General features: G+C 59.8%; 37 protein-coding genes. 26 read left to right on the top strand and 11 right to left on the bottom strand.

All coding sequences use genetic code 11. The annotated features are described in order from the left end of the window. Positions 1–100: 100 nt before the first annotated feature. Positions 101–466 (bottom strand): TonB-dependent receptor plug domain-containing protein, encoded by a 366-nt coding sequence (locus DTW89_RS08065; protein WP_114655570.1) that lies wholly within the window; start codon positions 464–466, stop codon positions 101–103. A gap of 188 nt (positions 467–654) precedes the next feature. Here DTW89_RS08065 and DTW89_RS19295 point away from each other — a divergent pair, with 188 nt between their 5' ends. The 19 genes from DTW89_RS19295 to DTW89_RS08150 all read left to right on the top strand — a co-directional run bounded on the left by DTW89_RS19295 (position 655) and on the right by DTW89_RS08150 (position 23630). Further along, the gene (locus tag DTW89_RS19295; RefSeq protein ID WP_147277637.1) at positions 655–921 is read left to right on the top strand and encodes a hypothetical protein; all 267 of its coding nucleotides are present in this window, start codon (positions 655–657) and stop codon (positions 919–921) included. Positions 922–1010: 89 nt separating this feature from the next. Further along, positions 1011–2171 (top strand): imelysin family protein, encoded by a 1161-nt coding sequence (locus DTW89_RS08070; RefSeq protein ID WP_114655571.1) that lies wholly within the window; start codon positions 1011–1013, stop codon positions 2169–2171. Beyond that, entirely contained in the window at positions 2168–3607 is a 1440-nt protein-coding gene (locus DTW89_RS08075) for a di-heme oxidoredictase family protein (protein ID WP_406557866.1), read from the top strand. Before DTW89_RS08070 ends, DTW89_RS08075 begins: the two co-directional genes overlap by 4 nt. Further along, entirely contained in the window at positions 3607–4629 is a 1023-nt protein-coding gene (locus DTW89_RS08080; protein WP_114655572.1) for an imelysin family protein, read from the top strand. Before DTW89_RS08075 ends, DTW89_RS08080 begins: the two co-directional genes overlap by 1 nt. A gap of 17 nt (positions 4630–4646) precedes the next feature. Next, positions 4647–5735 (top strand): DUF1513 domain-containing protein, encoded by a 1089-nt coding sequence (locus DTW89_RS08085; RefSeq protein WP_114655573.1) that lies wholly within the window; start codon positions 4647–4649, stop codon positions 5733–5735. A gap of 99 nt (positions 5736–5834) precedes the next feature. Continuing rightward, on the top strand, positions 5835–6311 hold the full coding sequence (gene bfr, locus DTW89_RS08090) for a bacterioferritin (RefSeq protein ID WP_114655574.1): 477 nt from the start codon (positions 5835–5837) through the stop codon (positions 6309–6311). Between the two features lie 158 nt (positions 6312–6469). Continuing rightward, on the top strand, positions 6470–6625 hold the full coding sequence (locus DTW89_RS08095; RefSeq protein ID WP_236637078.1) for a (2Fe-2S)-binding protein: 156 nt from the start codon (positions 6470–6472) through the stop codon (positions 6623–6625). Positions 6626–6734: 109 nt separating this feature from the next. Then, on the top strand, positions 6735–7076 hold the full coding sequence (locus tag DTW89_RS08100) for a YnfA family protein (protein ID WP_114655576.1): 342 nt from the start codon (positions 6735–6737) through the stop codon (positions 7074–7076). 596 nt (positions 7077–7672) lie between these two features. Continuing rightward, positions 7673–9103, top strand: a complete 1431-nt coding sequence (locus tag DTW89_RS08105) for a sigma-54 interaction domain-containing protein (RefSeq protein WP_236637076.1) — start codon at positions 7673–7675, stop codon at positions 9101–9103. Between the two features lie 34 nt (positions 9104–9137). Beyond that, positions 9138–9266, top strand: coding sequence for a hypothetical protein (locus DTW89_RS19900; RefSeq protein ID WP_269089837.1), 129 nt, complete (start codon positions 9138–9140; stop codon positions 9264–9266). A gap of 252 nt (positions 9267–9518) precedes the next feature. Then, entirely contained in the window at positions 9519–10016 is a 498-nt protein-coding gene (locus tag DTW89_RS08110) for a TIR domain-containing protein (RefSeq protein WP_114655578.1), read from the top strand. Positions 10017–10046: 30 nt separating this feature from the next. Further along, positions 10047–11489 (top strand): SIR2 family protein, encoded by a 1443-nt coding sequence (locus tag DTW89_RS08115; protein ID WP_114655579.1) that lies wholly within the window; start codon positions 10047–10049, stop codon positions 11487–11489. A 174-nt stretch (positions 11490–11663) separates the two neighbouring features. Then, a complete protein-coding gene (locus DTW89_RS08120; RefSeq protein WP_114655580.1) occupies positions 11664–12458 on the top strand; it encodes a vWA domain-containing protein in 795 nt (264 codons plus the stop codon). After that, positions 12459–13163 carry a PP2C family serine/threonine-protein phosphatase gene (locus tag DTW89_RS08125; RefSeq protein ID WP_114655581.1) on the top strand — a complete coding sequence of 235 codons (705 nt, stop codon included), beginning with the start codon at positions 12459–12461 and terminating at the stop codon, positions 13161–13163. Position 13164: 1 nt separating this feature from the next. Next, entirely contained in the window at positions 13165–14595 is a 1431-nt protein-coding gene (locus DTW89_RS08130; protein WP_114655582.1) for a protein kinase domain-containing protein, read from the top strand. A gap of 4 nt (positions 14596–14599) precedes the next feature. After that, positions 14600–17935 carry a DEAD/DEAH box helicase gene (locus DTW89_RS08135; protein ID WP_161555632.1) on the top strand — a complete coding sequence of 1112 codons (3336 nt, stop codon included), beginning with the start codon at positions 14600–14602 and terminating at the stop codon, positions 17933–17935. Beyond that, complete coding sequence (locus DTW89_RS08140; protein ID WP_147277639.1) at positions 17928–19349, top strand: hypothetical protein; 1422 nt, start codon at positions 17928–17930, stop codon at positions 19347–19349. Before DTW89_RS08135 ends, DTW89_RS08140 begins: the two co-directional genes overlap by 8 nt. Before the next feature lie 10 nt (positions 19350–19359). Beyond that, a complete protein-coding gene (locus tag DTW89_RS08145; RefSeq protein WP_114655585.1) occupies positions 19360–21777 on the top strand; it encodes an AAA family ATPase in 2418 nt (805 codons plus the stop codon). 335 nt (positions 21778–22112) lie between these two features. Further along, positions 22113–23630, top strand: coding sequence for a hypothetical protein (locus DTW89_RS08150; protein ID WP_114655586.1), 1518 nt, complete (start codon positions 22113–22115; stop codon positions 23628–23630). Positions 23631–23863: 233 nt separating this feature from the next. On the opposite strand, the gene DTW89_RS08155 is transcribed toward DTW89_RS08150, so the two are convergent. The 6 genes from DTW89_RS08155 to DTW89_RS08180 form a co-directional block, all read right to left on the bottom strand. Then, positions 23864–27028 carry a type I restriction endonuclease subunit R gene (locus DTW89_RS08155; RefSeq protein WP_114655587.1) on the bottom strand — a complete coding sequence of 1055 codons (3165 nt, stop codon included), beginning with the start codon at positions 27026–27028 and terminating at the stop codon, positions 23864–23866. A gap of 83 nt (positions 27029–27111) precedes the next feature. Then, positions 27112–27642, bottom strand: coding sequence for a DUF6036 family nucleotidyltransferase (locus DTW89_RS08160; protein ID WP_086926346.1), 531 nt, complete (start codon positions 27640–27642; stop codon positions 27112–27114). Further along, entirely contained in the window at positions 27639–27953 is a 315-nt protein-coding gene (locus DTW89_RS08165; RefSeq protein WP_066785924.1) for a hypothetical protein, read from the bottom strand. Before DTW89_RS08165 ends, DTW89_RS08160 begins: the two co-directional genes overlap by 4 nt. Before the next feature lie 347 nt (positions 27954–28300). Beyond that, complete coding sequence (locus tag DTW89_RS08170) at positions 28301–29542, bottom strand: restriction endonuclease subunit S (RefSeq protein ID WP_157896699.1); 1242 nt, start codon at positions 29540–29542, stop codon at positions 28301–28303. Between the two features lie 152 nt (positions 29543–29694). Further along, the gene (locus DTW89_RS08175) at positions 29695–31440 is read right to left on the bottom strand and encodes a type I restriction-modification system subunit M (RefSeq protein ID WP_087743168.1); all 1746 of its coding nucleotides are present in this window, start codon (positions 31438–31440) and stop codon (positions 29695–29697) included. Between the two features lie 62 nt (positions 31441–31502). Beyond that, a complete protein-coding gene (locus DTW89_RS08180) occupies positions 31503–31724 on the bottom strand; it encodes a helix-turn-helix domain-containing protein (RefSeq protein ID WP_087748112.1) in 222 nt (73 codons plus the stop codon). A gap of 148 nt (positions 31725–31872) precedes the next feature. Between DTW89_RS08180 and DTW89_RS19715 the strand changes: the two genes are divergently transcribed. From DTW89_RS19715 to DTW89_RS08210, 7 genes are all read left to right on the top strand, one after another. Then, a complete protein-coding gene (locus DTW89_RS19715) occupies positions 31873–32112 on the top strand; it encodes a hypothetical protein (RefSeq protein ID WP_026437435.1) in 240 nt (79 codons plus the stop codon). Next, the gene (locus tag DTW89_RS08190; protein WP_087743170.1) at positions 32105–33376 is read left to right on the top strand and encodes a site-specific integrase; all 1272 of its coding nucleotides are present in this window, start codon (positions 32105–32107) and stop codon (positions 33374–33376) included. The genes DTW89_RS19715 and DTW89_RS08190 overlap by 8 nt, the downstream gene beginning before the upstream one ends. Positions 33377–33498: 122 nt before the next feature. Next, complete coding sequence (locus DTW89_RS08195) at positions 33499–34116, top strand: hypothetical protein (RefSeq protein WP_139285381.1); 618 nt, start codon at positions 33499–33501, stop codon at positions 34114–34116. A 21-nt stretch (positions 34117–34137) separates the two neighbouring features. Further along, positions 34138–34392 (top strand): hypothetical protein, encoded by a 255-nt coding sequence (locus DTW89_RS19300; protein ID WP_139285380.1) that lies wholly within the window; start codon positions 34138–34140, stop codon positions 34390–34392. A gap of 13 nt (positions 34393–34405) precedes the next feature. Beyond that, on the top strand, positions 34406–35080 hold the full coding sequence (locus tag DTW89_RS08200) for a hypothetical protein (protein ID WP_232476454.1): 675 nt from the start codon (positions 34406–34408) through the stop codon (positions 35078–35080). Positions 35081–35141: 61 nt separating this feature from the next. Further along, positions 35142–35513: a hypothetical protein gene (locus DTW89_RS08205; protein ID WP_232476455.1), complete on the top strand. Its 372-nt coding sequence runs from the start codon at positions 35142–35144 to the stop codon at positions 35511–35513. Positions 35514–36015: 502 nt separating this feature from the next. After that, on the top strand, positions 36016–36237 hold the full coding sequence (locus DTW89_RS08210) for a type II toxin-antitoxin system HicB family antitoxin (protein ID WP_066785945.1): 222 nt from the start codon (positions 36016–36018) through the stop codon (positions 36235–36237). Between the two features lie 47 nt (positions 36238–36284). Here DTW89_RS08210 and DTW89_RS08215 read toward each other — a convergent pair whose 3' ends face one another. From DTW89_RS08215 to DTW89_RS08230, 4 genes are all read right to left on the bottom strand, one after another. Then, a complete protein-coding gene (locus DTW89_RS08215; RefSeq protein ID WP_086926340.1) occupies positions 36285–37061 on the bottom strand; it encodes a hypothetical protein in 777 nt (258 codons plus the stop codon). Continuing rightward, the gene (locus DTW89_RS08220; RefSeq protein ID WP_139285379.1) at positions 37054–39780 is read right to left on the bottom strand and encodes a site-specific integrase; all 2727 of its coding nucleotides are present in this window, start codon (positions 39778–39780) and stop codon (positions 37054–37056) included. Before DTW89_RS08220 ends, DTW89_RS08215 begins: the two co-directional genes overlap by 8 nt. After that, on the bottom strand, positions 39777–41807 hold the full coding sequence (locus DTW89_RS08225; protein ID WP_086926338.1) for a hypothetical protein: 2031 nt from the start codon (positions 41805–41807) through the stop codon (positions 39777–39779). Before DTW89_RS08225 ends, DTW89_RS08220 begins: the two co-directional genes overlap by 4 nt. A 624-nt stretch (positions 41808–42431) precedes the next feature. Next, positions 42432–43616 (bottom strand): ATPase, encoded by a 1185-nt coding sequence (locus tag DTW89_RS08230; RefSeq protein WP_066785869.1) that lies wholly within the window; start codon positions 43614–43616, stop codon positions 42432–42434. Positions 43617–44176 lie beyond the last annotated feature (560 nt).

The following is a 44176-nucleotide window of genomic DNA, read 5'->3' on the forward strand; positions in this document are numbered from 1 at the left end:
GAGGCCACCATACCCGTTTACAAAGCGAACAGGAAAGTCAATGAAATCAACGGTCTACCCAGACCACCCCCGCGCCAGTGCTAGCTTTGCGTACCGTCACTTATTGCACTGAAAACGAGGAGACCCCGCGGATGGCGATGTTGTCGTAGGTGGCGTTGCCGATCTGCGCGTGCGATACGCCAGCCGTGTTGCGCAGCGCGCCGTAGAGGGTGGTCGAGCCCTGGGCGTCGATCACTTCGCGGGTGATGGCCTGGTTGGTCAGCGGCACGTCCAGGGGGTCCTGGTCACGGAAGGTGCCCACCTGGATGCTGTTGCTGGTGAAGGCCTTGTTCTCCCCGGCCCGCACTTCCACTTGCGGGAGTGTGGAGGTGCTGCCTTGCGCCCAGGCAGGCGCGGCCACCAGGCAGCTCATGAGGCTGGCCAGGGCAATCGGGCGAAGGGGAACGGTCGGGCGGGCTCGTCGCATGGATGTCTCTCTTTAGGGGGGGGATGGCGGTGAAAGTGAGCTTCGGAACGCTGACGCACCAAAGTGCTCCAATCTTACAAGGAATACGAACCATTCCTATTCGCACACTAGAATGACCGCATGCCGACCCACCTCGCCAGCCTTCAGGCCACCCTTGTCCTGACCTGTGCCGGCCGCCAGCGCAGTTGATGAAAGGTCTCAATCCGACCCGTTCGGGGCGGCATCTGCCGACCAAACGCCCAAGCGTGTACGAACCGATGGTTCATGCCGCGCTGGCGCGCCTCGGGCGCGCGGCCACGGTGGAAGAGGTGTTCCTTGAGGTTTGCAACCGGCGAAATCCGATCGCGTTCACCACCACGTACCGAACCTTGAACGAACTGGTGCGTCGCGGCCTTGTCGTGCAGCACCCTGTCCCGAGAAGTCGTCGACTTCTCTACGCGCTCGCACCTGCATGACCCCCAGCCATTGTCAGAAACTACGGCTATTTATACGAACGATAACCGTTCTCATTTAGACTAACGATCATTCAACGAGGAGCTGGCCAATGACCCTGAAATTCAAACCCACCCTGGCCGCTGCACTGTTCGCCGTGGCATTCGCCGCGCCTGTCGATGCCCAGACAGCGGCCACGCCTGCAAGCGTCGCTGCCCATTACGCCACCCTGGTGCATGCGAATTACCAGGACACGCTGACGGGGGCGCAGGCCCTGCAACAGGCCATCAAGGCGTTCACCGCGGCACCCTCGCAGACCACCCTGGACGCAGCCCGCAAGGCGTGGCTGCAGGCGCGCGAGTTCTACGGCCAGACCGAGGCGTTCCGCTTCTACGGTGGCCCCATCGATGACGACAACGGACCTGAAGGGCAACTCAACGCGTGGCCGATGGATGAGTCCTACGTGGATTACGTGGATGGCAAAAAAACCGCCGGCATCGTCAACAACCGCAAGCAGGCCATCACCAAGAAGGCGCTGGCATCGCTCAACGAAAAGGGCGGCGAGGAGAACGTGGCCACCGGCTGGCACGCCATCGAATTCATGCTGTGGGGCCAGGACCTGTCGGAGACGGGGCCGGGCAACCGCAGTTTTGAGGACTTCGTCGACGGCAAGGCGCCCAATGCCGACCGTCGCCGCCAGTACCTCAATGTGGTGACCGAGCTGCTGATCGACGACCTGAACATGCTGGTCAAGGCATGGGCCCCGGGCGCCAAGAACAACTTCCGCGCGAAGTTCGAGAAGGGTGGCAACGAGTCGCTGCGCAAGATGTACGTGGCCATGGGGTCGCTCTCGCGCGGTGAACTTGCAGGCGAACGCCTGGAGGTGGCCCTGGCCAGCCAGGACCAGGAGGACGAGCACAGCTGTTTCTCGGACAACACCCACCGCGATGCGGTGACCAACGCAAAGGGCATCGAGAACGTGTGGCTGGGCCGCTACGTGCGCGCCGACGGCAGCACGCTGCAGGGCCCCAGCCTGCGCGACCTGGTCGCGGCCAAGGACGCGGCATTGGCGCAAAAGACCAGCCAACAGATCCGCAGTTCGGTGTTGGCGGCCGAATCCATCCCGGCGCCGTTTGACCGTGCCATCGTGCAGGGCAGTGCCGGCCGCGCCAAGATCGAAGCGACCATCCAGAGCCTGACCGCTCAGTCCAACGACATCGTGGCGGCGGCGGCGGCGATCGGCATCACCAAGCTGACGCTGGTGCAACCGTGAGGCGCGCGGCCCTGGCGGCCGCCGTGGTGGTGACGGCCGCCACGGCGGCCCTCATCGTGAGCGTTGACACCCAAGCCGAGCCGGCCAGCGCCGATCTGCTTGGTGAAATGACCGGTGGAAGCACCACCGTATGGGCCACCGGGCGCAACGCGTTTTCCTTCCCCGCGGCCAACCTGCCTGATGACGAACGCACGCGATTCGTCATCGGCAATTCGTTCTTCAAGCGCAACTGGGTCGAAACACCGGCGAGCACGACCGCGCGCGACGGGCTCGGTCCCCACTTTCTGGCGCGCTCGTGCGCGGCCTGCCATATGCACGATGGCCGGGGTGAGCCGCCGCCCTGGCAGCGAGGCATTTCAGACGAGGAGCCGCTGGCCTTGCTGCTGCGCTTGTCGGTGCCCGGCCAGGACGCGCACGGGGGGCCGAAGCCGCACCCGGTCTACGGCGACCAACTCAACACAGCCTCCGTGCAGGGCGTGAAGCCTGAAGCGCGCGTGCGCCTGCGGTGGGAACCCGTGCACGGCAGGTTTGCAGACGGAACGCCATACACCCTGCAAAAACCGATCTACCAAACCGACCGATTCGGCTACGGCGCCTTGGGCAAATCCACCCTGGTCAGCCCGCGCATTGCCCCACAAGTGATCGGTGTGGGGTTGCTCGAGGCGATTGCCGAAAGCGACATCTTGGCAAATGCCGATACCCAGGCGCGACAGCCTGGGCCCATCAAGGGCAAACCCAACCGCGTGTGGGACGTCTTCGCCGAGCGCGAGATGGTGGGGCGCTTTGGATGGAAAGCCAACGTGGCCACGCTAGCGCACCAGACGGCTGGCGCGTTCCAGGGCGATCTGGGCATCACGTCGACCCGCTTTTCCCACGAGACCTGCACACTGGCCCAGGTCGATTGCCGCGCCGCACCCTCTGGCGCCGAACCCGGCGGGGTGGAAATCGAGGACAAGACGATTGAGGACGTGGTTTTCTACCAGGCGGCGTTGGCGCCACCGGCGCGCCGCAACGTGCGCGATCCCCAGGTGCTGCGGGGCCAGCAGCTCTTTACCCAAGCGCAATGCGCCGTGTGTCATCGGCCGTCTTACACCACCGCCGAGGGACCCTTCCCGCGTCTGACCAGCAAGGCCGTGTCCGGTCAGACCATCTGGCCGTACACCGACCTGCTGCTGCACGACATGGGCGATGCCCTGGCCGATGGTCGTCCCGATTTTCTGGCCAACGGCCGCCAGTGGAAGACGCCACCCCTGTGGGGCATCGGACTGATCCGTGATGTCAACGGTCACATGCGGCTGTTGCACGACGGCCGTGCCGACGGTGTGCTGGAAGCCGTGCTGTGGCATGGAGGTGAAGCGGAGGACAGCAAGCAACAAGTGCTTCGATTCAATGAAGCCGACCGCCGTGCGCTTGTGGCCTTTGTGGAAAGCCTTTGATGAAACGCTCACTTCTCCAGCAGGCGCTGTCGGCCTGCGTGTTTTTGTGTTCAGCCGCTGCGCATGCCCAGCAGCCTGTTCCCTTCTACACCGCCGAACATGCGGTGGCAGGCCTTCATCGCACGCACACCGTTCCACGCGCCCAGGCGTTTGCACTGGCAGCGCCCGATCTTTCGAGTGCGCTTGCACGCCATTGCGCCGGACCAGCCGCGCTCGGGCAGGCGCGTGATGCTTGGGTGAAGACGGCCCTGGCCTGGGAATCGCTCGCCGCGGTTTCTGTAGGTCCGCTCGTGGAGAGGCGCTCGCTTCGCAGTATCGACTTTCAGCCACTGCGTCCCGACTTGTTGAAGCGAATGATGGCTCGCCAGCCTCGTAACCTGGACGACATGCAGCGCGTCGGCACTCCGGCAAAGGGGCTGCCCGCCCTGGAGCACTTGTTGTGGTCAGCGCCGGTGGAGCCAGGCACACCGGGTTGCACCTATGCAGTGCTGGCAGCACAAGAGGTTCAGGACGAAGCCAACGCGCTGCGCGATGCCTTCAATGCGCTCGCCAGTGCGCCTCTCGACGCTACCGACGCTGGCACTGCTTTTGCGGAATTCATCAATCAGTGGCTGGGTGGGCTGGAGCGGTTGCGTTGGCCAGGTCTGGAGAAGCCGTTGCGTGAGGCGCAGACGCGCGGCGGAAAACCCAGCTTCGCCCGGGCTGCCTCGGGCCAGACGGTGGCAGCCTGGCGCGCGCACTGGGCTGCTCTGCGTTCACTGGCAGTGGCCGAGTCTGGAACGAACCCCGTGCCAGGTGATGCGGCGGTGTCCATCGAAACCTACCTGCGGGGTCGAGGCCAAGTGGGGCTGGCCGAGCGCTGGCGTGAAGCCGTTCAAAAAGCCGATGGAGCCATGCAGTCGCTGGCGTCAGCGGATACAGCTCGCGTGGAATCTGCCTCTGCAGATCTGAAGGTACTCACCGCGCTGATGCAGAACGAGGTGGGAGCGGCGCTGGAGGTTGGCATCGGGGATGGCGATTGATCGATGCAGGGAACCCCATGGTGACGGATATGCCTACGCGCCGCGATGCCTTGGTCCTGCTCAGTGGGCTGATCGCTCAGCCGTGGGCCCACGGGACCGTGAATTCGCATCAGGCGCGCATGGTGGCATCCTGGACCAGAGAAGGTCGACAAGAGGTCGGTGTTTTGGCGCTGGATCGCAGTGAATCCGTCAAAGTCGTTCGCCGACTTGAATTGCCCACGCGGGCGCACGGTCTGTCGGTGGGTCCGGATGGCACGGTCTTGGTCGCCGCGCGTCGACCTGGGGACTGGCTGCTGAAGTGGCATCCCGCCACCGGTGCATCCACATGGCACTGGATCGATGACGATCGCCAGTTGAATGGGCACTTGATGCGGCTGGATGATGCCAACCAAGTGCTGACCACGGAGACCGATCGATCCAGCGGTGAAGGCATGATCGGCCTGCGAAGAACAGACACGCTTCAAAAGATCGGCGAATGGCCTAGCCATGGCATGGATCCCCACGCCATGCTCTTGTTGTCCGCGCAATTGGGGGACATTCCGGCGGGCGCGTTGATGGTTGCCAACGGAGGCATTCCGACACAGAGCGAGACCGGTCGAAGCCATCGGCAACTCGACCGCATGGACCCATCGCTGATTGCGATGGATCCTCGCTCGGGTCGAGTATTTGACCAATGGCGACTTCCCGACTCCCGCTTGAGTGTCCGCCACCTTGCATTCGATCCGGTCACCCGCCGTGTTGGCGTGGCATTGCAGGCAGAACACGACGACAACGGGAGCCGCATGGCAGCGCCCATCCTCGCCACCTGGGATGGCCATCAATTCAGCGCAGTGGCATCCTCTGGCCATTCGCACGGATATGGCGGTGACATTTGCGCTCGACCCGGCGGAGGCTTTTTGGTCAGCGCGACCCGCGCCCACCAGGTTGTCGCCACAAAACCAGGCTCGGCGCTTGTCGATAGGCTTGCATTACATGATGCCTGTGCACTCGCGATGGCCCGTGGTCAATGGTGGGCAGCCGGTGCCGACCATGCCCGCAGCGCTGGGCATTCGCGCATGGGTCTGGCCGGTTTTCGCCTGGACAACCACTGGGCATGGGCCTCCTGACATCTGTGCGCGATCGACAAGGCGACCGGTAAGAACTTCCCGCGAGAGTCTTCGCGCCGCACAATCTGTCCCACTACAACCCAAATTAAAGGAGCCCACATGAAAGGCGACCCCAAGGCCATCGGCCACCTGCAAGCCCAGCTCAAGAACGAGCTGACCGCGATCAACCAGTACTTCGTGCACTACCGCATGCTCAAGCACTGGGGCCTGGACAAGCTGGCGAAGAAGGAATACGACGAATCCATCGGCGAGATGAAACACGCCGACAAGCTCATGGACCGCATCTTCACGCTGGACGGCCTGCCCAACCTGCAAGACCTGGGCAAGCTCAACATCGGCGAGGACGTGCCCGAGATTCTGCGCAGTGACCTGGCATTGGAGCAGGGCGCGCAGGCCACGATCAAGGACGGCATCGCGCACTGCGAAACCGTGCGCGACTATGTGTCGCGTGATCTGCTGCAGGAGATCCTGGACGACACCGAGGAACACATCGATTTCCTGGAAACCCAGATCGAACTGATCGACAAGGTGGGGCTGCAGAACTACCTGCAGAGCCAGATGGGCTCGGTGAGCTGAGGCAATGGCGGGTGGCACCCGCCCGACAGGCGGATTTGCGGTAGCGAATGAGAGTCATTATCATTCTTGAACATCAACCGCCTTGCCCTCCGCCCATGATTGTTTGTGTGTGCCGCCGCGTCAGCGACAAGACCATCGCCCACTGCGCCCGCTCGGGCATGGGCTTCGACGACATACAGCTCGAGCTGGGTGTGGGTATGCAGTGCGGGCAGTGTCAAGGTTGTGCGCGATCGATTTGGGAAGAATGCGTCCCCACCCACGCCGTATCGCACCTTCAGCGAGAGCAGCCGACTACGGCTGCGATGGGCGCCTGAAGAGCTCAAATCTCCATAAGCGCACGGTCATCCCGCGTTGACGTGGCCCGCCGCGTTCAACCGCGTCGAGGCAGACTGGCGACGAATGGGTCATTGGCAGAATGAGCCGATGCGGATCTTCATTCTTTTCTTTGCGACGGCAGTGGCCGAGATTGTCGGTTGCTACTTGCCATACCTCTGGCTCAAACAGGGCAAGTCAATCTGGCTCTTGGTTCCAGCGTTCTTGAGCTTGGCGCTCTTCGCATGGTTGCTAACGCTACACGAGACCGCGGCTGGGCGTGTTTACGCCGCTTACGGTGGTGTCTATGTCGGAGTAGCCATTGCGTGGCTCTGGATCGTTGATCAGGTGCGCCCGACTCTTTGGGATTCCTCTCCTCGGTCAATTAACTCTAACCGCGGGCATTACGACGACTGCATCACGACTGGGGGGAACTGTGCGAACCAACGATGACGGCGAAAGCGGTTCTGTCGCCCTGTACTGGGACTTCGAGAATCTGCACGCCGGCCTCATGAAGGCCAAATACGGCGAAGGTGCGTAGATGTCGGGTACGCAGCGAAAGCCGTCATCGACTCCTCGTTCTTGGGTGCGCACTAACGGACAGAAAGCAGACGCTCGAATAAATAGCGCGCGCTGTTGGTGGCGATATGCTCCTTCTATGGCGTGCTCGAGAACGTGGCAGTGCGTCAGGTTTGACAGGGAGAATCGGACTCTTCTCGGCAGAGCCGGCCGCCCCGCATCTTCAAGAGGGCGCGGAAAACAGCTTGCTTGGTGCAAACCTTGCGCTTACCTGACTCAGGCCGAATCGGGTCGGTTTGCTTTGTGAAATGCGATCTTCCCTCCGAGATGCTGGCGGTAAAGTACGTACTAGGGATGTTTGTGCAGATCCCTTGGATGCATGTCTGCAATATTTTTTGCGGAAATGTTGAAATGTTTATCATCGCTTAGTGACTTACAAGCGATGGCTCATTTCCTGGATCGGCAACGCGGACCACGTAGCTGCGGAAGCTGGGTCCGCAGCCGGCTTTGGCCCAGTTGCGACGGCCTTGTTGAGCTCAGAGAAGTTTGATCGAGTCTACCTGCTTACCAACTACGGGCATGAACGCAGCTCCGCCTACTGCGCGTGGCTTGAGCAACGATGCGGTTACGAGGGTGCCGACGTCGATCTTCAGGAGATCGACCTTCGCAGTCCAATCGACTACGCGTCGATCTACAACGAGGTAAGCAAGCACCTCAAGGACCTTGGCTTGCCTCGGCAAGACGTAGAACTCACATTGCACTTGAGCCCCGGTACCCCTGCCATGGCTGCGATCTGGATCATGCTGGCGAAGACTCGCTTCCCGGCCAAGTTGATCCAGACATCGAAGGAGCATGGTCTGGAATCGGTTGATTTCCCGTTCGATCTGGCGAGTGACTTCCTTCCCGAGTTCCTGCAGCGCAGTGCGGACCGGATCGAGCGCCTGGCCCAAGGGCCGACGGAGGGCGCACCGCAGTTCAGCAAGATCCTGCACTGCAGCGACTCTGTGCGCCGACAGGTACAGCTTGCCCGCCGTATCGCAGCCCACGATGTTCCAGTCCTGGTCCTAGGCGAGACTGGCACTGGCAAGGAACTCTTTGCAGAAGCCATTTGCGCGGCTAGCGAGCGGGCTGGGAAGCCCTTCGTTGCGGTGAACTGCGGAGCCATCGCGCCCGAGCTGGCTAACTCCGAGCTCTTCGGTCATGTGAAGGGGGCTTTCACAGGGGCGGTTGTTGCTCGCAAAGGGCATTTCCAGGAGGCCCATGGCGGGACCTTGTTCCTCGATGAGGTTGGCGACCTCCCCCTCGAAACTCAAGTGCGGCTTCTCCGCGCTTTGCAGGCAAAAGAGGTCATGCCGCTTGGAGACTCAAAAGCAGTCAAGGTTGATGTGCGTATCATCGCCGCGACACACCGTGACTTGGCGGCGGATGTCACCACGGGCCGCTTCCGAGAAGATCTGTTCCACCGGCTGGCCGTGGGGATTCTTCGCCTTCCGCCACTTCGGGAACGCGATGGCGATATTGACTTGCTCGCAGACGCATTCCTGGCCCAGATCAATGCGGACGCGCGCGGCAAGCCGGAAACACAAGAGAAGAAAATTTCCGCGAGTGCAAAAAAGCTTCTTGTCCTTCATCCTTGGCCGGGAAACATCCGCGAGCTATATCACACCCTACTGCGGGCCGCGATCTGGTCTCCTGGGCCAGTTATTCAGGCCGAGGACATAACGGGCGCCTTGCTCCAAGTCCAGCCGGCCGACCAAAGCCCCTTCAGCAGGCCGTTGACGCAAGACTTTGATTTGCAAGGACTTTTGGACGAAGTCTCGCGCAGCTACATTACCAAAGCACTTAAACAATCGGGTGACCGCAAGATCGCTGCATCCAAGATGTTGGGGTTCGCCAATCATCAAACGCTGGGCAACTGGATTAAGCGCCTGGGACTCGAAGCGCAGGAACAACAAGACTAGAGGAGGCTGGCACGGCTTTCGTAGAACAAGAGGCATGAATGCCACGAGAGCCAGCCAGATGTCGATGCAAGACATCAAATCGCTGAACTTCGAACCGATGCGCGCGGCATATCCGGAACTTGCCAACATGGTCGGGTATTTCTTCGGCACGACGGGCGATTGAATGGCAACTCCTCGTGGATCGCTGATGCCCATGCGCCAAAGAAAAGAGCGGTAAGAATTTTTTCGTGAATGCAATATTTATTATTGAAGTCTCATATTTCCAGGTTGGTTTTCTCTCTAAGTTGTTGATTTATAAAGGGTCTTGTAGGTGGCACGGTGTTCGCAGTATGTGAAGTGAAGGCGGTCCCGCGGTGGGGCTGCCGAGATCAACGTGATCAACTAGGTGGTCGCGTACACCCCCAAAGGAACAGCCATGGCACGCAAAGTTTTCTACAGCTTTCACTACAACCCGGATAACTGGCGCGCGTCCCAAGTGCGCAATATCGGCGCAATCGAGGGCAACCAGCCCGCGAAGGACAACGACTGGGAAACCATCACGAAGGGTGGCGACAAAGCCATCGAGAAGTGGATTGCCGACCAGATGAGTGGTCGCAGCTGCGTCGTGGTTCTCATCGGTGCGGGAACCGCTAACCGGAAGTGGATCAACCACGAGATCGCCAAGGGCTGGAACGACGGCAAGGGCGTGTTGGGAATTTACGTCCACAACCTCAAGAACAGCGAGGGCAAGACGAGTTCGAAAGGTTCGAACCCATTCGATCACGTCACGCTCAAGGCAAGTGGTGCAAAGTTGTCGACGATCGTGCAGGCCTATGACCCGCCGAGCTCCAGCAGCACGGATGTCTACGCCCACATCAAAAATAACCTGGAATCCTGGATCGAGGCGGCGATCGCGATCAGGGCGAAGTATTGAGTGGCAGTGAAGACTCGGGAGGATGAATAGATGGCCGTCGTAACGATCGAGAAGTTCATTGAGGACTTCACCAAAGAACTGCGCGAGAGAAACGTCGCCATCTTGGCCGGTGCCGGCATGTCAGTCGACGCCGGATTCGTTAACTGGAAAGGCCTGCTGAAGCCACTTGCCGATGAGCTCAAGCTGGACTTGGAGCGGGAGCACGACCTCGTCAAGATTGCGCAGTACCACGTGAACCATCACGGGAGCAATCGAAACGACCTCACGAACGCCATCCTGAACGGCTTCTCCAGCAAACAGACCAAGGTCACGGAAAACCACCGCATCTTGGCGCGACTGCCTATCGAGACGTATTGGACGACCAACTACGACACCACTATCGAGGACGCCTTGCGGGCGTCGGGCAAAAGTCCTGATGTGAAGCACGATCCAAAGCAGTTGCTGCAGACGCTGCACGGCAGGAGTGCCATTGTCTACAAGATGCATGGCGACGTGGCGCATGCGAACGATGCGGTACTGTGCAAGGCTGACTACGAGACCTACCATCTCTCGCGCGCAGACTTCCTCACGGCTTTGGCTGGGGACCTGCTTTCCAAGATGTTTCTGTTCATCGGGTTCAGCTTCTCGGACCCGAACCTGGACTATGTTCTGGGCCGCCTCCACACCCGACATGGGAACCACTTGCGCAAGCACTACTGCTTTGTACGCAGAGAGAAAAGAGAGACCACCGACAAGGAGGGCGACTTCGAGTACCGCAATGCGAAGCAGGAATACTTCATCTGCGACCTCCAGCGGTACAACATCAGAGCGGTGCTCGTTGATGAGTATGCCGAGATACCTACCGTCCTACGTCGGGTGGAAGCTCGGTATAAGTCCAAGACGATCTTTGTTTCGGGTGCTGCCCACACTTACGGCGAAAAGATCACCAGCGATCAGGCTCTCGGTTTCGTTCACAAGCTCAGTAAGAGCCTGGTGAAGGAGAAGTTCCGCCTCGTGACAGGCCTGGGGCTCGGAATTGGCAGCACCGTCGTGGACGGTGCTCTGCAACAGATCTACTGGGAGGAACGACGCACCATTGCCGATGAGCTTGTCATCCGCCCATTTCCGCAATCGAGCGAGGGGCAAAAGCTGTGGCGAGCGTACCGGGAAGATCTGCTTGAGTTCGCGGGACTCGCCGTGTTCATGTTCGGCAACAAGATCGCTGGCAATCCACTTGCGGTGGTTCCGTCCAATGGCATGGTGGAGGAGTTCAACATTGCCGTGAGCAAAGGCCTGCGAGTGTTGCCGCTCGGCTTCACGGGCTTTGTCGCCATGGATCTGTGGAAGCAAGTCAAAGCTGACTTTGGCCGCTTCTATCCGGGCGCAAGTACCCGATTCAAGGCCTTGTTCGAGCAGCTTGGCGACGACGAAATCGACCTTGAGCTTCAGGCGAGCGCCGTGGTTGAGGCACTGCAGATCCTGCAACAGATGTAGCGGTGCACCACTATGCGTATGGCACGACTCGTCGAACTCAATCCGAAAGTCCAACAGCATGCCTGCCGCAACGTCATGCTGTTCGGTCACAAGATGCCTCGAAGGACCATTCATCTCGTCGCACGATCAGCGCCGAGTGCAGACTGACAAACACCAAACAAGGGAGTTGAAAACATGGCACTTGCCAAATTTCGCGAAGACATCGTGTCTCGCTTCCACCAGGCCACTGTGATTCGTGCGAAGGAGCATGATGCATTGCTGACGCCGGAAGCTGAACCCAAGGGGGCGCCCACCAAGCTGAAAGGTTTTGCCGCGCCGCAATCGCGTCCGCTGCCGGTTATCGTGCTGGCCGACATTAGCGGCAGCATGTCGGTCAACGGCAAGATCGATGCATTGAACGAGGCGCTCAAGACCATGATCTTGAGCTTTGGTCGGGAGAGTCGCCTGCGTGCGGAGATCCAAGTGGGCCTGATCACGTTCTGGGGCGATGCCGCTAAAGCGCATGTGCCTTTGGTAGGCGCCCACCGAATTGAGGGTGTGGAGGTCTTGGTCGCACAAGGTCGCACCCCCATGGGCTCAGCGTTCGCCATGGCGCGCCAATGGCTGGAAGACAAGGAATTGGTGCCATCCCGGGCCTACAGGCCAGTCTTGGTGCTTGTATCCGACGGAGAGCCCACGGACGACTGGCAAGAGCCTTTGGCGGCCCTGAAGGCCAGCGAACGGGGCCAGAAGGCCACACGTTTCGCGATGGCGATCGGTGCAGACGCTGACCGAGCCATGTTGCGCCAGTTCACCAACGATCTTGAAGCGCCAGTGTTTGAGGCCGATGGCGTGCGGGACATCGTCAAGTTCTTCCGGGCGGTCACGATGAGCGTAATGGCACGGTCCACCAGTGGATCGCCCAATACGGCACAACCCCTCGGTATGAGTGATGACCTTGAGGACGACCTCGATCTGGACGCACTCTGAATGCTGAGCGCCGTCGGTACGTCGGTGATCGGTCCGTCCCATGCCGAAGCCGGAGAGCAGTGCCAAGATGCCAGCGGGGTCAGGGGCTGGCGTGGCGGGTGGATCGCGTGCGTAGCCGACGGCTTGGGTAGTCGTATCCAAAGTGGCAAGGGCGCACATTGCGCGGTTCGCATCGCCATGGACCTGCTTTGGAATGAGCTGGACCACCAACAGGAGATGCGAGACCTGGCGACGCGCATCTACCGCGCTTGGCTGCAGGCGGTTGGTCGGGATCGTGCAGACGAGGCGGCCACGACGCTGTTGATGGCCGCGTGCAACGCAAACGGCCATGTGCGCACCTGGCAGTTGGGCGACGGCATGGTGTTGATCCGATCCCACGGACAGGTGCGAGTCTTGACCCCCCCGAGGAGTGGCTTCGGCAATGAGACGCGTGCTTTGGGCATCGACCGGGCGTGGAGCGCTTGGTCGACGCATGAGTTTGAGCTGTCTCGGCCGGGGGATCAGGTGATCCTCATGACCGACGGGATTGCAGACGATCTGGACGGACGAGCACTGCATGCGTTTCCAGAGGCGCTGTACCGCCGTATTTCAGGCCTGAGCCGCAAGAGGTCGCGGCGCTGGCTGACACACGAACTGACCCACTGGGCCACGCCCGGCCACTCTGACGACAAGAGCCTGGCGCTGATATTAAAGAAGGGGAGATGACATGGCAAACGCTGAGCGTGAACCGCCTCAAGTGCGGACGGCGCGCGAACAAAAAGTCTTCGATGACCGCGGAGGAGAGTACACCTTAGGCGAGCGCCTCTCAAGGGGAGGACAGGGGACCGTCGTCCGCATCAAGGGCAACGCTCGGCAGATCGTGAAGTTGGCGAATGCCAAGGCCGACGACCAAGCAACGGTGGCGTGGGCCCGTCAACTGGATCGGATCCGCTACCTGCCGATCCAGGACATGGGTCTTCCCGTGGTGATGCCATTGGCGTACATCAGCAAGCCAAGGCCGGGATACGTCATGGAGCTGATGGATGGTTTGGTTCCCCTCGAGTCGATCATGACGGAGTTCGACGAGGCCATGCGTGAAGGGCGTGAGCTGCAAGGCTTCGTTCAGTCTGGAGGGCTGGCGCGGCGCCTCGCCCTGCTGGCGCGGCTGGCCAGGGTGCTTGCAGCACTGCATGGGCTGGGTATCGCGCATGGCGATCTTTCGCCCAGGAACGTGTTTGTTTCTAGCACCCACGCCCATTCGCAGGTATGGCTCATCGACGTGGACAATCTTAGCTACGCAGTGCGCGACAGCAGCCTGCAGATTTACACGCCTGACTACGGCGCCCCCGAGCTATTGCGTGGTGACTTGGGTGTCAGCACCTACACGGACATCTGGAGTTTTGCGGTTATTGCCTTCCAGCTGCTGACCCACTTGCATCCCATCAAGAGCGGGATGCTTGTCGATGGCGATGCCGAGCTGGAAGCCGATGCGTTGAAGGGCGCGCATCCATGGATCGATCACTCCGACGACGATCAGAATCGGGCAGAGTCCGGTTTGGACCGCGAGTTGGTGTGCACGCCGGAATTACGGCGCTTGTTTGATCAGTGCTTCCGCCAAGGGCTGAACGAGCCGGGTGAACGCCCGGTTATGGCGGAGTGGGCAGAAGCCTTCGAGTCGGCAGCAGCGATACAGGTGCGGTGCGACCACGACGAACGCTGCTGTGGCGGTTCTTTCTATTGGAACTCTGCGCGTCACTGCCCCTTCTGTGAACAGATTGCGCCAGAAGACCATCAGCTCCTGCTGCGGCACTTCGTCGTGGCCGCCAAAGACGATCTGCCCGACAACGCGAAACCGGCGGACCGACTGATTGAGTCTGGCTGGCGCCAGGTGCTCAATGTCGGGCGTGGTGAGCTGCGACTGGCACCGCCGGGCAGTTCACGTCACTCCGACGCGGTTCCGTTCCTCGGACTCGGCCTTGCAGGACGGCAACTCTCTCTGATTCCCATCGGCAACCTGCCCCTTTCGCTCCAGTGGCGTGGTGCTCGACTGGCTGAGCCGCTGCGCGCGCGTCATGATCTTCCGCGCAGTGGGCAGACATACCTTATCCATGTGGGCGACCGTCGCGCAACGCATGACGCATGGCGCTTCGAGTGGTGATCCGATGAAGCTGAACGAATCACCATTTCTATCCTCCGAAGTCCTGACCGCAAAGGTCAACGACGGTTCGACACTCAGCACGTCCTGGGTGAGGGGGGGGGGCGTTCTGTTGAGCTCGGAAGCCGATGCCTGGATCCTGACGCAGGGACAAAACCTGACGTACCTGGAGCTTACTTCCGGCTCGAAGGACCTGGATCAACGTGCCACCAATCCCGAGATCCGATGGGTGTTGCAGGACGCTCGACCGGGGCGGGTCAGTCTTCGTTACTTCACACCGCAAAAGACGCTGGCGCTCCCCCAGTTGGACATCCTCATCGATACCCGTGCCGTCGACCAGATGCGGCAGTCCGGTCGCATCGATACGGATGACATCACCATTGCAGCAGCCTGGCTGCGCGAGGAATTCGTCTGCGACGATCCTACGGACAACTCGTCCATGGTTTTCCTTGCGATCTACGGAGCGGACCGGAAGGGGCAAGTCCAGCTCGTTGGTCGTCGAATGGCTTTGGATCTTCGCGAGGACGACCAAGGAGCGCTCTGGTTCGAGCGGCTAGCGCGACGTCCCAGGGCCGTGGAGCAACCTTTCACGTTGATGCTGGGAGACATACGCATCTTGGACGCTGCAGCCAATGTGAAGCCTGTAGGCGTCGGCCAGACCGATAAGTTGCGGGCTGCGGCCACGACGCCAGGCGGCTACCTGGACCTGTGGCGCCTCTACGGCCAGCGTGAGTGGGAGCGGACGCTTCGAAAGGGCGCACAAGTCCAAGCGCTGCAGTACACGCGTGTTACACCTGTCAGTGCCGAGGGGGGCGGTTGGATCCTTCAGGGAGATCCGATCGCATTGCAGGAGTTCATGAAGCGATGGCTCGAGGAAACCGATGGCTCGGAGCTGGCGGAAGTTGGCGCAACGCCGCCGGACTGGAGCGCCGAGCGTGATCTGGAAGCACCTGTGGCCAGAGGGCGAGCGGCGATCAAGGGAGGTATCTACCAGGGCACTGATGGACTCGTTCTCAAGACCGACGACCGCGAGCCACCTTGCCCTGGCTACGTGTATCTTTCCTTGGCAGGGCACCGCACGCAGCATCTCCGGCGGATTCGTGCACGTCAAAGCATTGAAGGCGGATATGGGGTACCAGGTCTGAGCGCGCTGCTCCTGGATATTCCTCTTCCTCGCGTCCGAGCTTCGCGCCTGCCGCCGCTCACACGCCATGTTCGTGAGACCTTTTATCGGGGGAGCCCGACTGATCGACAGATTGAAGCCTTGGACGTGGCCTTGAACACGCCCGATGTGGCGTTGATCATCGGCCCACCGGGGACTGGCAAGACCCAGGTGATTGCAGCTTTAGAGCAGCGTCTGTCAGAGTTGAACGAAGGACAGGTGATCGCCCAGGAAGTGCTGATCTCAAGCTTTCAGCACGACGCCGTTGAAAACGCGCTTGGAAGAACCCGAGTCTATGGGCTGCCGGCGATCAAGATCGGTGGACGGCGAGATCAATCTGGGGAGGATCCTCTGGGTGCGTGGATGCACGAACACGAGACCCGGGTCAGCGGAGTCTTGTCTGAGCTGAAGGCGGCGCACCCAAAATACCAGGCCTTCTCTGACTCACAGACCCTTACGCGCAACCTGCTCATGCTCGGTTCCCCTCCAGAGCGTCGCAAGCAGGATCTGGACACTTTGATCGAACGGCTGGACGAGGTGGAGCGGCATGGCCATGTTCGCGTCGGCTTCCAATGGCGACAACGGTGGAGCAGCGTGCGAAATGCCGGGTATGGATCTGGTGGCGCTTCGATCGTCCCCCCTGAGAGGCGCCTAGGGCTACGCCGTACGGTGCGCTCGCTGAGAACCGAGGCCGTGTCCTTCCTAGATGATGGACCCGAGCGCGCGTCGAGCTTGCTCAACAGGGTGTCTGGATATCAAGGCTGGCTACAGCCCGAGGACCAGGAAACGCTGGAAAGAGCTGAGCTCGCGAATGAACCCGACGAGACGCTGCTGCTTGCGCTGGAACAGCTGCAAATGCGGTTGCTCGACCGACTGAGTGAAGAGCGAAGGTCGTTGGCTCAGCGCAACCGGCTTCCGGACGATATGCGCGACTTGTTGAGGGAGCTTCAAACACTGCTTGCGGAAGCGGTGGTCAACTCCGAGTGGGGCTCGATCGTAGCCGTTGAACGGTACCAGGAAGCCTTTGAAGTCCAGGAGCGCCGTGTTCGGCAAGCGGTGGAGACCTACAGCAGCGTCGTCGGTGCAACCTGCCAGCAGGCGGTGAGCCGCCAGATGGCGCTGCTCAAGGATGGCAGCGAGGATGCCATCGCTGGCCTCCGCTTCGGGAGTGTGGTTGTTGACGAAGCTGCTCGTGCCAATCCACTGGATTTGTTCATCCCTATGGCGCTGGCCCGGCGTCGCATCGTGCTGGTTGGCGATCCAAGGCAGCTCCCACATCTGTTGGACCCCGAGATTGAGGACGAGATTCGCTCAGAACGTGGTGAACAGGTAGCAAGTTCAACCTACCAACAAAGCCTCTTCGAGAGACTGTGGCGGCAGTTCGAGCGCCGTAAGGCCATTGATGGGATCAACCGCGTGGTGATGCTGGATCAGCAGTTTCGCATGCACCCTCGCCTGGGCGATTTTGTCAGCAAGCACTTCTATGAGAAGGCCGGGCTCGGGCGAGTCCATTCCGGAAGGGCCGAGGCGGACTTCACACTTTCCATTCCAGGCTTCGGGAATGCCGTGGCTGCATGGGTGGATGTCCCCGCGAAAGATGGTCCGGAAGGTCGCCCACACCCTGGGAGTCGCACACGTGTTCGGGATGCTGAAGCCAAGCGGATTACGCTACTGGTAAAGATCCTAATCGACCAATTACCTGCAGATGCCAGCATCGGGGTAATCACCTTCTATTCAGGTCAGCGTGATGCCATTTGCAAAGCCCTGGGCAGTGGCCAGCAGCCGGTGATGGAGCTGGTGGATGGTGCCTGGCGCGCCCGTGAACCCTTTGCCCAACTCCCGGGCGGCGGCGAGCGACTTCGTGTCGGCACTGTCGATGCGTTTCAGGGCAAAGAGTTTGATGTCGTATTGCTCTCGGCCGTCCGTTCGAACGAGCGACAAGTCGAGATTCCTGCGTCTGAAGCCGAGGGTTCTGAGCGCGACCGTTTCGAGGTCCAGGCCAGTGGTCGATATGGCCACCTTCGGACTTCGAACCGACTCAATGTGGCTATGAGTCGCCAGAAGCGAATTCTCATCGCGGTGGGCGACCGGGCCATGTTCGAGGGGCACATCGCTGAGGCATGCGTTCCAGAGATGCACGCGTTTCTGGCGTTCTGTGGCGAGGAGGCGCGTCGTGGCTGAAACCTACCTTTGCTGGGGGCGTCGGGCCGGAGCGCGACGTGCGGATCTACTCTGGCCGGTTGAAATTCACGCTGTCCAAGTGCCTGCCTTCGGGTTGGAGGTCAACCTGTTCCAGGAGGTGGTGCTTCGATTGCTGCAGACGGGTGTCAAGGATCTTGATGCCATTGCCAAGCTTTCGGCCTTGGATCGGCAATTGGTTGCGTTCATCTTGGCAAAGGAGCTGCAGCCGAGGCGTTGGGTCGATCAGCGGTTCGAACTGACAAAGGATGGCGTTGCCGCTTTGGAGGGCCGGGCCTCTTCTACTGGCGCAGAGCGGGTGATGTTCGCGTTCTGGGATCTGGTGTCTGCTCGCTGGATGCCATTCTTGAGCGAAAGGCCTCCTGAGGTGTTCCCGATTGACGAGAGTTCTCCGCGTCCGCGCTTTTTGGTAGATCGTGACTCCGGGCGACAAGTTTCCCCGTTCATTCTGCGCCGACCAAAGGGTGAGATTACAGCTCAGAGAGAAACGCTTGCCCCAGCGCTGAAACAGTTCCAGCGCGAGCGTGCGCGTGCTGAGGACGACGAAACACCAGGTGATTTTGCGACGCTTCAGTTCCTCGACGATGCCCCACAGTTTGGGCGCGTGTGGTTGCAGGCATTCGCTGTCGATGGCGACCTTCACCCTTGGCTGGTTTCGAATCCGTTCCGACCTGATCGCCCCGATAGGACGATGCGCGAGGCGCTGACACGGTTGGTGCAAGCAGATTCCAGGTTGGAGGATTGGCTGAGCCAGCGACTCTTTCTTCGGCCAGATACTGCATGCGAACAGGATGAGGCGCTGTCGGCAACCTTGCGCTTGGAGGCTGAAGTGTCAGAGCTCATCCCGCCGAGCCACGACCCCGCGGTGGAACTGGTAAGGGAGTACACGGCACGGGTCTTGAGGCTGGCGCAGCGTTTGCGGAACGATGCAGTTCCTCTGCCCGAAGACCTGTCCAGCGCAGTGGTTCACAGCGGCAGTTGCCTTGAGGCCTTGCTGCAATGGATGTTGCTGAGGTGGCCGGCGGATGCTGCACAGTGGCCAGAGCGATGGGGGCGGAGGGAACTGAAAGCCTGGTTCGCAGACTTGCCGCTTGCTGAACCACTGAGCACATCCTGTGTTCGCGCGCTGGAGGCGCAGTCGAGCAAAACGGTTCTGCAAGCGGCTTCCGAGCGCAATCAGCCGATGAAGGCTTTGCTGGTCGCAGCACTTTTGTCCACCCATGAGCACGAGTCACACCCGCTGCGGCTGGCCCCGATCAATGCCCTGGATTGGACATTGATCGGCCAGCGCAACAAGGGAGGGCACGCCACGACGTTCCGCCTCCGGCGTGACCCAGTACTAGATTTCGCAGAGATGGCCCTTCGCTGGGTCGCACTCTTCAACAGTCACTATTGATTTCAACAAGATGGCGAAGAAACAAAAAAATATCTCCCAAGGACGACTGGGGACACCAGTTGTGTCGGCACCAAGTGGTGTGCTTGCGCGCTTGTTGGCAACGCAGCAGGGTGCCAGCACCGCGCTGGGAGACCAGGCCGTGGCCTGGAATGAGGCTGAAGTTTCGGCACTCCGCGATTTGCTTACTCCGGAACATCGGGCACGCTTCGACTCCGTCATCGAGACCCAGCTGTGCGCGCTGGGCGCGGCGATGCATAAGGCACGTGAGGCAGCGTCGGCTCGCGAGGCACAAGCAGCTACGAAGCTGCAGGACTTGGACCAACGAGATCGTGATCAGAGTGCTGCACTGGATGCTGAAAGAGCCATGCTGGCTGGGGAGAAGGAGTCTCTGGAAGCAAGCCGGGTGGAGATCGATCGACTCCAGGCGAGCTTGCAGCTTCGTGAGCAGCAGGTCGAGGAAAAGGAGCGTGCGCTCGCGAAATTGCAACTTCGACTCGCCGAACAAGAGGATCTGATTCGCAAAGGGTTGGTGCAAGAGGAAATTGCCATGCTCCGATCGGCCAAGGAGCAGTTGGCGTCATTGCGCGATGAGCGGGACAGATTGCAACTGTCCAACGAGGACGAACGTGCACAGCTGATGGAGGCCGCTCGCCGTGAATCCGCGCTGATTGTCGATCAGGGACTTTCGCTGAAGGCTCACTGGGAGGGGCTAATCGCTGCAGTTGGTGCGCGGGACGCGGAGCTGGAGAAAAAAGAGTCGCTCATGACGGAGCGCGAGAAGCGCTTACAAGCCCGGCGCCAGTCGCTTACGAGCGAGGTCCAGGAGCGCGTTGACGAGATGGTGTCGGCCAGTCACGTAGACAAGAATCGGCTGCAAGGCCAGATCGATCAGGCTGGTGCAGAGATCCAGCGTTTGGAATCCGAATTGAGCGATGTTCGAGACGCACAACGACGCGCAGGAGGAGACCCGACCCGCCTTGCGAACGAGGTGCGAAGTCTGCAGGCCCAACTGGATCAGCGTGACGAAGAGTTGCAGCAGCTACGCGCATCGCTTGAGCGCGGGGATCCCGCGGCGCTGAAGAAGCGCGTCGAAGAACTGGAAGGGCGTTTGGCCCAAAGGCAAAGCCTGCTCACCGTGCTTGAGGCTGAGAAGCATCGTTGGGAGCTTTCTGTAGGTGAGCGGCAGACATGGGAGCGTACCCGCTTGGTGATGGAGAGCAGTCGCCGCCTATTGGACGAGCAAGTTCAGCAGCTTCAAAGCCAGGTCAATGACCTGACCAATCGACAACAGGCGGCATCAATCTTTCCTGAACTGGATCGCATGGATCGGGAATTCACTGTTCCTGTCCACACGGAGCCCGTTCGTGATCTGAAGAAATTTACCGTTGACCTGCGCAATGCGATGTCGCACGCGGGTGAGCGCGGGGTGCTGAAGTTCCGCGAAAGAGACATTCAACTCTTCGTCGGAGGGTTGGCTATGAGCCAGCTGCACATCCTTCAGGGCATCAGCGGTACCGGCAAGACAAGCCTAGCGACAGCCTTCGCAAAGGCTATTGGCGCCGAGTTGACGGTGATTGCCGTTCAGGCTGGTTGGCGTGAGCGCGCGGACTTGCTTGGCTACTTCAACGCCTTCGATCGAAAGTTCTATGAGCTCAAGACGCTGCAAGCGGTGTACCGGGCACAAACCCAGCAAGACAAGAATAGGCTGCACGTCGTGCTTCTGGATGAGATGAATCTGTCCAGACCCGAACAGTACTTCGCCGACTTCCTATCCGCGCTGGAGGGGGAAGGCGTGGCGCGAAACATCCGGCTCGTGGACAACCGCATTGAGAACGCTCCTCGGGCTTTGATCGATGGTCGTGACTTGGCGCTGCCGCAGAATGTATGGTTCATTGGAACGGCCAATCAGGATGAAACCACGAATGCCTTTGCGGACAAGACCTACGACAGGTCATTCGTAATGGAAGTCCATCGACCTGGTAGCGATATCGCTGATGCGGTGCAACCGTCAAAAAGTAGGACTGTGTCTGTCGGCAGCCTACTGGACGCGTTTGACGAGGCTGCGCGGGCGGGAGAGAAGCACACACACGGCCAGCTAGAGAAGCTCAACCAGAGCAGCCTCGCTCGAACCTTGGCGAACGAGTTCGCGGCTGGATGGGGATCGCGTCTGGAACGTCAGTGGCAGCGTTTTGTTCCCGTTGTCATCGCGGCCGGCGGTGATGAGGAGATGGCCGTTGATCATCTACTGCTCACTCGTGTGATCCGTGATGGCAAGGTGACCGGCCGGCATAACGTCACCGCGCGACAACTCCATCAGGTTGAAGACGACTTGAAAGAGTTGTGGCTGGAGTTGGGGCTGGCTAGAGAGCCTAGGAACTGTCTGGATGCGCTGCAGCGGGACAAGCGGCGTCTGGAGAGTGGTGGGTGAAAGTCTACGATCTGGTCACGGGGGAGAAGGTAGATCTACCTTCGACTGGGATCCAAAGTGGACGCTACCGATTGACCCAGAATTGCGTCCTAAATGGAGAGGTGAAACTCTCTCGGGGCACGGTCCTCTGGCGATCCGGGGAAGGCTCTGCTTCGCTGACATCAGAAGACCAACCTGACATCAGGGTGCCTGTCCGATTTACCTACTCGCCTTTGAAGTCAGTGTCGCGCAGCGTTGTGGATCTGTCCATTGCGGCGGTGGTCGATGGGTGGTCTGTTGACGGAAATTTACGCGACCTGCCCTCTCCGATACTGCCTTCAGTGCTCCGAGAGCACATGGAGATGATGCGTCCCGAGCCTGATCTGGAGCAGGCTCTAGCTTCGGGACAGTGGGACGAAGTATCTGTCCGGCCAAGGCTCGATATGCACTATGTGCCCGAGACACTTCCGGTGGCGCGTGCCAAGCGGGTACAGGCGTCAGCGGTGGAACACCTTTCCCAGCACTCAGAACTCTGGGCAAGACGCAGCATCAGCGGCGTCATTCCCGCCAAGGTGTTGGCGAGGGTTTCCGAGGATGACCATGCTATCTACGAGAACATCGTTTTTGCGCGCCTGCTGGATGGTTGTGCGCGCTGGTTGGACGGACGCATCTCAGAGGTTCGCGCGATCAAAGATGGTCAGCGCATCGCCATGCAGTTGGAAAAGGGCGATGAAAGGCACCGACTCCTTACAAGTCGCATTTGTGCACTGTGGGGCAGGGCGTGGTTCAGCGAGGCCGAAGACAGCCATGCGACGCTTGACACCCTTGACCGGCTGGAGCGGATGAGAGCCCACGTTGAGCGGCTTCGGCGTTCGGGGGTCTATACGCGCATTCCCCGCTCGGCCAGAGTGCCGATTGCGCTGCGGCCCACCAACATATTCCAGTATGACAAGCGATACAGAGAGCTGCGGCCGTTTTGGGATGCGCTGGTTAACGCTAGGGCGAGGGAGAAGATCAGCGAGTCTGTGCGTTATGAGGTTCTCGCGGCGAGGCAGGCCGCCTTCCTTCGCTATGTGCTCCTTCTGATTTTGTACGCGCTTCGCGATATGGGGGCCACCGAGGTCGGCAGTTCCGGCCGGCAACACCGCGTTGGCCCATGGGATCTTGAGATCGACGCCGAGCGCCCTGGCGAGGTCCGGATCATGATTCGTTCTCGCGGAAAGTTGCTGCAGGAAAGAGCGCTGGTCCTGCTTCTGACCAAGGAGGACGAGGTGGTGTGTCGCGACCCGAATCGTTCGCTGTTCTATGCAGAGGACTTAATGGCTGGGGGCTCGATCACAGACGAAGATCAAGATCCAAGAGTCTTAAATCCGTTCAAGTTCTTCGCTGTTGAACGCGTCCGGCAGGTCTTGGAGCATGACTTCTGCCGCATCTTTTTGGCTCAGTACCCGTCTGCTGCCGACCGGGTGCCAGCCGGTATTCGCGACAAGTTGAGCGGTTTGGCCGGATTCGTTTTCAAACCGCATGGCGACAGGCTTTTGGTCTTGCCGAGTTCAAATATTTCAGTATCGAAATTGTACGGATGGGTCTCCGATGCATGTGTATCTCACCCTGAGGCTGACGCTCAGCTGCGGTATGCGATTGGGCTCGGTCAGTGGCTGGTGAGGTGTCGGTCTTGCGGCGTCAACGCAAGTGAGAAGGACATGTCGGCGGACGAGCTCGCCTTGCGCTTGGTCTGCCCCAAGTGCCGCCTGGAGACTACGGTCAAGACATTACCGGCCAGGAGCATGACGTCGCACTATGTAGGCGGGCGCTCTGGGTTCGAGTTTTGTGGTGGTGTGGAGGTGAAGCTGCCTGGCATCAGCGAGGAGTGAGCAGGGTTATCGGCTGTTGATTTCCACGCCGAACTGACTCGCTGGGGCTTTTGATCGACGAATGACCGCTCTAAGTGCTTGCGGTCATCCAGATCCTAGCCCTTGATGTCCGGGATCAGCCTGAAGCGGAAGTTCGCCCGTAAGACATGAAGCTTGCTCTTGGCCATCACCTGCCAGCCCCATAGAAATCAACTCCACTGAGCCTAGTAGCGTTTCACGAGCGCAAGACATGGCTACTGAGCATTGAATCTGTTGCCCCCCCGCTCCCTCAACACCTCATACAACTGCGCCGGCCCCAGCAAGATGGCCTTGAGCCCGGAGCGCACCCGCTCGCTGTCCAGCGCCTGTTTGCTCATGGTGGTGTAGGCATCAAAGGCGTCGATGATGGCGTCGGTCAGTGCGCTGTCCAGGTCGGGTGAGTTGTCGAACTGGCCCTTGCTGTTGTTGCTGGCCTGTTGCACCAGGATGTCGGACTCCAGCAGTTTGCCTTTGACGTGGTTCACATACACCAGCCGGTCGTCGTCGCTGAGTTCGCCGTCGAACAGGTCGTTCACCTTGGCAACGATCTCTGATAGCAGCACTTTCATCTTGTCCTGCACCGCGCCCGCGCCGGTGTCGGTCAGGGGCTGCAGCTTGTAGTCGCCGTCGGTGTCGTGCAGCGCCAGGCTGCGCTGGCCTTGCTCCTTCAGCCGGTGGTGGGTCAGCACCACCTTCGACAGGTCCACCCCTTCGCGCTCCCGGCCGAAGTCCAGCAGGGGCAGCAGGCGCTTGAAGAAGATGGCGCGCTTTTCGATGGCGGTGTTGCCGTAGTCGAATACTTGGCCCAGGAAGGCGTACACGCGCACGAAGGTGCCCAGGTCGCGCTTGAACAGGGTGAGGGCCGCCAGTTCATCCTTGGCGGCTTGTGCTGCCGGGCCGTCTGGGATAGTGCTGGCCTCTGCATCCTGCAGGTTCTGCCGCGCCGCCTTGTAGCGCTTGAGCAGCCGGTCGGCCACGGGCTCGATGGCGGCCACCAGCATGGCCTGCGTGGCCTTGGGGTTCATCTCGGCCAGCACCACGCGCTCGACCTCGAACTCGTCGTAATGGCCCGAGGCATCGAGCTTGGCGCGCAGGTCATAGACCAGATGCGGGTCGGTCACCCCGGCCAGCTCGGCGGTTTCGTAATAGGTCTTGAACGCTGCCAGAACATCGTCGGGCTCGTTCACAAAGTCGAGGATGTAGGTCGTGTCTTTGAGGCCGAATGGCCCGCTGTAGGCGCGGTTCAGGCGGCTCAGGGTCTGCACCGCCTGGATGCCGCCCAGGCGCTTGTCCACGTACATGCCGCACAAGAGCGGCTGGTCAAACCCGGTCTGGAACTTGTTGGCCACGAGCAGGATTTGGTATTCATCGGTGGCAAACGCCTCGCGCATGTCGCGGCCCTTGAGGTTCGGGTTCAGCGCGGTGCTGTTCTCCGACACCGGGTCAGGCAGGCTCTGCGGGTCGTTTACCTCGCCCGAGAAAGCCACCAGCGCGCCCAGTGGGTAGCCGTTGTCCTGGATGTAGTTCTGGATGGCCAGTTGCCAGCGCACCGCCTCTTGCCGGCTGCCCACCACCACCATGGCCTTGGCGTGGCCGTCGAGCAGGGGCTGCACGTTCTCGCGGAAGTGCTCCACCACCACCGCCACCTTCTGGCTGATGTTGTAGGGGTGCAGGCGCACCCAGCGCATCAAGCCCTTCATGGCCTCGTTGCGCTCAACCTCTTTCTCGTCCCACTCCTTGCCGTTGTTGGCCAGCTTGAAGGCCAGCTTGTAGGGCGTGTAGTTCTTCAGCACGTCGAGGATGAAGCCCTCCTCAATGGCCTGGCGCATGCTGTAGATGTGGAACGGCGCGGGCAGGTTGCCCGGCCCGGCGGGCTGATCCGGCTGCGGGCGGCGGCCAAACAGCTCCAGCGTCTTGGCCTTGGGCGTGGCGGTGAAGGCCACATAGGTGATGCCGGTGTCTGCTCTGCCGTTGCTCGCCCGGGCCGCCATCTGCGCCGCCAGCAGGTCTTCGGTGCCCACCTCGCCCCCATCGGCCAGGTCTTTCAGTTCTTCAGCGCTGAGCAGCTGCTTGAGCTTGGATGCGGCCTCGCCCGTCTGGCTGCTGTGCGCCTCGTCGGCAATCACGGCAAAGCGCTTGCCCTGCGTGGCGGCCAGCTCCTGCACGGCCTTGAGGGCGAATGGGAAGGTCTGGATGGTGCACACCACAATCTTCTTGCCGCCGCCCAGTGCCTCGGCCAGCTCGCCGCTCTTGCTGCCCGCGTCACCCTTGATGGTGGCCACCACGCCCTTGGTGCGCTCGAAGTCGAAGATGGCCTCTTGCAGCTGCGCATCGAGCACGTTGCGGTCGCTGACCACCAGCACGCTGTCGAACAGCTTATGGTTCTGCGCATCGTGCAGGTCGGCCAGAAAGTGCGCCGTCCAGGCAATCGAATTGGTCTTGCCCGATCCCGCGCTGTGCTGGATCAGGTACTTGTGCCCGGCGCCCTCGGCCAGCACGGCGGCCTGCAGCTTGCGCGTGGCATCGAGCTGGTGGTAGCGCGGGAAGATGAAGCCCGTCACCTTCTTCTTGCTGTCGCGCTGGGTGACGAGGTAGCGGCCGATGATCTCCAGCCAGCTATCGCGCTGCCACACCTGCTCCCACAGGTAGGCCGTGCGGTGGCCTGCCGGGTTGGGCGCATTGCCCGCGCCGCCGTGGTCGCCCTGGTTGAAGGGCAGAAAGCGCGTGGTGGGGCCTTGCAGGCGCGTGGCCATCATCACCGTGCGGTTGCTGACGGCAAAGTGGACCAGCGCGCCGCGGGGGAAGTCCAGCAGCGGCTCGGCAAACGGCCGGCCCTTCGGCTTCGGGATGCGGTCAAAGCGGTACTGGTCCACCGCCGCATTCATGTCCTGCGTGAAGTCGGTTTTAATTTCTGCCGTGGCCACGGGGATGCCGTTCAAGAACAGCACCAGGTCGATGATGTCGTCGTGCCCGGTGCGGCACTGGCGCACCACGCGCAGGCGGTTGGCGGCGTAGCGCGCCTGCAGGTCGGGGTTCATCGCCAGCGCGGGCTTGAACTGCGCCAGCTTCAGCGGGCTTTTAAGCCCCAGCAGGTCGATGCCCACGCGCAGCACTTCGAGCGTGCCCCGGTCGTCCAGCGCCTTGCGCAGGCGATCGAGCAGCATGGCTTCGGCAGCGGCGCCATGGTTCTTGCTCAGCGCCTCCCAGGCTTGCGGCTGCGTCTGCTGCACCCAGGCCAGCAGGTCGGCCGGGTAAAGAGCGCGGGGGGTGTCGTAGCCGCTGGCGTCGCCATCGCTGCCCGGTGCTCCGTAGAGCCAGCCCTGCGCTGCCAGGTGGTTGCAGATGTCGGTCTCGAACGCGATTTCGTTGTGCAAGCTCATGGGCTGCAGGTTCCTTCCGATGCTGTTTGTCTCATGGGGACACCGTGACTGCACTCCATGCCTGGCCTTGGATTCAGCGGGGGTCAGGTGAGCTTCAATGCCTTGCGATGCCGCGCCATCCTTTTGCGGGCAGCGGGCAGCTCCCCTTCCAATGCCGGTGCGCTCGCAATCCGACGTTCAATGGTGTGCATGTCGAGGAGCCCACTTTTCAGGCCAGCGAGCAGCCAACGCAGGTCGCGTTCTTCGCCGCGCATGTACTTGGAAACTGCCACATCGTCAGGCTGCACAAAAAAAGCCTTCACGTCACCGAAATCCAGCGGAATCAACCTCTCCTGCCACCCCTCCGGGAACGAGGGCAGGCTGGGGGATACCGGGTCCAGGTAATAACCGAATTCATCCTCGAACACAGAGCCCTGGCCCAGTGCCTGGGCCAGTTCGTAGGTGCGCTGGGGGTCGTTCTTCAGATAGGTATCCACATCAATGGACATCACCATCGTGCGGGGTGGGTCGCTGACGGCGCCCAGGATGGAGAGCGAGCCAACGATCACGAAGTCTGTGTGGTGAACGATGGCTTTGGCCTGCGTCAGCAGTGCATGAAGCTGTTCGCGGTTCAACGCAATTCCCGCAGCAAGAACGAAAAGGGCGTGTTCTGCATCATTCCCAGCGAGCGGCGCTCCGACGCTTCCAGCACTTTCTGCTTGTAAACAGCACTGTCGCCCGAGCTCACCACACCAGACCAAAACCGGATGTAGTAATCGCTGCACAGGCGGCCCTGTTTCCACAGCCCGATGCGCTGGCGCGCATGTTGCAGGATCTCATCCTTGCGGTCTGACTGCAGCTGCTCGTAGACATAGCGGTGCAAGGACCGCAGCGCTTCGTCCTGCGCTTGCTTGCCTTGGCGTGCTTGCATGTTGGGCGCTTGCATGAAAAACCTTGGGTGAGGGACCGTCTGGAAATGAGATGACTGAATGGTAGCAGGAGGGCTGTCAGAGGGCGTTTGCGTGGAGGCGCCTTGCTGGACAGCGCCCGCAGAACTTGGCGTCGGCGTTGCGCCCGAACAATCGGGGGGAATTTTCAGCGCCAGGGGATTTTTCTCAGAAATGCGGGGATGGGCGATTTATTTCTCAGTTTCCTGGCCGCCGGTTCACTACCCATCTGCCCATGCAAGGGCGCTATGGCGGTCCGTTCTGTTTGTTGCTCATAAGGCGACGATGGTTGCCTTGAAGGCTTCATGCGGCAAGGGGATAGGGTGGGTTTGAAGCAAAATTGGCCTCAAGCGCTTGCTGGATAAGCGCTGGCAGCTACTGAATCAGGAGCATTTGCGCTGCCCGCCAGCCCGCGCACGTCGATCTGGCCGGTGACGGCGGCGGAGATCAGGGCGGTGCGGCGTTCTTGCAGGAGGGTGATGGCAGAGCGGGCTTCGGCGGTCAGGGTGTCGAGCTTGGCGGTTTCTTGCTCCAAAAACACTGTGATCGTCGCTTGCTCTGCCAGTGGCGGCACCGCCATTGCAAAAGTCAGCAAGCTCGACTGGGGCAGGTTGTTCGCCATGCCATTGCCACCGCTCAGAGCGTTCTCGATCTGAATCCGCAATGGGCGCGAGTTGAGTGCCGCAACAAAAAAAGCTGCGTTGACGAACTCTTTCAACTTGAGTCGAAAGATCTTGTCCGAAAGCATGAGCCGCTCTCGGGTGGCTTTGACCAAAGCAGTGGACCCCACCAACTCAGGAGAGCCACTGGCGCGGGACATGAGCACATCGCCAACTCGGACTTCGTATGCCTCTTCTGGAGGCAACTCCGGCGGCAGGGCCTTGTTTTCAGATGGCCGAAAATTTCCGCCATTCAAACAACCGGCCTTGAGCACGCCCCATTCCTGCTCTTCAGCTTCGCGGGCATAGCATTCCGGACTCCAACCTTGTTCGATTGCGGCGATCACGCGGCGCAATGCACAAACCTCCCAGTGCCCCGGCACCTCCCCCAGCCACTCCACGCCCGAGTCCTTCATCGGCACGTTCGGGTCCAGCCCCTTGGTCACGGCGTGGGAGATGACGGCCTGGCGCTTTTCCTGCAGCAGGGCGATCAGCTTTTCCTGCTCGGCCACCAGCGCGTCGATCTTGGCGGTTTCGCGGTCGAGGAAGGTGGCGATGGCGGTTTGTTCCTCTATAGGTGGAAACGGTGCCCGAAACGAGCGCAAATCATCCATGTTCAGCACGCGCTGTGCAGAACCAACGCAGACAAGGTCAACGAACCGTGTGAAGTTGTCAGACGAGAAGACCCACACCAGCCACTGGGGTAGTAGATCTACATTTGGAAGCAGGCGTGCCAGCGCTCTCGATAAATTGATTCCGTCTAGAGCTTCAGGGATGACAAGTGCGGTCCCAATCGTTCCAACGACCGATAGAACAACGTCCCCGCGACGAACGATGGTGCGTTGGAACTCATCGGAAAGGCGTTCGCTGATCGTGGCGAGAGCTGACCTATCGGGAGTCCCATTCGCGAGGTCCATGATCTTGAGCATGGGCACGCCATCTGGATCAAAGTCTGGGACCAAAACTCCGTAGCAAGGAGGTGACTGGAGTCGATGGCCTGTCCCGCAGATGGTCCAATGCGACGGCACCTCCCCCAGCCACGCTACCCCGCTGTCCTTGTACTCCGGGTATCGCGGAAAGCTCATGCCGACAGCCCCTTGATCATGTCCAGAATGCGGTCGGTGGTCAGCTTGAGCTCAGCGTCGATCTCGGCCAGCGGGCGCGGGGGCTTGAAGACGTAGAAGTGCCGGTTGAACGGGATTTCGTAGCCCACCTTGGTTTTTTCGGGGTCGATCCAGGCGTCGGGCGCGTGGGGCAGCACCTCGCGCTTGAAATACTCGCCCACGTCTTCGGTGTAGGGCACGTTTTCGGTGTCGCGTAGCTGCGCGTCGGGCTGGGGCTTGCCCTTTTGCTTGCCCTTGGTGCCCAGCACCACGTTGCCCGCTTCGTCGCGCAGCGGGCGCTCGACGGTGATGGCGTGGTAGCCAAAGGCTTCGTTGTCGAAGATGCGGCTGATGGGGGTGCCGTTGTCATCCTGGGCCTCGGCGAAGTCGCCAAACAGGCGGGTGATGCGCTCAATGTGCGCGTCGCTCAGTTCTTTGCGCTTGGAGCCCAGGCTTTTGCGCATCTTCTGCCACATGCCGCTGGCATCAATCAGCTGTACCTTGCCCTTGCGCGCTGCGGGCTTGCGGTTGCTGATGATCCAGACGTAGGTGCTGATGCCGGTGTTGTAGAACATGTCGGTGGGCAGGCCCACGATGGCTTCGCACAGGTCGTTCTCCAGCACGTAGCGGCGAATTTCGGATTCGCCCGAACCCGCGCCGCCGGTGAAAAGGGGTGAGCCGTTGAGCACGATGCCGAAGCGGCTGCCGCCTTCTGATGTGGGGCGCATTTTGCTGAGCAGGTGCAGCAAAAACAGCATGGAGCCATCCGACACGCGGGGCAGGCCGGGGCCAAAGCGGCCGTTGTAGCCCTGTTGTTCGTGCTCTTTGCGCACTTCTTTCTCGACCTTTTTCCACTCCACGCCAAACGGTGGGTTGGACAGCATGTAGTCAAATTTCTTGTGCCCGTGGCCGTCGTCACTGAGGGTGTTGCCAAAGGCAATGTTGCCCACGTCCTGGCCCTTGATGAGCATGTCGGCCTTGCAGATGGCGTACGACTCGGGGTTGAGCTCCTGGCCAAAGACGGTGAGGCGCGCCTGGGGGTTGTGCTCGGCCAGGTATTCACCCGCCACGCTGAGCATGCCGCCCGTGCCCGCTGTGGGGTCGTAAATGGTGCGCACCACGCCGGGTTTGCTGAGGATGGCGTCGTCTTCAATGAAGATGAGGTTGACCATGAGCCGGATGACCTCACGCGGGGTGAAGTGCTCCCCGGCGGTCTCGTTGCTGATTTCGGCGAACTTGCGGATCAGCTCCTCAAACACCAGGCCCATTTGCATGTTGCTGACCACCTCGGGGTGCAGGTCGATCTGGGCGAACTTTTCGGCCACCTGGTACAGCAGCCCGGCCTTGGCCAGGCGCTCGACCTGGGTGTGGAATTCAAAGCGCTCGAACACATCGCGCACGGCGGGCGAGAACGCCTGCACGTAGCTGAACAGGTTTTGCGCGATGTGATCCGGGTCGCCTAGCAGCTTTTTGAGGTCGAGCGTGGAGGTGTTGTAGAAGCTCTGGCCCGCCTTGCGCAGCAGGAAGGGCTCGGGGTTGACGCCCAGCTTTTCTTTGTCGGCCAGCTCGGCCAGCACGGCGGGCTTGGTGGCCTCCAGCACGCAGTCCAGGCGGCGCAGCACGGTGAAGGGCAGGATGACCTTGCCGTAGTCGGATTGCTTGTAATCACCGCGCAGCAGGTCGGCGACGGACCAGATGAAGGCGGAGAGGGTTTGTTGGTTCATTGATGGTGGTTATACGCCGATCTCTGAGGCAACTTCGTGTTGTTCCGCAGGGGGACGGGTGCTCATTCTTGGACCGACGTACGGTCTGGGACGTATTCGAACAACTCACCTACCGGAACGCTGAAATAGCCGCACAAGGTGTTGATCGCATCCAGATCAACACGTGTGGCTGTCTCCTGGTAGAGCAGCGTGATCGTGTTCCTATGGAGACCAGTGTCCCGCGCAAGGTCGCTGATCTTGAGCTTTCGTTCTCCCATAAGCTTGGACAGGTGGCACTTGATCAAGACATTCTCCGTGTAGAAATATCGCCCAGAATGGCAAAAAAGCATTGACAAGGGTTATTTCGCGCTCATAATGCCATTCAGGATGACAAAAAAACGCAGTGCGCGACTTTTTTGGATCCTGATTGTCCACCATCGCAAGGAGAGAGAAATGACATCGTGTACCTATCTGACTACTGACGAGTTGTCTGACCGCATCAAGTACGACGCCAGGACCATCCGGGACAGGCTCAAGGACAGCGTCCTACTTGAGGGTCGGCATTACATCCGCCCGTTCGGTGGACGCAAAACTCTCTATATCTGGGAGCACATCGAAACAGACATGACTCAGTATTCGGCCGTATGTGCAGAGGGCATACCGCTGGCCAATGGAGGTGTGATTCATGGGTAGTATCCGCCGCCTGGAAAGTAAAGGGACGCTGTTCCTGGACTTCCGATATGCGGGGCAGCGGCTGCGGGAATACACCACGTTGACCGACACCTCCGCCAACCGCAAGCGCTTGCAAAAGGTCCTGGAGCGCATCGAAGCAGAAATCGCCCTGGGCGCCTTCGACTACCAAAAAACCTTCGGAAAGCCTCTACCTGTCGCGGAGATCGAACCCCCGCAGGAGCCCATGCTTGCCGGGCCCGCACCAGGCGCATTGAAGCAGCCCCCCAGCACAACCCCGCTGTTTCGCGACTTCGCCGAGGTGTGGTTCGCAGAGGCCGAGGTGACATGGCGGCGTAGCTACAGCATCACGCAACGCGGTGCACTGGACAAATACCTGATCCCCTTTTTTGGGGACAAGGAGGTCGGCCAGATCACCAAGGCAGACGTACTGGCATTTCGGGCTTCACTCGCCAAAGTTCCCGCCCGAAAGTCCAGCAACACCTTATCCAACCGACGCATCAACTCCATCATGAAGCCTTTGCGACAGATCCTCAACGAAGCGGCCGACCGATTCGAGTTTACGTCCGCCTTCCGCAATATCAAACCCTTGAAGATGAAGCGCAGCGACGTCATGCCCTTCACGCTGGAGGACGTGCAGCGCATCCTGTCCACCGCGAGGGCGGACTATCGCAACTACTTCACCGTGCGCTTTTTCACAGGCATGCGAACCGGGGAGGCGCATGGCCTCAAATGGAAGTACATCGATTTCGAGCGTCGGCTCATCCTGGTGCGTGAGTCGATCGTCCTCAACGAGGAAGACGAGCTCAAGACGGATGGCAGCATGCGCGACATCCAGATGAACGAGATGGTGTTCGATGCCCTGCAGGCGCAGTTCAAGACTCGGCACCCTGACTCGGAGTATGTATTCAGCTTGCGCAGTGGCAAGCCCATTGATAACCAGAACTTCCTCAACCGGGTCTGGGCGCCGCTGCTACGTCACCTGGGGTTGGAGCACCGCAGGGCCTACCAGATGCGGCATACGGCGGCAACGCTGTGGCTTGCTGCCGGGGAAGCGCCGGAATGGATTGCGCGACAGTTGGGTCACACCAGCACCGAAATGCTGTTCCGTGTCTACAGCCGGTATGTGCCCAACCTGACGCGCCGGGACGGCTCTGCCATGGAGCGCTTGCTCAAGCAGCACATCTCGTTAGCGCCCGTCACGGGGAACGTGACCCCCGTGATCCTGGCGCTTGAGGCTTCACCGGCAGTGGCAACCACTACCTAACCACATCGCTTTTTTGAACCTACGCCAAGTGCCCGACGCGCAGGGCAGGGCGGAGCCTTGCCTGCGCCCACCCTGTAAGCCCGATTGGCCGAATCTGCACTTCGAGTGCCAAGGAGTTTCATATGACCGCATCACTTCACTTGCATCGAAACCGTAACCGCATCTCCCTCCGCACGCTCATGTCGGAGCGCGTGCAGCAACATGACTGTGACGTGATCACGCAATATCGCGACGAGATCTACGCTCGTATGCCCGATGCTGCACAGGGCGCGCTGAACGCATTCATTCGCAATCTTTTTGGCGATGATGGCCTGGTGCGTGCCTATCTTCATCCCGTGGCAACTCCTGCGGGAGAGCCGGCGACCATGCCTCTGGACCTTTGCGAACGCGCCGCAAACCAAGCGAGCCGTTACCCGAGACTGTTGCACCGCCACGAAAGAGAGTTGGCAGCAGTCGCCGCCTTTGTGCAATCCTGTGGCTACTATTGGTGTGCCTACCAACAAGTCCTGGGGCGGCCTGCTGCCCAGAATGCCGAAACCATGCGCTTCTATCGCAGCCGCATAGCCTCGGCACACAAAGCGTTACTGGAAGAGCCCCTCAGGCAACTGCGACGCTGCCACGCGGATCTGGGATACACACTTGCTCAAGTGCTGGGGATGGAACATGACGACACGGCTGACCCGCAGCAGGTAGCGCGTATACAGGCTGCGCTTGGCAGTGTGATGATGCAGATGCCTTAGCTATCAATCAAGGTGCACAAAATGAGAGTTCATGAATTGATGTCGACACCGTTCGTCGCGGAACTCATTTGCGACCGCTGTGGAACGCAGGCGCGACACGATGAGGGCGATGGCCTGAACAACTTCCTGCAGCTGGGGTTCGACGCGGGCTGGGGATCGCCCCTGGGCGATGGAACGCGGGTGGATATCGATCTTTGCCACAGTTGTTTGAAGGAAACACTGGGTCCCTGGCTGCGCCTGTCGACGTCTGCCTGGGCCTTAGCACCCAAGGGTTGACCAAGGAATCCACATGAGAAATCCGCATTATGAGTATTTGGGTAGGCGCATGCGTGAGTATCACCGCATGCAACAGTGGCGTCTTTCAGATGGCGGTCTGTTCATCCCGCACGCCTACTGGAACATGGGGCCTGAAAGTCTGTCGTATTGGGATGACGTGGGTTTCATCCTCAACGGGCGGCGCATCATCGTCTGGTGGCATCACCCTCGACACATCTATGGGGAGGCTATTTCTTCCATGGCTTGGGACGAGGCGGGTGACGGCCCACGGGATGACTGGCTCTTTGAGGGCGGGACCAAAGGCTACAAGATGGTTGGCAAGTCGAGCAAGCGGAAAAAACTGAGCAGCTTCACCAGCCGGGCACCTTCCGAGGCCCAGACACAGCACTACGCAAAGCTTCAGAAAATTGAAGAACGGCTGACCCGGGATGGGATTGACTTGGAGGTTCGGCCCTCATGGAAATGGGAGCGTCTCAGTTGGGCGATGGGTGTCAGCCTTGTGGCACCGTTTGAAGTAAGAAATGAAAAGGAGCTGGCAGAAGTGGCGCACTTGGCCCGAGAACTCATCTTGCAGAAAACCACCTTGACCCAAGAGTTTCCGGACTTTGTATACGACAAAGCAAGCTGGCTGCGCGAGCGGGCCGTACTGGCTCCCGCCCACCACACTGCCCCTGAAGTGAAGGCCTGAAGAGGCTTGAATGGACAGGGCAGTACCGGCTGTATGGCGAAGTAGTACGCAAGGAATTGATATGACGATTGACCGTGCCAGCTATCCAGGCGTGCCGGATGATTTCCCGGTGACTGCGGTTCCCTCTGCCATTGGAGGCGCCCAGCCGAAGATGAGCCTCGTTGAGGAAGATGGAAAGTTCTATGCGCCAGGTACTTCGCCCTCAGAAGTCGTGGCAGCCTTTCAGATGTGTGACGACCTGGTCTCGCAGATGGTTCCGTACTGCCAGCGAAAGCTGCCCACCTTTGAAGGGGGCCAGGAAGCGACGGTGAAGACTGCGTTAAAAGGTCTTCTGGCCAAGCGATGGTGCACAGATGCGCAGTGCGTATGGATCATGCGCAGGGTTGCGCGAGAGCTGCAGTGGCCAGTGGACGAAAGCGCTTTGGGCGTCTGAACGCTTTGGCTCGTTACCCCGGCGCTGTTGATCGAAGACCATGTGTTGACGCAAGGTGCGCTTCGCGCTGGCACGCTCATGGGATTTACCGACGAAGTGCTCTCCAATGCCATTGGACTGTAGCTCAAGACGATTTTAAGGTTGGACGCAAGACTGCAGGATCTTTGTGCGGGCACTGCAAGTGGGCTCACTTGAAGTCGGCTGTGCAGCGGAGGACTAAACCGCTCGCGCGGTAGACCGCCGCGAAGGCCCTGACGCAAAGTACACATCGCGCCCCTGTCTATGTTGGCGAGTGAGGCAACCCATGCTGGTGCGCAGGCGTTGATCGGTATCGCATGAGATCTGCTTGGCAGTTCTCTACAAGATGAAAGGAATATGCGCCATGGTGGGCTTAATTACCCTATGCCTTATCGGCGGCGTGATTACCTGGTTCGGCATATATGTGGCCACGAGCCAAACGCAACCTTCTGGCCCCTGCGCCGCCAACTACACGTTGGAGTGCATGCGTGACAACGACGGACGGTTTCTGGCCGAGGTTGTCCCGGAGCTGCCGGGAGCACGTGCCTTGGGAGCCACGGCTGAAGATGCCATGGCGAAGGCCCAGGCCGTAGCGTTGCGCGTTCTGGCCGAGCGGTTGGAGCAAGGCGAGGTCACGCCGCGCGCCATCCGCATCGAACTCCGCGTACCCGCAATGACGGTGGATGCCCCTGCCACCCCAACGTAAACATTACCCGAAGGCAAAGGCACAGATTCGAGCGCTCCTCATGTATGTCAACAGTCATCGGGCGATTCAATCATCCTAAGAAAAGACAAATTAACGGTTTGGCCTATCCGATTGACATAGCGGCATGCGTCAACCTCAACGAGTGCTCGTGACTCCATGGATTCCAGGAGAATTTCATACAGAAATGGATGCTCCAGCGGAAGCCAGTGAAGCTGGATCTGCTTGCTCTTGGTCTTCAGTTGCGATCGATGTTCCTTGGTCGGCTCAATAACAGCTTTCTCGCGACCTACCATGTCTACACGAAAGCGAACGGAGACGGGGTCGGGAAGCATTGTTCTTCGCGATTGGTAGATTGGATCCACAGAGATAGTCACGCCATCGCTGGTCCGGAAGCTCGTGGTTTCTTCCCGGTCCGTAAGCAGGCGGATCAATGCTGGCGCAGTGGTGCGTATGGCATCAATGAAGTCATCAGGGCTCAAGCCCGTCGAGGTAGACAATGTTCTCAGGTGCTTCAATGCGTTAGTCGCTTGCATGACGGTTCCAGCGAGAAGCGGATCCTCGGTGGAGGATGCTGAGTAAGGCGCTTTTCTGTCCTCAAAGAGCCTGCGCTGAAGACTGTCACAGCAGGAAACCACTAACCACTGGTCAAGTTTGCCCGGGTCTACCTCCAGAGAGTAGTACAGGCGGTCCTGTTCAGACAGCTGCCCCAAGACCGTGTTCATCGTGTTCTGCACGAGCATGATCTCCCGCTGCTCCTTGGCGGGATCTCTGGCCTTTTGCACCGAGTTGATGAACACCCGAAATATTTCTTGGTCCTTACTCATGCGCATCCATTCCAATCATGCCGTGCCATACGGCCATGGAAAACATAAGGCCATGAAAAGATCCCATGCGCAATCTGGCGGAAGGGCAAGGCTTGGATGTTTTGGTGAAAGGCTTTCTTGAGATCAGCATGTAGGGAGGTTGTTCGAGTTTCCGTTGGCGAACCCCTTCAATCGTGACGGAGGTTCCGAAGTACTGTCCTAGCTGATCTTGCGCACTTCTGGCTGAATCACTGCGCACAGTCGTAGCGCGAGAATGAGGATCAGCAACATGCTTCATTGGAACTCGAAGGACAATGCAGCTGCCAGGAACGGAGCCGTCGCTCAGCCAACGCAAAAGGTCGTCGGCCGATCCATCGGGTCGCAATGCAATGCTTTGCCCATCGCGGCAGTGCATCCATGAGCGCACGGCATTGCGCTGTGCAAACGTAGGAGCAATGTTTTGAGGTGCCAACTTTTGCCAGGAAGGTTCATCGGTGACCGTCGGCCGAATATCGCAATCCATAAAGATCTGAAGTAGCCGTGCAAGTTTGATCACCCGCGTGGCATGTTCGAGGATCAGGCGGCGACCACGGACACTTCCCAAGACAAGAAGCTGGTTGGCGATCAATACAGCACGATCGATCACTTCCAAGACGGTGGCCAAAGGGACACTGCAGCGAGAAGCCACAGCCTCGACTGGTATGCCAGTGTGAAGATCGCAGAGGATCTTGCGTACATGCATCAGGCCGATTGACGCTATTGGTGGCGGCGGCAACGCCGCCAGCAGAGATGGGGGCGGCGCTTGGCGTACAGCCAGCCCAGTGGATGTCTCGAAGAGACAAGACCACAAGAATTCCGCTTTGTTCTCACTGCGTTGTTTAGCCTTTCGCAATGCGGCAGCGGAACGTCCGGTCCAGAAGGCTGCGACTTCAGCGGTAAGTGGCCTCGTCTGCCAATAGCTGTTCAGAGAGCAGCGCAAGGCCATGTCGGGTCGGTGGAAATAGTGCTGCAGGGTTGTCGGAACTTGGGCATGTCCCACCTCAGCGGCAACTTTTTGCAACCAGGAAACGGGGCTTGGACGAGAAGAAGGCTGATCCAGCTGATGGATGATGTTGCGGTTGACCCATGCGTGCCGCAGCGTATGGAAGGAAACTGATTTGTCGCCGCAGACTTGCTTAAGAGCGCGGTTGACCAGTCGGCTGCAGGCGGCAAACATGTAGGTGCGATGGCTGCTGTGGGGATCTCCAAACAGCAGAGCAGACTTGCCATGTCTGCCCTCTTCTTCACTCTTCCTGCGCTTGATCCAGCTGGCTACGCACGCCACCCACGCCGGCTCGCCGAAGCTGCGCATCCATCGCTTCGCGCTGTAGCTTTTACCTTGATGCTGCCCTCGCCGAGGGTGGTATCGGAGTTCGATGCCTTCTTCAGTGATGACGAAGTCCTCTAGGCGTAGGGCTTGTGCCTCGCCGATGCGCAGGGGAAAAATAGCGGCAAGAGCCAGCAGCGCTTGCACACTGGCGCAGATGCGTGCATCGCTGCTGGCAGTGAGGGCAAGTTCCAGGGCCCCGTGGATTTCTTGGGACCAGACCGTGTTGGCGTGCACTACCGTGGTGTTTCCGTCACCCGAAAAAAGTACCTGCGCCATCGGCGGGGCGCCAAATGTCTGGATGCAAAACTGATGGAAGGAGGCAAGGGCCGGGCGTTGTGGGTCGCTGTTAACGGCATGCTTCAGTGCATCGAAGAAGGCGATCCACTGTTCATCGTCCATGTGAACTGCAGAGCACGGGCATTGAGTGTAGTTTTCGGAGATGAGCCCCGCGGTAGCGCTGACGTAGCGAGAGATTGTTGCGACGGAAGGATTCTTCAGGCGCACGCTGCCAACGCTAAGCAGGTGGTGCACCCACAGCAGGACCAGCGCATCGCCTTCTGTGCCTTGGCGTGCAATCAAGTCGGCGGTCATGGCCAACCTGCTGTACAGGCTTGTTCGCCAACGCTGATCAGAAAGCCGGATGTCTGTTGCCTGGTTGGGTAGAGTAAACAGGTCTTGAATCTCCTTCAGGCACCGAGCGCGGCGGTTGATGGGCGCCTCCATCTCAAGGAGTATTTCCAATGCTCCGTCGTGGGAGGGACTGAGAGCATCATCATCTGCAGCATCCCGCGTTTCCCAGTGCACGTCCTTTTGTCGTAGGTTCCATCGCGTAAGCACATCGCGGGGCAGTGCCGTGATGGGAATACTGCCCGTGAGCATCCCCAGACAAAAATTGGGGATGTGCTGATGTAGCCAGGCCAGCGCGTCGTGGAAGATGAGATGCCAGAGGTCCTTGCCCATCTGGGATTGGGCCATTGGGTAGTTCTTCAGCAATACTTGATGGAAGGAGTCCAGGTCCTTCTTGGGCAACGTTCCACTGGGGACTCGGAACAATGCGATGCGCGTGCGTGGATCGAGCGCCCGGCTATGCAGACGGTCCTGTTCATCGGACCATTGGACGTAGTGGCCGTCACAGGTGGAGTGCGATGACACCAAGGCATGAAGGAAGTTCGATAGCTCTGCGGATGAGCCCATGCCTTCGTAGAGGATGGCGCACAAGATCAGGGCATGCGAAGGCGCGAGTTGGGTCACCAGCCGGTCGGCCGATCGAATAAAGCTGTCGAAGCGAGCGACCCCGCCGGGAGCGCTGAAGGCCGGAATCAGGACTGGATTTCGTTTTGTTGTTGTCCAGGGTTGTGACAGAGATGTCATGGAGCGATTTCCTTGCTCAGGCCGGACCTGGGTCGGATGTTCAGCTCCAGTAGCACTTGGTCGATGCCTGAAATAAGGCGTTCGGTGCTGTGGTACTTGACGCGGTTGGAATTCAGTTCGTGCGTTGAGATTCCCGGCGAGAAATGGCGGAGCCAGTCTTGGATATCCTCGAATGGCATGCCCGCATCCAGCAAAAGATCCGGCAGAGAATGGCGACCAAAGTCCCGGTTGAGCTGGCTGGCTGGGCCTGTGAAAAGGACATCTGAGCTCAAGGGGACGGGGGCGCCATGCGTGTCCAGCAAAAAAAGCATGGGCAAGTTCTGGAGTTCCCTGATCTGGCGGATGAGTTGAAAGGCGGCCGAAGAGCCGGGGGCTTGCAATTTCAATAGCCGCTTATCCAGCGCGGCGATGTGCGCGTGCCAAAGCTTGAGCTGCTCGGAGAGCGCTGCTGGGATGGGGATCGGTGTCGTGCCTCGCGTGGCACTCAAGGGCTTGTCTTCCATCAAGCCGAAGGTCGTGGTGCTGCTCCAAACGCTCGCACGAAAGTCGATAAGGCGGCGGTCGCGGCCTCCGACGACAAACTGCATCAAGAGGCCGACGTAACGCGCGCACGCGTTGTGGTGCTCGATCAATGATGGCAACGAGTACCTGCGACCACACTTTTTCGCGAGCAGTTCATCGCCAGCGCTTGCAAATACTTCTTTGATCCAATCCGCCGATGGTGTCAGGCGGGAGCCGATGCGGAGGTTGGAGTTGCCACCACTTTGCGGTACTGCTGGCCCCAGGCCGACGGCGTCATAGAAGTCGGAGCAGGCCTGCCAGATCTCGCGCTCGCGTGGGCAGACGTAATGGAGATCGGATTTGTTTACCAGTTCAAGGGCAAGAGTCGCGTAGGCAGAGATATCACGCCTGTCGGTGGTCGCTAATGAAATCGATCGCGCGGAGTTCATCAGTCCGGCCAACGAAGCGCTGTGATGAACCCCCGGCAACGAGATTTTTTTGCGGCTGGTTGGTTTGTTAATGCACAGATCGGCGAGCGTGCGCAACTGGCTGTTTTGCGTGTGGGCCTCTCGCAGCATGGTGGCAACACCCTGCGGCAGTGGGCGCTTCAGGATCAGCGTGGACGCTTGATGCCGCGGGCTTGAACGTTTACCAAGACCTGCCAGTGCGAATGACAAGTCCACGTATGTTGAGCCTGCAACCGGATCGATCCAGGCCATCCAGCCTTGTCCGCTTTCTCCGGAAACCAGTGGTATTCGCTTGCCGAGGTTTAGGCCGAGGCCAACGCATAGGCAGATGAGGGTGACCAGGTCATCAGAGTGACCCTGCTGTGCTTGGTCGAGAAGAAGGACGACGGTGCGTGTGAGCTCGCTGCGGCTGAGTGTTTGGCCGGTATCTACGGCCTGGCGCTCGGTTTGACGTAGGGAGCTCAGTCGATTGGAAAGGCAGGAGGTCACCGCTGCGTTAAATGACAGTTGCGCGCTGTTCGTGGAGCAGGAGTGCAACGCCAGCAACTGCAGGAGCTTTTGATGTGCTTGCCCTTCAAGCTTGGTGACCTCCGCTTCGAACTGCTGGTTTGTCAGGATCTCGTCGTGTGATTGTTTGATGAGCTTGCGCAGTTTTTGAACGAAGCTCTTTTCTATGGAGGCTTCTTTCAGGAGGGCCGCGACTAAATGCTTGCCGACCAAGCTCTGGAGTCGATGCGCGTAAGGAAAGCTCGCAGATACGAACCACGCCCAGGCTGGGTAATCGCTCGCGAGGCCGAGCATTGCATTGGGCTGAGCAATGCAGGCGCCTGAATCGTCGCTCAACTTGCCAAGCAACGAGATATGTTGCGCGAGATGAGATCCGGCAGCGGGAACTTCGATCAGCAGTGCCGTCAGGCAGGTCAAGGTATTTTTAGCGACTAAGCCGATGCCCGGTTGATGCGGTGGCGCCGGAATGATGCTCAAAAGCAGTCGCGCAGCATCAGGCCCCTCCACGGCAACGGAGGTGTGAGCGAAAACGAAGGACGCCGGAATAGTCATAGCAACTCCATAGAAAAAGCCGGGCCGAGAAAGGGGGGAAGGGCCATGTAGGCGCGCGCGGATGCACCTCGATCGGCGCCAGCCGAGGTGTCGGGCATCAAGGGGGGCGGCGTGACGCCGCTCGTGATGTGGCTGCGCCGGCCCGAACGTGGTACGCGTCAGGCGGGCAGCATTGAAGGGGCGCGCGTGAGCGCGCCGCATTGATAGCCCCTAATCAGGGCAACTTTTGGGGCTTGGCTTTGCTGGCCTAATTTCCGGACATCGGAGATCGTTCAGTCGAACGCCCTCCACTGAGGTACAGGACGACCTCAAAGAGACTTTTGGCAAAAAAGCCATCGCGAGCAAAAGCCCACGAAATTTATATCTGCGCAAGCAGAAATATCCGGCCTAGGGGCCTTTTGCTGGGATCGGGCCCAGCTTGTTCAGGGGCCCGCAAGTATTTTTGGTGCGGCGGGCTCACACCAGCAGGCCATAAAGCTAGCTCGCGCTAATCTAGCGGAGCTGATGGCTCTTTGTCAATGCCCATTGAGCGCGTCCGATCAGAAGCTGACTGCCCGGTAACTTTATGCATGTGATCAGCAACTGGTCGATGGGACAAGAGGGCTGTTCCCTTCTGCCCTGTATTCAATCATCATCAAGGGGCAGCACGCCCTGTGGCGGTGTGGGTGGCCACTTTCCTGCGCCGCCGCGCTTTTCAAACCAGCGGTGCATGGCCACGTCTTCTAGCGCGTATTCACCGCGGGCCGACTTCCATACCAACGCGGGCATACGCTGTCGCAAACCCTCCAGCGCCCGCTGAACTTGGGTAGCGTTTACTGGGTGGCCAGTTCTTTCCCGGTAAAAGCGCAGTGCTTCGGCATCGTAAGGGCGGTATCGTGAACCTTGCGTCAGCATGCGCCACAGCACGGCCTGCTCGGTGGGCTTCAGCCCCAGGTAGTCCGACTCCATCTGCGCTTCGTCGTGGGTTTGTTGTTGTTGAGCCGCATCCAGCAATGCCGATTCAAAGCGCCCGGTCAGGGCAGCGAGGGGACTGAGCACCTGGCCCAATGCGGCCATGAAAAATTGCGGACGGAAGCCGAACACTTCAAATGCCTGTTGCAGCAGGGTCTGATCCACCGGTTTGAGTTCGGGCCGCTGCGCCTCGATCAACGCTGCTATGTGGGCAATGAAGTCAGGCCCCAGGGGCGGCATGCGCTGAATCTGTGAGCCGTAAAACGGTGCACCGGCCGTGTTGACCAAGCGCAGCAATTTGTCGCGGTCTGAGCCTGACATCACCAGCATCAGGTTCACCACGCCGGGCTGATTGAGTTGGTCGCGGGCTGATTTCAAGGCAGTCATGGCTGCCTCGCCGGCTTCGCTGGTAAGGGCGTGCTGCGCTTCGTCGATGATCAGCGCGATCGGCTTGCCGGCGTGGTCATGCAGCAGGCGCAGCGCATCGGTCAGGGTGAGTCCATCGATCTTGCCGATCTTGCTGGTGTCCACCTCTAGCCCGCCCACCTTCACCTTGTCCAACCCCGCCTTGCGGGCGGTTCGGGCCACAATGCCCAATTGGGGTTCCAACGCGCGAGCAATGGCTTCGGCGATCAGTCCACCCGGGTCACGTCGCGTATCGGCCCACAGATCCACATACACCACGACCACATCGGCTGCTTCCAGCGCGGGTCGTAAGTCACCTTGCAAAAAGGTGGACTTGCCGGTGCGGCGGGGGGCGGCCAAGAACAGGCCGTTGTGGGCGTCTCCCAGCAGGGCTTTGCCTTGCAGGGCGGCGACTAACTCTTGGGCGAGTGCGGCGCGTGGGAAAGCGATCATGTCAATTATCGGAAATTATCTTGAAAAAGATATTTTATCGTATTTTCGATAAAATAGCATAATTAACGGTGTTCTTACAGTGGCTTTGTTGCACAAGCCCAATTGTGCGAACTGGTATCAGCGCACCGGCGAAGGGCGCAATGAGCGAGTGGCGCTTGCATTTGAAGGCTGCTTCAGGCTGATCCCAGTCACTGACGCTGCAGCATATGAACGACCGCTGCGACGCTTGGCGGACATTCAAGTGTCGTCATGTCGCTTAACGTCAGCACCTCACTCGGCAGTGGATCCTGCTCTTTCGGTTCGAGTGGCGTCTACCGCCCCTGCTAAGCAGCAGCGCATTGACTGTTTTCGAGAGATTCCTACACATCTTCTTTGGGCGGGTACTTTCACCGGTCGGCGGGTGAAAACACCCTGCTTTCGAAGAACGATAGATGGGGTCTCCTCGTTTTCAGTGCAATAAGTGACGGTACGCAAAGCTAGCACTGGCGCGGGGGTGGTCTGGGTAGACCGTTGATTTCATTGACTTTCCTGTTCGCTTTGTAAACGGGTATGGTGGCCTC

The organism is Acidovorax sp. BoFeN1 (genome assembly GCF_003345135.1).
GTDB classification, from domain to species: Bacteria; Pseudomonadota; Gammaproteobacteria; order Burkholderiales; family Burkholderiaceae_C; genus Acidovorax; species Acidovorax defluvii.

Coding starts and splice junctions, on each gene's coding strand:
- DTW89_RS08065 (WP_114655570.1), bottom strand. CDS start 466: ATGCGACGAGCCCGCCCGACCGTTCCCCTTCGCCCGATTGCCCTGGCC.
- DTW89_RS19295 (WP_147277637.1), top strand. CDS start 655: ATGAAAGGTCTCAATCCGACCCGTTCGGGGCGGCATCTGCCGACCAAA.
- DTW89_RS08070 (WP_114655571.1), top strand. CDS start 1,011: ATGACCCTGAAATTCAAACCCACCCTGGCCGCTGCACTGTTCGCCGTG.
- DTW89_RS08080 (WP_114655572.1), top strand. CDS start 3,607: ATGAAACGCTCACTTCTCCAGCAGGCGCTGTCGGCCTGCGTGTTTTTG.
- DTW89_RS08085 (WP_114655573.1), top strand. CDS start 4,647: ATGGTGACGGATATGCCTACGCGCCGCGATGCCTTGGTCCTGCTCAGT.
- bfr (WP_114655574.1), top strand. CDS start 5,835: ATGAAAGGCGACCCCAAGGCCATCGGCCACCTGCAAGCCCAGCTCAAG.
- DTW89_RS08095 (WP_236637078.1), top strand. CDS start 6,470: ATGGGCTTCGACGACATACAGCTCGAGCTGGGTGTGGGTATGCAGTGC.
- DTW89_RS08100 (WP_114655576.1), top strand. CDS start 6,735: ATGCGGATCTTCATTCTTTTCTTTGCGACGGCAGTGGCCGAGATTGTC.
- DTW89_RS19900 (WP_269089837.1), top strand. CDS start 9,138: ATGAATGCCACGAGAGCCAGCCAGATGTCGATGCAAGACATCAAATCG.
- DTW89_RS08110 (WP_114655578.1), top strand. CDS start 9,519: ATGGCACGCAAAGTTTTCTACAGCTTTCACTACAACCCGGATAACTGG.
- DTW89_RS08115 (WP_114655579.1), top strand. CDS start 10,047: ATGGCCGTCGTAACGATCGAGAAGTTCATTGAGGACTTCACCAAAGAA.
- DTW89_RS08120 (WP_114655580.1), top strand. CDS start 11,664: ATGGCACTTGCCAAATTTCGCGAAGACATCGTGTCTCGCTTCCACCAG.
- DTW89_RS08125 (WP_114655581.1), top strand. CDS start 12,459: ATGCTGAGCGCCGTCGGTACGTCGGTGATCGGTCCGTCCCATGCCGAA.
- DTW89_RS08130 (WP_114655582.1), top strand. CDS start 13,165: ATGGCAAACGCTGAGCGTGAACCGCCTCAAGTGCGGACGGCGCGCGAA.
- DTW89_RS08135 (WP_161555632.1), top strand. CDS start 14,600: ATGAAGCTGAACGAATCACCATTTCTATCCTCCGAAGTCCTGACCGCA.
- DTW89_RS08145 (WP_114655585.1), top strand. CDS start 19,360: ATGGCGAAGAAACAAAAAAATATCTCCCAAGGACGACTGGGGACACCA.
- DTW89_RS08150 (WP_114655586.1), top strand. CDS start 22,113: ATGGAGATGATGCGTCCCGAGCCTGATCTGGAGCAGGCTCTAGCTTCG.
- DTW89_RS08155 (WP_114655587.1), bottom strand. CDS start 27,028: ATGAGCTTGCACAACGAAATCGCGTTCGAGACCGACATCTGCAACCAC.
- DTW89_RS08165 (WP_066785924.1), bottom strand. CDS start 27,953: ATGCAAGCGCCCAACATGCAAGCACGCCAAGGCAAGCAAGCGCAGGAC.
- DTW89_RS08170 (WP_157896699.1), bottom strand. CDS start 29,542: ATGCTCAAGATCATGGACCTCGCGAATGGGACTCCCGATAGGTCAGCT.
- DTW89_RS08175 (WP_087743168.1), bottom strand. CDS start 31,440: ATGAACCAACAAACCCTCTCCGCCTTCATCTGGTCCGTCGCCGACCTG.
- DTW89_RS19715 (WP_026437435.1), top strand. CDS start 31,873: ATGACATCGTGTACCTATCTGACTACTGACGAGTTGTCTGACCGCATC.
- DTW89_RS08190 (WP_087743170.1), top strand. CDS start 32,105: ATGGGTAGTATCCGCCGCCTGGAAAGTAAAGGGACGCTGTTCCTGGAC.
- DTW89_RS08195 (WP_139285381.1), top strand. CDS start 33,499: ATGACCGCATCACTTCACTTGCATCGAAACCGTAACCGCATCTCCCTC.
- DTW89_RS19300 (WP_139285380.1), top strand. CDS start 34,138: ATGAGAGTTCATGAATTGATGTCGACACCGTTCGTCGCGGAACTCATT.
- DTW89_RS08200 (WP_232476454.1), top strand. CDS start 34,406: ATGAGAAATCCGCATTATGAGTATTTGGGTAGGCGCATGCGTGAGTAT.
- DTW89_RS08205 (WP_232476455.1), top strand. CDS start 35,142: ATGACGATTGACCGTGCCAGCTATCCAGGCGTGCCGGATGATTTCCCG.
- DTW89_RS08210 (WP_066785945.1), top strand. CDS start 36,016: ATGCGTGACAACGACGGACGGTTTCTGGCCGAGGTTGTCCCGGAGCTG.
- DTW89_RS08215 (WP_086926340.1), bottom strand. CDS start 37,061: ATGAGTAAGGACCAAGAAATATTTCGGGTGTTCATCAACTCGGTGCAA.
- DTW89_RS08220 (WP_139285379.1), bottom strand. CDS start 39,780: ATGACATCTCTGTCACAACCCTGGACAACAACAAAACGAAATCCAGTC.
- DTW89_RS08225 (WP_086926338.1), bottom strand. CDS start 41,807: ATGACTATTCCGGCGTCCTTCGTTTTCGCTCACACCTCCGTTGCCGTG.
- DTW89_RS08230 (WP_066785869.1), bottom strand. CDS start 43,616: ATGATCGCTTTCCCACGCGCCGCACTCGCCCAAGAGTTAGTCGCCGCC.